Origin of the sequence: Kitasatospora sp. NPDC048296 (assembly GCF_043201815.1) — a bacterium.
Taxonomy (GTDB): domain Bacteria; phylum Actinomycetota; class Actinomycetes; order Streptomycetales; family Streptomycetaceae; genus Kitasatospora.
In genome coordinates, this window is record NZ_JBICZB010000034.1 from 1 (window position 1) to 55,864 (window position 55,864).

Consider the following 55,864-nt stretch of genomic DNA (forward strand, 5'->3'; position numbering starts at 1 on the left):
CCGCGAAGCGGCCCTGCCTTGACGCGGACCACGAGCCGGGAATCTCCCACACCGGGCGGACCCGCCACCGCAAGCAGCGCACTTCATACGGTCTACGCCCCCTCCCCTCCGTCCTGGAGCCCCTTCAGCAGTTGCTCGCGGTCGCCCTCGTCCCAACCGCACAGCTCCAGGCCGTGCGGCCGGGTCAGCCGGCGGAAGCCGTCGCGGCGCTCCAGGCGGCCGGAGACCCGGACCGGGACGCCGGAGAGGTGGGCCTCGACGGCGAGCCGGTAGTCGGGCTCGGGCAGGCGCAGCTTGAGTTCGCGGACCTCGGCGCCGCCCAACACCCGCAGTCGGACCGAGCCGGGCCCGGACGGGTCGGCACGCTTGAGCCGGACGACCACGCCGACCACGGTGACGTCGACGGCGGGCTCGATGCGCTCCAGCAGCTCGGCGGCCTCGGCCAGGGCGGGCAGGTCGCCGGGTGAGAAGTCGAGGTCGATCCGGCGGTCCCCGAAGCCGCCCGGGATCCCCGCGGCCGGCGACCAGGCGACGGTGAGCCGGGCCGCGGTCGCGCCGCGCACCAGGTCCTCGACGGACTGGACGAGTTCGCGGCTGACCCCGGACCGGACGGCGTTCTCGAAGGCCTCGGGCCCGCCGCTGACCCGGCGGTAGTCGACGGCCTCGCGCAGCGCCTCCAGGGCCCGGACCAGAGTGGCGACGGCGGCCCGGCCCTCGGGGGCGGGGGTGTAGGCGGTGAGGGCGGCGCCCTGGTCGACGACGCCCTGTTCGACGACCAGGACGCGGTCCAGGAAGTCCCCGGCGAGGCCGTCCAGCCGGGCGCCGAAGTAGGCCGCCGTGGTCCGGCCGGCCTTGGCCCCGGCGGCGAGCATCGTGCGCGCTGCCCGCTGGAGCCGCTCGGCGTCGTCCCAGGGGGTGGCGTCGGCCGGACCGGGCCGTTCGCGGCGCCAGCGCAGTTCGTCGCCGGGGACGGCGAGGGCGAGCAGGATCGAGCGGGCGGAGGGGGTGCGGGAGCGGGAGAGGGCGGTGACGGCGTCGGCGAGGAGGTCGACGGCGTCGTCGAAGCCGTCCCCGGCGGGGACGAGCAGGCTGGTGCCGGGTTCGTCGTCCGGCGGGGTCCAGCGTCCGTACCGGGCGGCGGGGCCGCCGCGCCGGACCCAGCCGTGCCGGGCGAGCAGGGTGGTCAGCACCGCCGGGTCGACGGTGGCCGGGTCGGGCAGGGCCTGGGACGGGTCGTCCGGTCCGTGCGGCAGGGTCATGGGTCCAGTTCCTCGCTGCCGGGGCCGGGCGGTCACGGGCTGTCGCCCGCGCCGACCCGGGCCATGATGTCGCAGAGCGCGCGGTCGTCGAAGACCTTGTCAGTGGGCACCCGGACGTTGGTGCGCCGCTGTCCGGTGACCGGGTGGCCGGCCAGGTTGACCCAGTAGCAGCAGTGCCGCAGCTCCAGGGCGTCCGGGCGGGCCCGGAGCCAGTGGTCGACCCGGCGTGGCAGCAGCATCACGACCAGGATGCGCGGGACGGCGACCCGGGCGCGGGCGAGCTTGCGCAGGTGGTCGTTGTCCAGGGTGAAGCTGAAGAACGGCCCGGCCGGGTCGGGCGCGATCTGCTGGGTGGCCTTGAGCTGGATCTTGATGGTGACCTCGTCGTCCACCTCGTGCGCCCGGGAGCCGTGGCTGACCTGCCAGTCGATGCCGTTGTCCGGGAACGGTTGGGACAGCGAGCAGCCGGCCGCGGCGGCGACCGCGTGCAGATAGCCGACCTGCAGCGTCTCCATGCAGGCGGTGACCGCGAGGTTCCCCCGCAGTGCGGCCGCCGCCCCGTCGGGCTGCGGCTGTGTCAGTGCCATCGCCCCGTGGCCTCCCCCGGCTCCGGGTCCGTCCGGATTCGGACGGACCGGTCAATAGAACGGGCCAGTCCTGGGCAGGATCCCCGGTCGGGTCTGGGCCAAACGGGTTGAGCGGGCGTCAGAACCGGGTATCACCAGGGCGCGGAACGCACGCCTGAGGGGCAGTCATGCAGCAGCACTGGTACACCGGCCCACTCGCCTCCTTCGACACCGAGACCACCGGCGTGGACGTCGAACACGACCGGATCGTCTCGGCCGCGCTGGTCGTCCAGCTCTCCCCGGGCGCACCGGCGCAGACCACCACCTGGCTCGCCGACCCGGGAGTGCCGATCCCGGACGGCGCCCGCGCGGTGCACGGCATCACCGACGAGCGGGTCCGGGCGTACGGCCGGCCGGCCCGCACGGTGGTGGCGGAGGTCACCCGCGCGCTGGCGGCGCAGGCGCGGGCCGGGCATCCGGTGGTGGTGATGAACGCGCCCTACGATCTGACGCTGCTGGACCGGGAGTTGCGCCGGCACCACGGGCTGACGCTGATCGGCGGACTGGACGGCGCCGGGCTGGTGGTGCTGGATCCGCGGGTGCTCGACAAGCACGTGGACCGCTACCGCAAGGGCCGCCGGACGCTGACCGACCTGTGCGCGCACTACGGCGTCGATCTCGCCGGGGCGCACGACGCGGCGGCGGACGCGACGGCGGCGCTCTCGCTGACCCGGCGCATAGGCGCCCGCTACCCGGCGGCGCTGGGCGGGCTGACGGCGGCGGAGCTGCACCTGCGGCAGGCGGTCTGGCACGCGGCTCAGGCGCGCGGGCTGCAGAGCTGGTTCGACCGCTCGGGGACGCCGGAGCGGGTGGACCTGTCCTGGCCGCTGCGGCCGGCCCGGTGCGGCTGCGGCCGTCGGTTGGAGCCCGAACACCGCTGTGAGGCGGCGGCATAGCGGGTGGCGGTCCCGAACGCGCCGCAGGCCCTGACCGGTTTCCTGGTCAGGGCCTGCGTGCTGTCCGGTGGGCGATACTGGGATCGAACCAGTGACCCCTTCGGTGTGAACGAAGTGCTCTCCCGCTGAGCTAATCGCCCGGGCAACGAGAAGAACCATAGCACCATTCGGGGGTGGTCGTACAACTCGCCCCTTCCGGGCAGGGCTGGCACATCCGCAGAACTCGCGCTCCGCACGGAAGATGACTGAGCCTCAGCCGGATTACCCACGGCGCTTCAGGTGGATTCCGGAAATATATGTGAGGCCCGGCCGATAATCGGCCGGGCCTCACATATCACAATGCATTCCGGTGGGCGATACTGGGATCGAACCAGTGACCCCTTCGGTGTGAACGAAGTGCTCTCCCGCTGAGCTAATCGCCCGGGTGCAGAGAAAACATTACCGCATCCCGGAGGGTGCTCCGACCACCCTCCGGGCGGAGCCCCCGCCCCAGGGCGCCCGGCCGCCGTACGCCCGACCGGGTGCCGGGCCCGCCCTGGCCCCGGCCCGCCGCCCCTCCTCCGGACCCCCCGACCGCGCGCCCGACTCGTCGGGCCCGACCGCATCACCCGCTCCCCTGTTCCCGGCCCGCCTCGGCGCTTCGTACAGGCCGAGTACATGCCGACCCGGAAACCGGCCGAGAAGAACCGCCGGTAATGCCCCGGGCGGGTACTGCGTGACGATTCCGCAATGCGCCGTAAGGGGTACGACTCGCGCCCGAATCGGGACAGAGGGGTTTACATCGGTCTTGGGGGTGGGATGGTCCGTTCGCCGACGTGCGATTCCCCGAGCGCACACTGAGCGAAAGGCCATGGCGCTTATGAACACCACGGTCAGCTGCGAGCTGCACCTGCGCCTCATCGTGTCCAGCGAGTCCTCACTGCCCGTCCCCGCGGGCCTGCGCTACGACACCGCCGACCCCTACGCCGTGCACGCCACGTTCCACACGGGCGCCGACGAGACCGTGGAGTGGGTGTTCGCCCGAGATCTCCTCGCGGAGGGGCTGCACCGACCCACCGGTACCGGCGACGTCCGGGTGTGGCCGTCGCGCAGCCACGGGCAAGGGGTGGTCTGCATCGCACTGAGCTCTCCGGAAGGAGAAGCCCTGCTGGAGGCCCCGGCCCGGGCGCTTGAGTCGTTCCTCAAGCGGACGGACGCCGCGGTACCCCCCGGCACCGAACACCGTCACTTCGACCTCGACCGGGAGCTGTCCCACATCCTCGCCGAAAGCTGACCCCGACCGGAGGCGGTCCAGCCCCACTGTCCGTGGGGTGACACCCCCTGCCGTCATCGCAGCCGTCCTACTCGGGGGCACGGCCGCGGACTCAGCCGCGCACGACGCGGTCTCGGGGCCGGTGAAAGCCCCGCTCCCAGTGGAGCGGGGCCACAGCACCGCAGGCACCCGGCAGCGGAGCCGGCCACTCGTACGGGTGGCCGGCCTCGCTGTCGGGTGCCGTCGTCTTCCCCGGGGCCGTCCGGGCGCGTACAGCGGGGGCCGGACACCGGGGCCAAGCCCGGACGGCGCCCGCTTTGGGACACTCTGACGGAATCCGTACAGGCCTTCGAACAAACGCACCGCCCTTCTGCCGCAAGGGCCGGTATGGTCTGGGGTAACCGTGGACGCGGGGTACCGGAGTCCCCTGCGCGAGGAGCCCCAACGTGCTGATCACCCATGACACCGAGTGCGCGCTGAGCATCCTCGTGGATCTGCTCAACACCGCTCCCGAGGTGTGCGGCGACGAGCGGCTGCCGGACGTCGCCGCGCTGGACGCCTTCGTGGTCCGCCAGGAGATCAGCGAGATCGACTCGCTGACCGAGGACGACCTGCGGCGGGTGCACGATCTGCGGACCCGGCTGCGCGAGGTGTTCGGGACAGAGTCCACCGCCGAGGCCGCCGATCTGGTCAACGCGATCGTCACGGCCGCCGGGACGACGCCCCGGCTGGTCAACCACGACCACCACGACTGGCACATCCACTACTTCGCCCCGCATGCCGCGCTCGGCGACCACCTCGCGGCCGAGCTGGGCATGGCGCTGACGTTCATCCTCATGGCGGGCGAGCGGGAGCGGCTGCGCCGGTGCGAGGCGCCGGACTGCGCCCGGGTCTTCGTGGACCTCTCCCGGAACCGCTCGCGGCGCTACTGCGACAGCCGCACCTGCGGCAACCGGCTGCACGTCGCCGCCTACCGGGCGCGGCAGCGCTCGGCGGAGACCGTCGCCTCCGCCTGACGCGCCGGACCTGCTCAGATTCCGCGCTTGCGGAGGATCTCCTCGATGTCGGCGAAGTCGCCGAGGCCGTCGTCCCGCTTGCCCGCCGCCGGCTTCTTCGGCGCCTTGGACGCGGGGGCCACCGCCGGACGCTCGGAGGCCGGGCCGGCCGCCGCCGGACGCTCCGGCGCACCCTCCACGGCGCCACGGCGGCCCACCCAGCGGGTGGTGACCAGCAGGACGGCGGAGACGCCGAGCAGCACGACGCCGGTCCACACCCCGGGGTCGAAGACCAGCTTGGCCGCCCAGTCGGCGAACTCCCGGCCGATCGTGGCGGCCAGCGGGAACAGGCCGGTCAGGTAGAGCCCGGCGGGCAGCAGGGCCACCGCGAACCAGCGGGTCGCCGAGCGGAAGCGCCGCCGCCACGCCCGTAGGCCCGCGACCGCCACTGCGCCGGCCGTAAGGAGGAAGCTGATCGCCGCGGTCAGCACGGGCGCGCCTGTTCGCTTGCGGTCGTCCTGGTCATCGGTGCCTCCCTGTCGGTCCGGCCTCGGGCGCACCGCCGGCGGGGGCGGGCACCCACTAGTGGAACACTGGGGGAATGATCGATGGTTCCCTTCCCCGCCTCGAGTTCTGGTGCGACCTCCAGTGCCCGGACTGCCACAGCGCGCTGGACGACGTACGGGCGCTGCGCGCGCAGTACGGCGAGGCGCTGCCCGTGGAGGTGCGGCACTTCCCGCTGGAGAAGCACAAGCACGCCTACGCCGCCGCGGAGGCGGCCGAGGAGGCGTTCGCCCAGGGGCTGGGGTGGCCGTTCGTGGAGTCGCTGCTGGCCCGGGTCGAGGAGCTGGACGCGCGCGGGCAGCAGGTGCTGCTGGAGGTGGCCCGGGAGGTCGGGGTGGACGTCGAGGAGGTCGACACCGCGCTCATCGACGGCCGGCACATGCTGACCGTGGACTCCGACCAGGCCGAGGGCAAGGCGATCGGGGTCAAGGGCACGCCGACGTACGTGATCGGCGGCAAGCGGCTGGACGGCGGGCAGAGCCAGGAGGGGCTGCGGGAGGAGATCATCGCCGTCATCGAAGCGGCGAAGGCGTCCTGACATCCCCTCAACTCCTCACAGCGGCTTGCCGTAGCACCGGTTGACGACCCGGTAGCCGAGCGAGTCGTAGAGCCGGACGGCGACCTCGTTGCCGGAGAAGACGTTGAGGCCGAGCTCTCGCACCCCGGCGGCCAGGCACTCGCGTTCGGCGAGCAGCATCAGGGTGCGACCGTGTCCCCGGCCCCGGTGGGCCGGGGACACCTCCACGACCATCACCCAGGCGAGCGGTGTGCCGTCCGGCAGCTCCCGCAGGTTCAGCTCCACCCAGAGCGAGCCGAGCGGCTCCGGCGCGCCGTCGGCGCCGTACAGGCGGCGCAGGGCCGTGCCGGGGCTGTCGGCGCCCTGCGGGAGCACGTTCCGGTGGTCCAGCCGCGACTTGGCTCGGGCCTGCTCCTCAGTGAGCCCGGAATCCATGAGCGAGGAGACGTAGCCCTCCGCCGCCCCGTCGAGCCAGGCTGGGAACTCCGCGGCGCCGATCGGGCGCACGGTGACGCCGGTGGGCAGGGCGGGGGCGGTGGCCAGGCTCTTGCCCAGCTTCCGCATCCGCTCGGTGTAGCCGAGGGTGACGGCGAGCCCACGGGCGATCGGGGCCCACTCGGGGACGTTGACGTCCACCCGGGTGCAGCCCCAGCTGCGCAGCACTTCCTCCGCGGCCAGCGCGCCGAAGGTGCCGCGGCCCCGGCCGCGGCCCTCGAAGACCTCCAACTCCGCTATCTCGCCCCAGAGTTCGTTGCCGTACCGGACCGAGGTGGTGCGCAGTGCACCGACCGGGCGGCCATTCGCCAGGATCCGCCAGCGTCTGGTGCGGCCGCCGGCGATGGTGGGTGTCTCCGGGCCCTCGGGGCGCAGCGTGGTGGTCATGTGGTGGTCCCTTCCCCTCGCCCGGAAGGTTATCCGCGCTGCGCGTCGCCGCTGCCCGTGCGGGGATTACGGGTCGAGGTCGTCACCGCTGCGCTCGGCGAAGACGGCCATCGCCTTGGCGGTGACCGGGCCGGTGCCGGGCAGTTCGCGGTCGTCGACGCGGGTGACGGCCTGGACGTCGCGGGTGGTGGAGGTCAGGAAGATCTCCTCGGCGTCCTGGAGAGCGCTGAGCGGGAGGTCCGCCTCCTCGGCGCCGCACCAGTCGATGACCAGCTGCCGAGTGATACCGGCCAGGCAGCCGGAGGCGAGGGTGGGGGTGAGCAGGCGGCCGCCGAGGACCACGAAGACGTTGGAGCCGGTGCCCTCGCAGAGCCGGCCGGCGGTGTTGGCGAACAGGGCCTCGGAGGCGCCGGCGCGGTGGGCGGCGGCCAGTGCGACCACGTTCTCGGCGTACGAGGTGGTCTTGAGGCCGGCGACGGCGCTGTGCTCGTTACGGCGCCAGGGGACGACGGCGACGGCGGTCTCGTCGGGGCGGCGGTTGATGGCGCCGAGGGCGACCACGAGGGTGGGGCCGGCGGTGCCGCGCTCGGAGCCGAGCGGGGAGTTGCCGCCGGTGTAGGTGACCCGCAGGCGACCGAGCCGGGCGGGGTTGGCTTCGAGGACCCGGGCGCAGGCCTCGCGGACCACGTCGTGGTCGGGGTCGGGCAGGCCGAGGCCGTGGGCGGAGCGGGTGAGCCGGTCGAGGTGGCGGGTGACCGCGAAGGCCTGGCCGTCGACGGCCTTCATGGTTTCGAACACGCCGTCGCCGGTGGTGAGTCCGTGGTCGAGGACGGACAGGGCGGCGTCGGCGGAGTCGACGAGCGTCCCGTTGACCCAGCTCGTGGTGCGGTCGTGCATCGAGAACTGCTCCTAGGCGGCGGGTGGGGACTACGCCCCGGTCGGGTCGATTGCGCTGCCCGACGCTATCGCGACCAGCCGGGCGGCCTTCAGTTCGGTTTCGTCCCACTCGCGCTCGGGGTCGGAGCCCCAGGTGATGCCGGCGCCGGTGCCGAAGCGCAGCACGGGTGCCTGCGGGTCCTGCCGGTCGAGCCAGAAGGTGCGGATGCCGACGGCGAGTTCGCCCTCGCCGCGGTCGGCGTCGACCCAGCCGACGGCGCCGCAGTAGGGGCCGCGCGGGGCCGTCTCCAGGGCCTCGATGATCCGTAGGGCGCTGGACTTGGGGGCGCCGGTGACCGAGCCGGGCGGGAAGGTGGCGGCGAGGAGCTCGGACCAGCCGGCGCCCTCGCGCAGGGTGCCCTCGACGGTGGAGACCAGGTGGACCAGGCCGGGGTGCTTCTCGACGGCGCACAGGTCGGGGACGGTGACCGTGCCGGTCCCGCAGACGCGGCCGAGGTCGTTGCGGACCAGGTCGACGATCATCACGTTCTCGGCGTGGTCCTTGTCGAGGAGGTCCGCCTCGGTGCGGCCGGTGCCCTTGATCGGGCCGGAGGAGACGGTGCGGCCGGTGCGGCGCAGGTAGAGCTCCGGGGAGGCGGTGGCGATCTCGACGCCGTGCTCGGGCAGCCGGATGGTGCCGGCGTAGGGGGCGGGGTTGCCGTGGGCGAGCAGGCCGGTGAGGGCGTCGATGTCGCTGAGACCGGGGTCGGGCAGCGGTGCGGACATCACCCGGCAGAGGTTGGCCTGGTAGACCTCGCCGGCGGCGATGTGCTCGCGGATGCGGCGTACGCCCGCGGTGTAGGCGGCGCGGTCCAGGGAGCTGTGCCAGCCGCCGGCGTCCGGGCCGCGCCAGCCGGCGCCGGAGGGCGGGGCGGGGGCGGGGCGGACCTCGTCGAAGCGGGCGCAGGTGAGTCGGCCCTCAAAGTCGTAGGCGACGGCCCAGTACCCGGAGGAGTCGAGCGCGGCCGGGTCCGAGGTGACGTCGCGCAGTCCGGTGGCCAGGCGGCCGCCGAAGCGGGCGAGCGGGGTGCGGGGGTCGGGGTGGCCGGACACGGTTCTCCTGCGCGGTGGTGCTGGGGGCGGCGGTGCCTGAAGTGTAGGTCGGGGGCGCGGGCCTGGTCAGGCTCGCGCCCCCGCGTACGAGCAGCTGTATGCGTCACGCGGGTGTGCGTCGGATGGCCTGCGGATGATCGTCCGGAAGCGCCGCAGGTGGCGGCCGGTGACCCCTCGGGAGGGCTGACGGGACGGCACGCGGAAGGCATCCCCTCGGCACGCTGCGGGAACGGATTTTTAGCTGGCCCAGGAATCCGCTAGAGTTCAACACGTCGCCGGGGAGCGCAGCCGAAGAAAAGCGGTGAAGATCCCGGGAGACAGGCGGACGTGGCTCAGTTGGTAGAGCATCACCTTGCCAAGGTGAGGGTCGCGAGTTCGAATCTCGTCGTCCGCTCGATGGAGAACAGTGTAAGATCGTTCTTCATGTGTTGCCTGGTGGAGTGGCCGAGAGGCGAGGCAACGGCCTGCAAAGCCGTGTACACGGGTTCAAATCCCGTCTCCACCTCCAAGAGGATCACCCGGTTCTGCCGGGAGACCTCCCCGCGCGATTAGCTCAGCGGGAGAGCACTACCTTGACACGGTAGGGGTCACTGGTTCAATCCCAGTATCGCGCACGTCGGATCCTCCGGGGTCTGCTGCAAGACTGCCTCATCAGGCGCGATTAGCTCAGCGGGAGAGCACTACCTTGACACGGTAGGGGTCACTGGTTCAATCCCAGTATCGCGCACAGTAACGGCCGGGGCCGTGGTCCGTAGGGATCACGGCCCCGGCCGTTTTGTCGTTCCGGTGCTGGTGGCCGGAGTGCTGCCGGAGAGCGGCTGGAAAAGAGAAGAGCCGCGTACGGTCGCCCTCACCGGCGCCCGTACGCGGCATCTCCGCCTGCCGGGGTGCTCTGCGGACCGCTCCTCGCCCGTCCGCGTGTCATCGCGGCCGCGGCCGCCCCGGCGGCACTGCTCCCCGTCCCCAGGGGACCAGTGCCCGTTCTGGTGTTCCTTCCTCAGCGGCCGATCAGGTTGGCCACGGCTTCGGCCTGGTTGGCCACTTGGTCCCACCCGCCGAACAGCAGTACCAGGACCACGGCGCACGGCAGGGCCATGGCCAGCGCCACGGCGGGGTGCCGGGTGGGCTGCTCGGCGGACTGGGGCTGGATGAAGGCCGACCGACGGCGGCGGGGGGTTCCCGTCTGCTGCGATGCCATGGGCCCTGCTCCTGATCCGGTCGACTTGGCGCGGTGGACGGCTAACCTCGGGGGACGAGCTCCCCGTCCACCGCTGAGCACAACGCTATTGGTCAGGGGGCCTTTCGGGCGTCATGCCGTCGTACTGTTCCTCGGGCATCCCGGAGGATGACGCTCAGACTCAAGGCGTACTACCGGAGGGGGAGACAGGTCTTTCGCCGCCCCCGGGGGAACCCTGAGGGGCAACCCCGAGAAGCGATCAGGCACCCCTGTGGCCTGCAGCTCAGCGCACGATCCGACAATCGCACGGTGGCTTGAGGTGTTGCGTATCAGCACACCGCAGCGGGCAGTCCGTAAGCTGTGCCAGACAGGAACTGACGATGCCCCAACCGACGGGGCCTCACCCACAGGCTGACGGGGAACGAGACATGGCGATGATGCGGCTGAGGCGTGAGGACCCCCGCATCGTCGGGCCGTACCGCCTGCACCGGCGACTGGGGGCCGGCGGCATGGGCGTGGTCTACCTCGGCTCCGACCGCCGGGGGCAGCGCGTCGCCCTCAAACTGATCCGCGCCGAGCTCGCCGAGGACCAGGAGTTCCGCACCCGCTTCGCACGCGAGATCGCCGCCGCCTCCCGGATCCGGGGCGGCTGCACCGCCCGGGTCGTCGGTTCCGACATCGAGGCCGACCGGCCCTGGCTCGCCACGGCGTACGTGCCCGGGCCCTCGCTCTACAAGCAGGTCGGCGACGAAGGGCCACTGAGCTGGCCCGAGGCCGCCCGGATCGGGGCGGCGCTCGCCGACGGCCTGGTCAAGGTGCACGAGGCCGGGGTCGTCCACCGCGACCTCAAGCCGTCCAACATCCTGCTCTCCCCGCGCGGCCCGCGGATCATCGACTTCGGCATCGCCTGGTCGCGCGGCGCCAGCACCCTCACCCACGTCGGCACCGCGGTCGGCTCCCCCGGCTTCCTCGCGCCCGAACAGGTGCGCGGCGCGGCCGTCACCCCGGCCACCGACGTCTTCGCCTTCGGAGCGACGCTCGCGTACGCGCTCACCGGGGACACGCCGTTCGGGTCGGGCGCCTCCTCCGAGGTGATGCTGTACCGGGTCGTCCACGAGGAGCCCGACCTGTCCGCCGTCCCCCCGCAGCTCGCCCCGCTGATCCGGGCCTGCCTGGCCAAGGAGCCCGCCGAACGGCCCGGCGCGGCCGCGCTGCACGATCGGCTCAGCGAACTGGCGGCGCGCGGTGCGGCGGCGGCTGCCGCCGGTGGCGGCGGGCGCGGGGCCCGGCGAGGGGCCCCGACCGCTCCGCCCGCTGCTGCTGCTGCTGCGCAGGATCCTGCACAGGCGGGTGTCCGGCAGGGTGTCCCGGCGCCCGGGCGCTCGTCCGAGCCCGCCGCTCCTGCGCGGGCCAGAGGCGCGGCCGCCGGTCGTTCCGGCGGGCAGGCGGCCGGAACCCCGACGCGACGCCCGGCCGCACCTTCCCAGCGGCCCGAGGCGACGCCGGTGACCCGCCCGCTGCGGGCCCGACCGCAGACCCCGCCGCCGGCCCGGCCCCGACCCCGGGACCGGCAGCACACCCCGGCTCCCGGCGGGCGGCCCGGCATGGCGCGGCAGCGGCTGCTGCGGCAGCGGCTGGTGGTCTTCGTCACCGTGACGATCGGTGTCGCGCTGGCCATCGCGGCGGCGCAGGGCTGCGAGAACCGTGGCAACCAGGGGATGCGGCCGCCGGTCGGGCAGACGGCGACGGCGAACACCGGAGGCCACGGGGGCGAGCAGGCGGTACCCGGGACCTCGATGGACATCGCTCTGCAGACCACGGCGACACCGCTCCCGGCGACGCCGCTCCCGACAACACCGCCTCCGGCGGCGCGGGGTGGTGCGGGGGACGGCGCGCTGGCGCCCGCGCAGGGGCCCGGGCCGGTGGTGGACTGGCCGAACCGCAGCTACCCCGACGGGGCGGGCAGGGCCTCCGTCGCGCTGAAGGACGGGCACTCGGCCGGGGCGGGGCCGCAGGTCGCGCTGAGCACGGTGCTGCCGGCCCGGTACAAGGGCCAGCCAGCCGCGGTCGTCGTGCTGCGGCGGGCAGAGGGGTCGGCGCCGGTCGACCTCGTCCAGCTCTACACCTTCGCCGGGGACAACCCGGTCGCCGCCACCTCCCGCACCTCGACGGCCGACCCGCAGGCCACGGCCACCTGGCGCCTGGACGGCAGCGCCGTCGTCCGCGAGGAACGTGTGGCCGCCACCGGCGCGACCACCTCCACCCGCTACACCGTCCGCGCCGACGGCACCCTCGACGAATCCTGGCCCGGCGCCGGCGCCTCCGGCGGCACCGGCCTCACCACCCCGCCCCCGGCCGCTGCTCCGGCCGCCGCTCCGGCCCCGCCGACTGCCCCGACGGGCTGAGGCAACGGGCGGGGCGCGAAAAGTCGGTCCCGCCGAATTCTCGCGCCGGCTGACCAGGAGTCGCTCCACGGGGTGGCGCGGCCCGTTTCCTGCGCGGCTCCGGGGCACGGAGGGTCAGCCGAACCGACGTCCTGTGCGCAGGGCCAGGAGCAGGTGCGCCACGACGAATCACGCGCGGCCGGGCCGGACGGCCCTGCATCGGCGCGGTGAGGCATGCCCAGGAAGTCGGGTGGTTCGAATTCCTGTGACGAGGCCGACTCGGGTGCGGGGGAAGGACCGGCTCCGCTGGGAAGTCGGCCGGCCAGGAGGCGCGCCCGAGAAGTCGGGTGGGCCGACTTCCTGTGCGGCGGGGGCGGGGATCAGGGCGTGGTGACGGCGTAGAAGGCCACGGCTGCGGCGGCGCCTACGTTGAGGGAGTCGATGCCGTGGGCCATGGGGATGCGGACGGGGTGGTGGGCGGCGGCGATGGCGTCGGGGGTGAGGCCGTCGCCTTCGGCGCCGAGCATGAGGGCGGTTTTGGGGAGGGCGTGGGGGGCGAGGGCGGCGAGGTCGACGGCGCTGTCGGCGGGGGTGAGGGCGAGGAGGGTGAAGCCGGCCTCGCGGACGGTGGCGAGAGCGGCCGGCCAGGGGTCGAGGCGGGCGTAGGGGACGGCGAAGACGGCGCCCATGGAGACCTTGACGGCGCGACGGTAGAGCGGGTCGGCGCAGTCGGGTGACAGGAGGACGGCGTCCATGCCGAGGGCGGCGGCACTACGGAAGATGGCGCCGAGGTTGGTGTGGTCGACCAGGCCTTCCAGCACGGCGACCCGGCGGGCCCCGGCGAGCAGGTCGGCGGCGTCCGGAAGGGGCTTGCGCTCCATCGAGGCGAGTGCGCCGCGGTGGACGTGATAGCCGGTGACGGCTTCGGCGAGCGCGGGCTCGACCACGTGGACGGGGGCGTCGGCCTCGGCGATGACGTCGGCCATCACGTCCAGCCACTTGGCGGTGAGCAGCATCGACCGCATCCGGTAGCCGGCCGCGAGGGCGCGGCGGATGACCTTCTCCCCCTCGGCGATGAACAGGCCCTCGGCGGGTTCGCGGCGGCGGCGCAGTTCGACGTCGGTGAGGCCGGTGTAGTCGGCGAGGCGGGGGTCGGCGGGGTCGGTGATGGTGCTGGGTTCGGACACCCTGCGATCTTGCCAAGCCGGGGCAGGGAAGGCCAAACGGCCGAAGGGACGAGGTGGTCCCGGACTACCCGGAGTGCAAATATGACCGTATGGCCCGAAATCCGGGCCGATCCTGGGCTCCGTCGGCCTCTGGTGCCACTGGCGACGCCGGCTCCTTCGGTGGGCGCCCACACGGTCGGCAACAGCTGCCCCGCGCGAAGCGGCCGAAACCGGTACGACACCGGTCAGTGGCCGGGCAGGTGTTCGCACTGCAGATCCTGATCGTGCTGCTGCTGGTGGCGGGGGCGGTGGTGGCGCTGGTGGTGCAGTCCCAGACCGACGCCGACCGCGAGGCCCGCGACCGGTCGGTGGCGGTCGCGCAGGCCTTCGCCAACTCGCCGGGCATCGTGGACGCGCTGCGCTCCCCCGACCCGACCGCGATCCTGCAGCCGAAGGCGCAGTCCGCGCGGATCTCCTCGGGCGTGGACTTCATCGTGGTGATGAACGACCAGGGCATCCGCTACACCCACCCCGACCCGGCCCGGATCGGCCAGAAGTTCGTCGGCACCTACGAGCCCGCCTTGCACGGCCAGGTGGTGACCGAGCATCTGACCGGCACGTTCGGCCCGCTGGTCCAGGCGGTGGTCCCGGTGTACGCGCCGGGCGGCTCGGTGGTCGGGCTGGTCTCGGCGGGCGTCACGTTGAGCAGCGTCTCCACCGCGAGCGAGCGCCAGCTGCCGGTGGTGCTGGGCGCGGCGGCCGGCGCGATCGGGCTGGCCACCTTGGGTACGGCGCTGATCAGCCGGAGGCTGCGGCGGCAGACGCACGGGTTGGGCCCCGCCGAGATGACCCGGATGTACGAGCACCACGCGGCGGTGCTGCACGCGGTGCGCGAGGGCGTGATGATCGTCGGCGGGGACGGGCAGCTGCTGCTCTGCAACGACGAGGCGCGCCGGCTGCTGGACCTGCCGCCGAACGCCGAGGGCCGCCCGGTGACCGGGCTGGGCCTGGAGCCCGCCCCGCTGGAGCTGCTGACCGCCAACCGCCCGGTGACCGACGAGGTGGTGCTGGCCGGGGAGCGGCTGCTCGCGGTGAACGTCCGACTGACCGACCAGGCGGGCGGCCTGGCCGGCTGCGTCGCCACGCTGCGCGACTCCACCGAGCTGCTGGCACTGACCGGCCGGGCCGAGGGCGCGCAGCGGCGGCTGCGGCTGCTGTACGACGCCGGGATGACGGTCGGCAGTTCGCTGGACGTGACCCGGACCGCGGAGGAGCTGGCGCAGGTCGCGGTGCCGCGGTTCGCGGACTTCGTCACGGTGGACCTCGCCGAGCAGGTGCCGGCCGGCGAGGAGCCGCCGCCGGGCGCCTCGCTGGGCCGGATGCGGCGCGCCGCCGTCGCCGGGATCAGGAGTGACGCGCCGTTCTACCCGGTGGGCACCCTGCTGGAGGTGGTACCCGCCACCCCGCTGGCCGGGGCGCTGCACAGCGGGGAGCCCAGTCTGGAGCCGCAGCTGGCCGAGGAGCGCGGCTGGCGGGAGCAGGACCCGGAGCGCTCGGAGCAGGCGTTGGCGTACGGGGTGCACTCGCTGGTACGGGTGCCGCTGCGGGCGCGCGGGGTGCTGCTGGGGGTGGCCCGGTTCTGGCGTTCGGAGCAGCCGGAGCCGTTCGAGCCGGAGGACCTGGCGCTGGCCGAGGAGCTGGTGTCGCACGCGGCGGTGTGCATCGACAACGCCCGGCGCTACACCCGTGAGCACGCGATGGCGGTGACCCTGCAGCACAGCCTGCTGCCCCGCAGCCTGCCGGTGCAGAACGCGCTGGAGGTGGCGCACCGCTACCTGCCGGCCCAGGCCGGGGTGGGCGGGGACTGGTTCGACGTGATCCCGCTGCCGGGCATGCGGGTGGCGCTGGTGGTCGGCGACGTGGTGGGCCACGGACTGCACGCGGCGGCGACGATGGGGCGGCTGCGCACCGCGATCCACAACTTCTCGACCCTGGACCTGCCGCCGGAGGAGCTGCTCGGGCACCTGGACGAGCTGGTGACCCGGATCGACCAGGACGAGGCGGCGTTCAGCGGGAGTCCGGGGCTGGCCGGGGCGACCTGCCTGTACGCGATCTACGACCCGGTGTCCCGGCGCTGCGCGCTGGCCAGCGCCGGGCACCCGCCGCCGGCCGTGGTGGACCCGCAGGGCGGCGTGGTGTTCCCGGAGCTGCCGACCGGGCCGCCGCTGGGGCTGGCGGTGCTGCCGTTCGAGACCGTCGAGCTGGACCTCGCCGAGGGCAGCCGACTGGTGCTGTACACCGACGGTCTGGTGGAGGACCGCGAGCGGGACATCGACGAGGGGCTGGCGCTGCTGCGGACGGCGCTCAGCGGGCCCCCGCGCACGCCGGAGCAGACCTGCGCGGACGTGTTCGGGGCGATGCTGCCGGCGCACCCGCAGGACGACATCGCGCTGCTGGTGGCGCGGACCAGGGTGCTGAGGCCGGACCAGGTGGCGCAGTGGGACGTGCCCGCCGACCCGGCGGCGGTGCGGACGGTCCGGGCGCAGGTGGCGGCGCGGCTGTCGGACTGGGGGCTGGACGAGGCCGCGTTCGTCACCGAGCTGATCCTCAGCGAGCTGGTGACCAACGCGATCCGGTACGGCTCCGGGCCGATCAGGGTGCGGCTGCTGCACGACCGGGCGCTGATCTGCGAGGTGTCGGACGGCAGCAGCACCTCGCCGCACCTGCGGTACGCGGCGACCGAGGACGAGGGCGGGCGCGGACTGTTCCTGGTCGCGCAGTTCGCGGCCCGGTGGGGGACGCGCTACACCGCGACCGGGAAGGTCATCTGGACGGAGCAGCCACTGGAGTAGGAAGTCGGACCGGCCGACTTCCTACTCCACGAACCGCCCGCAGGCGGGAGTTCGAAGGGCCCTAGCGCTGGAAGGCGGCGGCGAGGACGTTCACCACGTCGCCGACGACGATCACCGCCGGGGGCTTGACCCCCTCGGCCTCGACCACCGCGGCGACGGTGCCCAGGGTGGCGTCCACCCGGCGCTGGGCGGCGGTGGTGCCCTCCTGGACGATCGCGACCGGGGTGTCGGCCGGGCGGCCGTGCTCGACCAGCTTGGCGGCGATCGCGCCGATCTTGTCCACCGCCATCAGCAGCACCAGGGTGCCGCTCATCCCCGCGACGGCCTCCCAGTTGGTGACCGAGCGCGGGTCGTCCGGGCCGACGTGGCCGGAGATCACGGTGAACTCCTGGGTCAGCCCGCGGTGGGTGACCGGGATGCCGGCCGTCTCCGGGACACTGATCGAGCTGGAGATCCCGGGCACCACGGTGACCGGGATGCCCGCCTCGGCACAGGCCAGCAGCTCCTCGCCGCCGCGGCCGAAGACGTACGGGTCACCGCCCTTGAGCCGGACCACGAACTTCCCGGCCTCGGCGTGCTCGATCAGCGCCCGGTTGATCGCCTCCTGGGCCATCTGGCGGCCGTACGGGATCTTCGAGGCGTCGATCACCTCGACGTCCTCGGGCAGCTCGGCGAGCAGCTCGCGCGGGGCGAGGCGGTCGGCGACCACCACGTCGGCGTCGGCGAGCAGTCGGCGGCCGCGCACGGTGATCAGGTCCGGGTCACCCGGGCCGCCGCCGACCAGGGCGACGCCCGCGCCGTGCGAGCGGTACTGGCGGGAGGCCAGCGAGCCGTCCCGCAGGCCGCCGACGATGGCGTCGCGCAGGGCGGCCGAGTGCCGCGGGTCGCCGGTGAGGACGGCGACGGTGGCGCCCGCGTCGCGGCCGCTGGCCGGGGTCCAGGCGGTGGCGGCGGCGGCGTCGTCGCTGCGGGAGCAGAACACCCGCTCCCGCTCGGCCTCGGCGCTGACCGCCGCGTTGACCGCCGGGTCGTCGGTGGCGACCAGGGCGTACCAGGCCCCGGCCAGGTCGCCGTCCTGGTACGGGCGGGCGTGCCAGGTCAGCTCACCGGCGTCGGCCATGGCCTGGACGGCGGGGGTGGTGGCCGGGGATATCAGGTGCAGCTCGGCGCCGGAGGCGATCAGGGCCGGCAGCCGCCGCTGCGCGACCTGGCCGCCGCCGACCACGACGACGCGGCGGCCGGCCAGCAGCAGGCCGACCGGGTACGGGGTGCGGCCCTCGGTGCTGGGGTGCGGGGTGGGCGCGGTCATCGGCGGTGCTCCTGATCGGGGGTGAGGGTGGCGGGGACGGTACGGCGGTACGCCACTCCGCGGGCCGGCGCGCCCTCGGGCCGGTCCGCGGAGTGGTGACGGGATGCGTCAGGCCTTCTCGGTGACCCCGGCGGAGTCGAAGGTGGCTACATCGTGCATCGCGCGGGCCGCACTCTGCACCAGCGGCAGGGCCAGCAGGGCACCGGTGCCCTCGCCGAGCCGCAGGTCGAGGTCGATCAGCGGACGCAGGCCCAGCTTCGCCAGCGCGGCCTGGTGGCCGGGCTCGGCGGAGCGGTGGCCGGCGATGCAGGCGGCCAGTACCTCGGGGGCGATCGCCTTGGCGACCAGTGCCGCCGAACCTGCGATGACTCCGTCCAGCACCACCGGGGTGCGCAGCGAGGCGGCACCCAGCAGGAAGCCGGCGATGGCCGCGTGCTCCAGGCCGCCGACGGCGGCGAGAACGCCGATCGGGTCGTTCGGGTCGGGCTGGTGCAGGGCCAGCGCGGCGCGGATGACCTCGACCTTGTGCGCGTGGGTGTGGTCGTCGATGCCGGTGCCGCGGCCGGTGACCTCGGCCGGGTCCAGGCCGGTGAACACCGAGATCAGGGCGGCCGAGGCGGTGGTGTTGGCGATGCCCATGTCGCCGGTGACCAGCGCCTTGTTGCCCGCCGCGACCAGGTCGCGGGCGGTCTCGATGCCGACCTCGATCGCCTTCAGAGCCTCCTCGCGGGTCATCGCCGGGCCCTGGGTCATGTCGCCGGTGCCGGGACGGACCTTGCGCGGCAGCAGGCCGGTGGCGCGGCCCTGCTGGACGGCGTCCGGCAGCTCGGCGGCCACGCCGACGTCCACCACGCAGACCTCGGTGCCGATCTGCTTGGCGAAGGAGTTGATCACCGCTCCCCCGGCCAGGAAGTTGCCGACCATCTGGGCGGTCACCTCCTGCGGCCAGGGGCTGACGCCCTGGGCGTGCACGCCGTGGTCGCCCGCGAAGATCGCCACGCAGGCGGGCTCCGGGATCGGCGGCGGGCACTTGCGGGACAGGCCGCACAGCTGGGCGGAGATGATCTCCAGCATGCCGAGCGAGCCGGCCGGCTTGGTCATCCGCTTCTGCCGGTCCCAGGCCTCGCCGAGCGCCTTGGCGTCCAGCGGGCGGATGCCGCGCAGCGTGTCGGCCAGCAGGCTCTGCGGCTCCTCGCCGGGCAGCGCCCGGTTGCCGTACTGCTCCTCGTGGACCACCCAGGACAGCGGGCGCTTCTTGGCCCAGCCCTGCTGCTCCAGCTCGGGCTCGTCCGGGAACGAGTCGACGAAGCCGACGCACAGGTAGGCGACGACCTCCAGGTGCTCGGGCAGACCGAGCTCGCGGACCAGCTCCTCGTCGTCGAAGAAGCTCACCCAGCCGACGCCCAGGCCCTCGGCGCGGGCGGCCAGCCAGAGGTTCTCGACGGCCAGGGCGGCCGAGTACGGGGCCATCTGCGGCTGGGTGTGCCGGCCCAGGGTGTGCCGGCCGCCGCGGGTGCGGTCGGCGGTGACCACGATGTTGACCGGGGTGTCGAGGATGGCCTCGATCTTGATCTCGCGGAACTGCTTGGCACGGCCCTTGGGCAGCGAGTCCGCGTACGCCTCGCGCTGGCGCTCGGCCAGGGCGTGCATCCGCCGCCGGGTCTTGGCCGAGCGGATGACCACGAAGTCCCAGGGCTGCGAGTAGCCGACGCTGGGCGCGGTGTGGGCGGCCTCCAGGACGCGGATCAGCACCTCGTGCGGGATCGGGTCCGGGCGGAAGCCGTTGCGGATGTCGCGGCGCTCGCGGATCACCTGGTGGACGGCGTCGCGGCCGGACTCGTCGTAACCGGGGGCGGCCGGGCCGCGCGGCTCGGCGGGCTCGGCGGCCGGGGCCTCCTCCTGGGCGGCGTCGGGCGTGACGGCTTCGGCGGGCTGCTCGCTCTGCTCGGCCTGCTCCGCGACCGGCTCGGGCTGGGGCTCCTCGGCGGCCGGGGCGTCAGCGGCGGGCTGCTCCTCGGCGGCGGGGGCCTCCTCCTGGGCGGTCTCGGGCGTGACGGCTTCGGCGGGCTGCTCGCTCTGCTCGGCCTGCTCCGCGACCGGCTCGGCCTGCGGCTGCTCAGTGGCCGGGGCCTCGGCGGACGGCTCGGCCGCCTGCTCGGCGACCGGCTGCTCGGCGGGCTCCGCGGCATCGGCGGCGGACTGCTGCTCGGCCTCCGGCGCGACGGCTTCGGCAGCCTGCGGGGCCTGCGCCTCGGTGGGCTGCTCGACGGCCTGCTCAGCGACGGCCTGCTCGGCAGCGGGCTCAGCGGCGGCCTGCTCGGCAGCGGGCTCAGCGGCGGCCTCGACGGCCTGCTCCGTCTGCTCGGCGACCGGCTCGGCCGGGGCCTCGGCCGGCTGCCCGGCCTGGGCGGCCTCCGGCTGCGGCTGCTCGCCCTCGGCGGCGGGCTGCTCGGCCGGCTGCTCGGTGGTCTGCTCGACGGCCTGGCCGGAGGGCATCTCACCGGTGCCGACGGCGGTCTCGGCGACCGGCTCGGCGACCGGCTCGACGACGGCCTGCGGCGCGGCCTCGGCGCCCTGCTCGGCCTCCTGGTCCGCCGGGGCTTCCTGGACCACCTCGACGGCCTGCGGTGCGTCGGCGGCCGCTATGGGAGCGGGCTGCTGCTGCGCCGCCTCCTCGGCCACCGGGGCCTGCTGGACGGCCTCGACCTTGGGCAGGCCGTGCGGGGTCGGCGCGGCGAGGAAGGCGGAGATCCGGCGCGGCTGACCGGCCGGAGCGGCGGCCTCCGCCTGCTCGGCGGTCGCGACGGCCTCGGCGCCGCCCTCGGCGGCAACGACCTCAACGGCAACGGTCTCGACAGCAACGGCCTCGACGGCGGCGCTCTCGACGGCGATCGCCTCAGCGGCGGCCTCGACGAGGACGGTCTCGACGGCGGCGGACTCGACCGCGACGGCCTCGGCCACCGGCTGGGAGAAGCCCTCCGCCGGAACCGGCTCGACCACGGCGGCCCGGGCCTGCGCGGCCTCCGCGGCCGCCACCACCTGGGCCGCCTCGGGCGCCGGTACGGCCTGGACGGCCTCCGGAGTCCCGACGACCTCGACCACCTCGATCGCCCCGATCGTCTCGAGGGTCATCAGGCCCTCGATCGGCTGCCCGGGCAGCAGCACCTGCTGGAAGCCCTGGCCCTGCGGCGCCTGCTGAACCTCCGGCACGGCCTCGACCGTGGAAGCGGCCGGAGGCATCGGCGCGGCGGGCGCCATCGGCACGGCCTGCGGCACGCCCTGCGGCGGGACACCCGGAACCGGCGCGACGGCCTCGCCCATCGGCGGGCGGCCGACGACCGGGATGCCGTGCGCGGGCGTACCGCCCTGCGACGGGCCACGGTCGGCCAGCGAGCGAACCGGCACCTGGCCGGTCATCAGCGACGGGTCCGGAATCGGCGGGCCGGCGTGCAGCGGGCGGCGCGGCGGCTGAGCCTGCGTCACGGGCTGCTGGGCCTGCGGCTGCGCCGGGCCGCCCAGGACGGGCTGCTGCTGGGCGTGCTCGGCGCCGAGCACCGGCGGGTCCACCGGCGGCCAGGACGGCTCGACCGGGGTGCCGTCCGGCTGCGGCGCGAACGGCGCCTGCTCGGCGCCCCAGGAGCCCTGCGGACCGGGCATCAGCAGCACGTCGTCCTCGTCGTCCAGCCCGTCCGGCTGGTCGACGAAGTGAAAGGCCGGGCGCGCGGCACCCTGGTCGACGGTCCAGCCCTCGCCCTGGACAGCCTGGGACGGCATGCCGGGCACGGTGTACTCGGGCTGGGCCTGCGGCGGGATGACGCCGGCGCCGAGGGGCACCGCGCCGGGCAGGCCGCCGACCGGGGCCGCCGGGTTGGGGATCATTCCGCCGTCCGTCACGACGCCCTGCAGGGGTGCAACGCCCGCGACGCCCTCCGGTCCGCCGAGCGGGTCCGGCCCGGCGTGCAGGTGCTCCGGCAGTCCCTCGCCCGGGACGTGGCCGCCATCGGTCATTGTCAAAGCTCCTTCCAGGCCGCTGCCGCGCCCCTTGGCGACGCGATCACCGACCGCAGCGCCCATCCGCACGGGCCGGGCCTGCACCGACCCGCCCCTCAACCACACGCGGCCGCCGCGCCGAAGCGCTGCGGCCAAAGTCCTTCCGGCGCGCTGCGGCACCCCGGCCCGGGCCCCGCCCGTGAGGACGGCGCACCATCTGAAACAACGACAACCCGGAGCAACCGGCACGACCGCACCGGACCCTACGGCATTCTCCAGGTCCGGCACACGGCCCGTCGAATTGCCCACACTCCGAGCGGAACCGGATTGCACCACGCCAAAAAGGTGACAAACCGACCGAATCAGGCGGGTCGCCGACGGCTGCAGCCGCCTGGGACGCCACACTACCGGCCCGGCGCGGCGACCTCCCGAATCAGTGTCCGGATGCGACCTGGATCACCGCCGAGCCCGCGCGGCGGTCCCGGCACTCACCCGAGGCCTTCACCGAACGCCTCCAGGAACCGACGATTCACCGTCACCACGAACCGTCGCCCACCCGAAGGCGGTACGATCCCCGATGTGCTGAGCGAGAACCAAGCCAGCACAGCAGCTCCTTTGCCTGCACTGCCAAACCGGGCTGGTTCCAACCCGGCTGGTGTTGATCTCGTAAGCCCCGCCACCTGCTAGGTGTCAGGCAGAGTGAGCCAGGAATCCCCCTGCTTCAACTGGGGGAGGGTTCAAACGATCTGCTCACCCCAGAGCAGCAGCGCACCGCTCGCGCCCGTCCCGAGCTCCAGGCCGCCGCCCTCGCCCGCGGGCCGCAGCGGGGTGGACTGCAGGAGCGCCCCGTCCGCCCGGTAGCCCGCCTCGGCGATGGCCCGGCGGATCTCCTCCGCCTCGGCGAAGGTGCGGGCCAGCGCGACGAAGCGCTCGGGCTTGCGGGCCAGCACGGCGCGCACCACGTCGAGGCCGCCGGACTCCACCACCGCGGCGTCCGGCTCCGGCAGCCCGCCCAGCACCTCGGGGCCCCGGCCGTGCACCGTCTCCACTTCGACGCCGTACCGGCGGGCGTTGACGGCGAGCCGGGCGCAGGCCGAGCGGGAGGCCTCCACGGCGACCACGGCGGCGCCGAACCGGGCCGCCTCCACCGCGAGGGCGCCGCTGCCGGCGCCGACCGACCAGACCAGGTCCCCGGGCCGTGCACCCAGACGGGCCAGCACCAGCGCGCGGACGTGCGCGGGGAGTGCTCCCGACGCGCCCGTTTCATCCTCCGTGCGCCCGGCGCCCGCATAGGCGTCGACGGGGAGCGCCCAGCCGCGTTCCGCGCCGGGGTAGCCGACCGGGCGCCCGGCCAGCCAGCCGGCCGCCTCGCCCACCGCCCCGGGCTGGGCGGTGCCGCCGATCACCAGCACCACGTTGGGGTCGCGCCAGACATGGTCGGCGATCCGGTCGGAGGTCAGGACGGCGACGTCCTCCTCCGGGGTGCCGAGGGCCTCGCAGACCACGAAGGTCCGGTGCACCCCGCGCAGCATCAGGGCGAGTTCGCTCGGGCCCGCGCCCGGCGCGGTGAGCACCGCGACCTTGGGGTGGGCCCGGCAGATGTTGGCCGCGCGGCGCAGCCGGCCGCCGTGGGCGCTGACCACCTGGGCGTCCTCCCAGGGCATCCCGGCCCGCGCGAAGGCGGCGGCGACGGAGGAGACGGCGGGCAGGACTTCGAGTTCGAGGCCGTACTCGGGGCGGCGCAGGGTGCGCACCACGCCGAAGAAGCCCGGGTCGCCCTCGGCGACCACGACGGCGGCGCCGCGGTGCTCGGCGATCCGCTTGGCGGCCTGCTGGATGTTGCCGAGGGTGATCCGCTCGGCGGCGTCCGGCACCGGGAGGGCGCCCAGTTGGTAGGGGGCGCCGGCCACCAGGGTCGCCGCGGCGAGGGCCGCACCGGCGGCCTCGGTCAGCGGCGTTCCGTCCCACCCGATGACCGTGATCCGGTCAGCCATCTGCGGCCGTTCTCCCTCGACTCGTGCGCGGCTCGTCGCGCCGACTGTGCGGCACCGGTGCAGAGGCTACCGGGTGTGATCCCTCGGGGGCCGACATCTCGTACACATGTCCGTGCCGATCAGGTGGCCGGGTGCCGTCACGGCGGCGACGGGCGGTGGATCAGTCGCGCAGCACGTAGCGGTGGTCGCCGTGCCAGCCGTCCCGGCGCAGGTCGGGCGACTCCAGGTCCTCCGGGAGCAGGCTCCACAGGATCAGGTCACTGCGGCTCTCTTCCACGACCTCGCCGGACTCGCCCCGCACTATCCAGGCGCTGCGCAGCACGCCCTCGCTGATGCCGCCGATCTTCTGGGCGACCTGCTGGGCGGCGGTGTTCCCAGCGGCGGTGCGCATCTCCAGGCGCAGGAAGCCGCGGTCCTCGAACAACCACTGGGCGACGCCGAGCACGGCCTCCGGGGCGTAGCCCTCACCGCGGGCCCAGACGGCAGTGACGTAGGAGATCTCGGTGCTGCGCAGCCGCCAGTCGGTGTTGCGCAGCTCGACCAGGCCGACCAGGCGCTGGGTCAGGTGCTCGGTGACGGCGAAGACTATGCCGCGGCCGTCCGCCCGGTGGACGGGGGCGACGGTGCGGGCGAGCTCGGCCGCGTACTGCTCGGTGAAGGGGTGCGGGAGATCCGTCCAGGCCAGGACGAGGTCGTCGGCCATCATGGTGGCCAGGCCCGGGGCGTCGTCCTCCGCAAGGGGACGCAGCAGCAGCCGTTCGGTGCTGATGGCGGTCTCGGGGAAGCTCGCTGCCATGCCGTCTCTCCTCGCCGGGTCGTGAACACAACACCGTACGCCTCCGTCGCGCCCCGGGTACCACGCGGTGCGCCGCCGCACGACGGTACGTCAGAACCCGGTCTCCCGTGGTGTCCCTGGTGCATACTGCCCGACCGGGCCCCCGCCGAGGTGCGGCGGGGGCCCGGTTGAACGTGACAAGGTATGACCGTATGACGATCAGAAGGCCGGGATGACCGAGCCCTGGAAGGTGTCGTTGATGTACTTCTTGACCTCGTCGGAGTGCAGCAGCTCGGCGAGCTTCTTGACCCGCGGGTCGTTCTCCTTGCCCTTCTTGACGGCGAGGATGTTGGCGTACGGGTTGCCCTCGGCCTTCTCCAGCACCAGCGCGTCGGTGGCCGGCTTCAGGCCGGAGTCGATCGCGTAGTTGCCGTTGATGACGGCGGCGTCGAGGTCGGAGACCGAGCGGGGCAGCTGGGCGGCCTCCAGCTCCTTCCACTTGAGGTTCTTCGGGTTGCCCGTCACGTCGGCCGGGGTGGCGGTGGTGCTGACGCCGTCCTTGAGGGTGATCAGCTTGTTGTCGGCGAGCAGCTTGAGCGCGCGGCCCTCGTTGGTGGCGTCGTTGGGCAGGCCGATGGTGGCGCCGTCCGGCAGGTCGGTGATCGCCTTGACCTTCTTGGAGTAGAGGCCCAGCGGCTCCAGGTGCACGGTCTCGACCGAGACGATGTCGGTGCCGTGCTTCTTGTTGAAGTCCTCCAGGTACGGGACGTGCTGGAAGTAGTTGGCGTCGGCCGAACCGTCCTGCACCGCCGTGTTGGGGGTCACGTAGTCGGTGACCTCCTTGATGTCGAGCTTGAGGCCCGCCTTCTCCGCGAGGTTGTCCTTGACGTACTTGAGGATCTGCCCGTGCGGGGTGGGGCTCGCGACGACCTTCAGCGGCGCGTTCGGGTCCGAGGAGGAGGACCCGGAGCTGCCGCAGGCGGCCAGTGAGAGAGCGAGGCCGGCGGTGGCGAGGACACTGGTGAACTTCAGGGCGTTGCGCACGAAAAGTGCCTTTCTGCGTGTTCCTGGGAGCCGCGTCCGGAGTCGGACGAGGGAGGTCTAGGAGGCGACGAGGTCCTTGTCGGGAGTCGTCGGGGTGCGGCCGAGCAGCCGGGTCCGGCCGCCGGTGCGGCCGCGGTGGGCGAGGCGCTGGACGGCGAAGTCGCCGATCAGCTGGACGGCGGTGACGAGGATCACCAGCTCGGCCACGATGACCCACATGAAGGCCGTCTCGAAGCGCTGGTAGCCGTAGTTGACGGCGAGGGTGCCGAGGCCGCCGCCGCCGACCGTGCCGGCCATCGCGGAGTAGCTGATCAGGGTGATGACCGTGGTGGTGACCGAGGCCACGATGCCGGGCAGTGCCTCGGGCAGCAGGGTCTTGCGCACGATCGTCCAGGTGCTGGCGCCCATCGACTGGACCGCCTCGATCAGGCCGCGGTCGACCTCACGGACGGAGGTCTCGACCAGGCGGGCGAAGAACGGGATGGCGCCGATGGTGAGCGGCACGGTCGCGGCCTGCCAGCCGATGGAGGTGCCGACCAGCCAGCGGGTGAAGGAGATCAGCGCGATCATCAGGATGATGAACGGCACCGAGCGGGCGATGTTCACCACGAAGCCGATGGCCTTGTTGACGGCCCGGTTGGCGAGCAGGCCGCCCTTGTCGGTGAGCACCAGCAGCACGCCCAGCGGCAGGCCGAGCAGCACGGTGACCGCCGCGGACACCCCGACCATCTGGAAGGTCTCCTGTGTGGCGGGCCCCATCAGGGCCCACATCTGGTCCCAGGTCATGCCACCGCTCCGTTCCCCGCGCCGATCACGTCCACCTGCAGGCCCTGCTCGCGCAGGTAGCCGATCGGCACCACGTTGTCCTGGTGGGCGCCGGGCAGCTCGACCCGCATCCGGCCGACCATCCGGCCGGCGATGGTCTCGACGGCGGCGCCGAGGATGTTGATGTCGATCTGGTAGGTGCGGGCGAGCTGGGAGACGAACGGCTGGCCCGAGGAGTCGCCCTGGAAGGTGATCTCCAGCACGGTGGAGCCGGGCTGCCCGGTGCCGAACTCGCTGAGCGGGAACAGCTCGCGGGCCAGCTCCGAGCCGGGATCGGCCAGCAGGTCGGTGAGCTCGCCGGACTCGACCACCCGGCCGCCGCGCATCAGGGCGGCGGAGTCGCAGACGGTCTTGATGACGTCCATCTCGTGGGTGATCAGCAGGACCGTCAGGCCCAGCTGCTGGTTGAGGTCGCGCAGCAGCTTGAGGATCGAGCGGGTGGTCTCCGGGTCGAGCGCCGAGGTGGCCTCGTCGGAGAGCAGCACCTTGGGGTCGCCGGCCAGGGCGCGGGCGATGCCGACGCGCTGCTTCTGGCCACCGGACAGCTGGTTGGGGTAGCTGCGGGCCTTGTCGCCGAGGCCGACCAGGTCGAGCAGCTCGGCGGCCTTGCGGCGACGCTGGGTGCGGTCCAGGCCGATGATCTCCAGCGGGAGTTCGACGTTCTGCTGGACCGTCCGCGAGGACAGCAGGTTGAAGTGCTGGAAGACCATGCCGATCCGGCGGCGCGCCTCGCGCAGCTCCCGGCCGGCCCGGTTCTCGCCGCCGGACAGCGCGGTCAGCTCGACCCCGTCCACGGTGACGGTGCCGGAGCTCGGGCGTTCCAGCATGTTCACGCAGCGGATGAGGGTGGACTTGCCGGCACCGCTGGTGCCGACGACCCCGTAGACCTCGCCCGGGCGGACGTGCAGGTCGACGCCGGCGAGGGCGGTCACCTCGCGGCCTCGGGAGCGGTAGACCTTCGTGAGGTCCGTGGTGGTGATCACAGCTGCTTCCGTGGGTCGGGGCGGGCGCCGGTGTCGACCGCCCGACCGGGGTTGCGGTCGGCGGTGTCCCACGACGCCTCGCCAGGGGGATCCGGACCTGCCACCCCTTGATCGTGGCCGCTGGACGGCCGGGCCGCGCGACGGCGTGGCCCTTACGAGTCATCGGCGGCCGCGGGTGGGCGGGCACGCCAAAGGGAGGGGTTCCGGGAGGAAGGCGCGCTCGCACGGACGGGAGCGGCGCCGGAGTCTCGCTTCGGGGCGCGAGGGGGAGGCACCCTCAGCGGGGTGCCCGGGGGCGGTGGCCCTCAGCAGTGACACATTCGACGGCACATGGCACGCTCACCTGCCGGCAGCGTGCCGGTGGGGGTCCAGTTCGTCGTCGCAGTCATGTGAGCCAGTAAAACAGATCAGCCGAATTGCGCCCAATTATTCTGCACAGCTGTCCGCATTACGGACACGTGTAGCCGTGACCAGCGCAGATGCGACTCGGCGCCGCCACCTTCCGGTCCGGATGGTGGCGGCGCCGAGGAGCGGCCCGTACGGGCGGGGGCTCAGGCGGTCGCGGCGAGCGGGGTCGCGACCGGCTTCTCCAGGTGCACGAAGCTCAGCCGGCTGCTGACCTGCTCGACGGCGGTCTGCCGGTAGCCCTGGCGGGCGTACAGGCGCAGGTTGCCGAGGCTGCGGTGGCCGGTGAACAGGTGGTAGGCGGTCACCGGACGGCCGTCGTCGGCGAGGCTGCGCTCCAGGGCGTCCAGGAGCCGCCCACCCAGGCCGTGCCGTTGCATCCGGGGATGGACCACCAGGAGCCCTATCCGGCCGATGCCCTCGGCGTCGACGTGGCCGCGGACGGCGCCCACCACCTCGTCGCCCAGCCGGGCGACCAGGACGTGCTGCTCGGCCAGCTCGGCGCGCAGGCTCTCCAGGGTCTGTGTCAGGGGCTCGATCGCCCAGTCGCCGTACAGCTCCGCCTCGGGCTGGTAGCCCAGGTACTGGAGCTTGAGGATCTGCTCGGCATCTTCGGCCGCCGCGGCCGAGATGATCACACTCATGCCCATGTGGAGGGGCCTCCCCAGTCGTCGTGCCCGGCGCGCAGAGGGTGGCGCGCTCACGCTCAGTATCCGAGGGATCGCACCACCGTCAAGAGTGACGTTCGCCAGCGCTCTACCCGGGTGTCAGCTCCCCTCAATCTTCGGAGGGGCAGACAGTGGCGAGTGTCACGCCCGGGCGGGCGGGGGCGTGGAAGGCGGCGGGGTGAGGCGGGAGGGCGGTACGGGGAGCCGCCGCGATCACTCAGAGATAACGCTCCGCATGGAGCAGCAGCCGGAGGCAGGCCAGGCAGCGGGAGCGGGTGGGGCCGATGGAGCCGCGGGGCATGCCGAGGCGCTCGGAGAGTTCGCGGTAGGTCGGCGGTGGGTCCTCGGCGAGGGCGGCGACCAGTTGGGGGCAGCGGCCGGGCAGGGCGGCGACGGCCTCGCGGACCACGTGGCGGCGGCGTTCGGCGAGGAAGACGTCCTCGGCCGAGGGGACGGGCGGAAGGGCTGTGCACACACCGTGCATGACGGGCCCGGGCGGGCGCGGTTACGCCCGGACCGGGGCACGTACGCGGGAGGGGCGCGCCGGTCGGACCGCCGCGCCCCTCCCCCGCTGACCGACGGTCAGCCCTCGGCCCACTCCTGCTGCCGCGCCAGGTCCGCCTTCACCTCGGCGAGCTGGACCGCGACGGCCGAGGGGGCGGTGCCGCCGCGCCCGTTGCGGGCGGCGATGGCGCCGTGGACGCTGAGCACCGAGCGGACCTCGGGGGTCAGGTGCGCGGAGATCGCGGCGAACTGCTCGTCGGTCAGGTCGGACAGCTCGATGCCCCGGGCCTCGCAGACCTTGACGCAGGCTCCGGCCACCTCGTGCGCGACCCGGAACGGCACGCCCTGCTTGACCAGCCACTCGGCGATGTCGGTGGCGAGCGAGAAGCCGGCCGGGGCCAGCTCCTCCAGCCGCTCCCGGTGCACGGTGAGGGTGGCCATCATCCCGGTGAACGCGGGCAGCAGCACCTCCAGGGTGTCGCAGGAGTCGAAGACCGGCTCCTTGTCCTCCTGGAGGTCCCGGTTGTAGGCGAGCGGCAGCGCCTTGAGGGTGGCCAGCAGGCCGGTCAGGTTGCCGATCAGCCGGCCGGACTTGCCGCGGGCCAGCTCGGCGATGTCCGGGTTCTTCTTCTGCGGCATGATCGAAGAGCCGGTGGAGAAGGCGTCGTGCAGCGTGATGAAGCCGAACTCCTTGGTGTTCCAGATGATCACCTCCTCCGCGATCCGGGAGAGGTTGACGCCGATCATCGCGGTCACGAAGGCGAACTCGGCGACGAAGTCGCGCGAGGCGGTGCCGTCGATGGAGTTGCCGACGGAGCCGCCCTCGAAGCCGAGGTCCGCGGCGACGGCCTGCGGGTCGAGGCCGAGCGAGGAGCCGGCCAGCGCGCCGGAGCCGTACGGGGAGACGGCGGTGCGGGCATCCCACTGGCGCAGCCGCTCGGCGTCCCGGCCGAGGGCCTGCACGTGCGCGAGGACGTGGTGGGCGAAGAGGACGGGCTGGGCGTGCTGCAGGTGGGTGCGGCCCGGCATCGCGGTGTCGGGGTGCGCCTCGGCGAGGCCGACCAGGGCGTGCTGGAGGTCGAGCAGCAGGCCGCCGATGGTCTTGGCGTGGTCCCGCAGGTACATCCGGAACAGGGTGGCGATCTGGTCGTTGCGCGAGCGCCCGGCCCGCAGCTTGCCGCCGAGGTCGGCGCCGAGGCGCTCCAGCAGACCACGCTCCAGGGCGGTGTGGACGTCCTCGTCGGCGACGGTGCCGGTGAAGGTGCCGGCCTGGACGTCGGTGAGCAGCTGGTCGAGGCCGGCCAGCATGGCGGCGAGTTCCGACTCGGAGAGCAGTCCGGCCTTGTGCAGCACCCGGGCGTGGGCCTTGGAGCCGGCGATGTCGTACGGGGCGAGGCGCCAGTCGAAGTGGACCGAGGCGGAGAGCCTGGCCAGCGCCTCGGACGGGCCGTCGGCGAAGCGCGCGCCCCAGAGGCGGACGTCGGAGGACTGCTGGGCGGTCATCGCGGTGGCTCCTTACACGGCTGCAGTGGTGCACACATGTGCAGTAGGTGGCATAAGTATGCACGATGCCGCATGAAACACAAAACCCCGGCCGGAGCTGGTCCGAGTACCGGGGTTTCGGGGCGTCGTGGTGTTACTGGGCCTTGGCCTGGGCGAGCTGCATGAGGTGGTCGGCGAGCGCCTGGCCGCCGGACGGATCCCGGCTGATCAGCAGCACGGTGTCGTCACCGGCGATGGTGCCGATGATCTCGAACACCTCGGCCTGGTCGATCGCCGAGGCCAGGAACTGCGCGGCCCCGGGCGGGGTGCGCAGCACGACCAGGTTTCCGGAGGCGGTCGCGGAGACCATCAGCTCGCCGGCCAGCCGGGCCATCCGGCCCTCGCTGGCCGACTCCCCCATCGGCGCACGCGGCGTACGGTCGCCGCCCTCGGCCGGGACGGCGTAGATCAGCGCGCCGTCCCGGTTGCGGATCTTGACCGCGCCCAGCTCGTCCAGGTCCCGGGAGAGGGTGGCCTGGGTGACCACGAGTCCGTCGTCGGCGAGCAGCTTGGCGAGCTGGCTCTGCGAACGCACGGGCTGGCGGGTGAGCAGGTCCACGATCCGCCGGTGGCGCGCGGTGCGGGTCTGCGGGACCTGCGGCGTCGGGCCGGCGGCGGAGGGGCCGGAGCGGGAATCGGTCATGTGATTATTCTCCCGGACGACGGTCAGCTCGCATCGGCCGGGGCGCTCTCGCGCACCATCCGGAGGATGCCGGGCAGCGCGGCCAGGAAGGCGTCCGCCTCCTGCTCGGTCAGCACCAGCGGCGGCGCCAGCCGTACTGCGTCCGGGACGGCCGCGTTGACCAGGAAGCCCGCCTCCTGTGCGGCGGCCTGGACCTTGGCCGAGACCGGCCGGGTGAGCACGATGCCGAGCAGCAGTCCGGCCCCGCGCACGTGCGAGACCAGCGGGTCGCCGATCGCCTCGACGCCGTGCCGCAGCCGCTCGCCGATCTTGCGGACGTGCTCCAGCAGGCCCTGGGACTCGATCGTGTCCAGCACCGCGAGCCCGGCCGCGGCGGCCACCGGGTTGCCGCCGAAGGTGGTGCCGTGCTGGCCCGGGGTGAGCAGCTCGGCCGCCTCGCCGAAGGCCAGCACCGCGCCCATCGGCAGGCCGCCGCCGAGCGCCTTGGCCAGGGTGACCACGTCCGGCTCGATGCCCTCCTCGGCCTGGTGGGCGAACCAGTGGCCGGTGCGGCCGATGCCGGTCTGGATCTCGTCCAGGACGAGCAGGGTGCCGGTGGCCCGGGTGATCTCGCGGGCGGCCCTGAGGTAGCCCTCGGGCAGCGGGACGGCGCCGTTCTCGCCCTGGATCGGCTCCAGGAAGACGGCGGCGGTCTCGGTGGTGACGGCCGCGCGCAGCGCCTCGACGTCGCCGAACGGGACGTGGGTGACGTCGCCGGGCAGCGGGCGGAACGGGTCCTGCTTGGCGGGCTGGCCGGTGAGCGCGAGGGCGCCCATGGTCCGGCCGTGGAAGCCGCCCTGGAGGGCGACCAGATGGGTGCGGCCGGTGCGCCGGCTGATCTTGAAGGCCGCCTCGTTGGCCTCGGCGCCGGAGTTGCAGAAGAACACCCGGCCGCCCTCCCGGCCGTCCAGCTCCAGCAACCGCTCGGCGAGAGCGATGGTCGGCTCGGCCATGAAGAGGTTGGAGACGTGGCCGAGAGTGGCGATCTGCTTGCTGACCGCCTCGACCACGGCCGGGTGGGCGGTGCCGAGGGCGTTGACGGCGATGCCGCCGAGCAGGTCGGTGTACTCCTTGCCGTCGGCGTCCCAGAGCTTGACGCCCTCGCCGCGCACCAGCGGGATGCGGGGGGTGCCGTAGTTGTCGGTGAAGGTGTGCTGCCACCGGCCGGTGAGTTGCTCGTTGTGCGTCATGCCAGTCCCCCGGTCACGGTCGGTTCGTCGTCCGGCACGACCATCGTGCCGATGCCCTCGTCGGTGAAGATCTCCAGCAGCAGGCTGTGCGGGACCCGGCCGTCCAGCACGCGGGCGGTGCCCACGCCGGAGCGGACGGCGCGCAGGCAGCCCTCCATCTTGGGGACCATGCCGCTGGCCAGGCCCGGCAGCAGATCCTCCAGCTCGCTCGCGTTGAGCTGGCTGATCACGTCGTCGGAGTGCGGCCAGTCCTTGTAGAGGCCCTCGACGTCGGTGAGCACCACCAGCATCTCGGCGCCGAGCGCGACCGCGAGGGCGGAGGCGGCGGTGTCCGCGTTGATGTTGTAGACGTGGCCGTCGGCGCCGCGGGCGATCGAGGAGATGACCGGGATCCGGCCGTCGGTGATCAGCGCCTTCACCGCGCCGGCCTCGATGTTGACGATGTCCCCGACCAGGCCGATGTCGACCTGCTCGCCGTCCACCACCGCGTAGCGCTTGACCGCGGTCATGGTGTGGGCGTCCTCGCCGGTCATGCCGACGGCGAACGGGCCGTGCTCGTTGAGCAGGCCGACGAGCTCCCGCTGCACCTGGCCGGCCAGCACCATCCGGACCACGTCCATGGTCTCGGGGGTGGTCACGCGCAGGCCGTTGGTGAAGCTGGACTCCAGCCCGAGCTTGTCGAGTTGGGCGCTGATCTGTGGGCCACCGCCGTGCACCACGACGGGGTGGAGTCCGGCGTAGCGGAGGAAGACGACGTCCTGGGCGAAGGCCGCCTTGAGGCTGTGGTCCACCATGGCGTTGCCGCCGAACTTGATCACGACGGTCTTGCCGTGGAAGCGCTCCAGCCACGGCAGCGCCTCGATCAGCGTCATGGCCTTGGGCAACGCGTTGTTGTTGCGGGCCTGTTCGCCCTTGGGTGCGATCTGCACGGGTCTCGGTTCCTCGTCCGATCAGGTGTCAGCTGGAGTAGGCGCTGTTCTCGTGGACGTAGTCGGCGGTGAGGTCGTTGGTCCACAGCGAGGCGCTCGCCGTACCGGCGTTGAGGTTCGCGGTGATGACGACCTCGCGGCCCTTCATGTCCACCAGGTCGCGGTCCTCGCCCACGCCGCCGTCCTTGCAGACCCAGACGCCGTTGATGGCCACGTCGAGCCGGTTCGGGTCGAAGGCGGCGGAGGTGGTGCCGATCGCGGCCAGCACCCGGCCCCAGTTGGGGTCCTCGCCGTGGACGGCGCACTTGAGCAGGTTGTTGCGGCTGATCGTCCGGGCGACGTCGACGGCCTCGTCCTCGGTGGCGGCGCCGGTGACGTCGATCCGGATGTCCTTGCCGGCGCCCTCGGCGTCGCCGATCAGCTGGCGGGCCAGGTCGGCGCTGACCGCGCGGACGGCCTCGGCGAACTCGGCCTGGTCCGGGGTGATGCCGGTGGCGCCGGAGGCGAGCAGCAGCACGGTGTCGTTGGTCGACATGCAGCCGTCGGAGTCGATCCGGTCGAAGGTGGTGCGGGTGGCGCCGCGCAGCGCGGCGTCCAGGGCGGCGGCGTCCAGGTCGGCGTCGGTGGTGAGGACGACCAGCATGGTGGCCAGGCTCGGGGCGAGCATGCCCGCGCCCTTGGCCATGCCGCCGACCGTCCAGCCGGCCGGGCTGGTGACCTGGGCGGTCTTGTGCACGGTGTCGGTGGTCTTGATGGCGATCGCGGCGGCCTCGCCGCCGGTCTCGCTGAGCTCCGCGGCGGCCAGGGTGACGCCGGGCAGCAGGACGTCCATCGGCAGCCGGACGCCGATCAGGCCGGTGGAGGCGACGGCGACCTCGCCCGCGTTGAGACCCAGCTCCTCGGCCGCCTTCTCCGCGGTGGCGTGGGTGTCCTGGAAGCCGAGCGGGCCGGTGCAGGCGTTGGCGCCACCGGAGTTGAGGACGACCGCGGAGACCTGGCCGCCCTTGAGGACCTGCTCGGACCAGAGCACCGGCGCGGCCTTGACCCGGTTGGCGGTGAAGACGCCGGCCGCCGCGAGCGAGGGGCCGTCGTTGACCACCAGCGCGAGGTCCGGGGTGCCGGAGGCCTTGATGCCCGCGGTGACCCCGGCGGCCCGGAAGCCCTTGGCGGCGGTCACGCCGGTGTTCTGAGTGGTCACGGTGCGACTCCGTTCACGGGAAGGCCCAGCTCCTCGGGCAGTCCGAGGGCGATGTTCATGCTCTGCACCGCGCCGCCCGCGGTGCCCTTGACCAGGTTGTCGATCGCGCTGATCGCGATGATCCGCCCGGCAGTCGGGTCCAGGGCGACCTGGACCAGGGCGGTGTTGGCGCCGTAGACGCTGCTGGTCTGCGGCCACTGCCCTTCGGGCAGCAGGTGGACGAACGGCTCGTCCGCGAACGCCTCGGCGTAGGCGGCGCGCAGGCTCTCGGCGCTCACGCCCGGCTTGGCCTTGGCCGAGCAGGTGGCGAGGATGCCGCGCGGCATCGGGACGAGGGTGGGGGTGAAGGAGACGGTGACCGGCTCGCCCGCCAACGGAGTGAGGTTCTGCACCATCTCCGGGGTGTGCCGGTGCACGCCGCCGACGCCGTACGGGCTGACGCTGCCCATGACCTCGCTGCCCAGCAGGTGGGGCTTGGCGGCCTTGCCGGCGCCGGAGGTGCCGGAGGCGGCGACCACGACGGCCTCCGACTCGGCGAGCCCGGCCGCGTAGGCGGGGAAGAGCGCCAGGGAGACCGCCGTCGGGTAGCAGCCCGGTACCGCGATCCGGTTGCTGCCCTTCAACGCGGCGCGGTGGCCGGGGAGTTCGGGCAGGCCGTAGGGCCAGGTGCCGGCGTGCGCGGAGCCGTAGAACTGCTCCCAGTCGGCGGCGGCCTTGAGCCGGAAGTCGGCGCCGCAGTCGACCACCAGGACGTTCTGGCCGAGCGCCTCGGCGACGGCGGCGGACTGGCCGTGCGGCAGCGCCAGGAACACCACGTCGTGGTCGGCCAGCACCTCGGGGGTGGTGGGTTCGAGGATGCGGTCGGCCAGCGGGATCAGGTGCGGCTGCAGCGCGCCCAGGCGGGTGCCCGCGTTCGAGCCGCCGGTCAGGGCCCCGATCTCCACCTCCGGGTGGCCGAGCAGCAGGCGCAGCACCTCGCCGCCCGCGTACCCGCTCGCGCCGGCGACGGCGACTCGCAATGCCATGGCGTTCCTCCTTAGTCGTGGCATGAATATACGCGCGGAGGAAAAGTCATGCAAGGCTGGGCGCGGGGACCGCAGTGCCGGTCGCGAGGCGGGAGCGACGGGTGCCACCCCGGCTTCCGAAGCGGAGCAGCACTGTTGAACTGCCGGGCGGGTTACCGCTTGACGGCCCGCAGCACCACGAACTTGGGGTTCCCGGCGACGAGTTGGCAGTTGCCGAAGAGCTTGCGCAGCTTGACGTGGTAGCCGAGGTGGCGGTTGCCGACCACCCAGAGCTCGCCGCCGGGCTTGAGCGCCCGCCGGGAGCCGGTGAACATCCGCCAGGCGGTGGCGTCGGTGGTGGCCTGGTGGGAGTGGAACGGCGGGTTGTTGAGCACCAGGTCCACCGAGCCGGGGGCGAACAGCTCCGGGGCGAGCGCGTCGGCGGCGAGGAACTCGGCTGCGGCGTCCGGGCCCAGGTTGGTGCGGAAGGTCTGCTCGGCCGAGGCCACCGCCTGGTGGGACTCGTCCACGAACACCAGCTCCGCGTCCGGCCCGGCCAGCGCGGCGGCCGTACCGACCACGCCGTTGCCGCAGCCGAGGTCGACCACCCGGTCCCCGGCGGCGGGGGTCGGCAGGTGGGCCAGGAAGAAGCGGGTGCCGATGTCGAGCCGCTCGGCACAGAAGGTGCCGGCGTGGTTGACCACCGTACGGCCGGAGGCGGGGCCGACGTCCGGCGGCAGCGCGTAGCGGTGCGGCCACGGACTGGCGCCGGGGTCGAGCGCCGGGTCGGGGGTGCAGAAGATCAGCCGGGCCTTGCGGACCGCGAGCGAGGTGCGGGTCGGACCGAGGATCTTCTCGAAGAGCTGCAGGGTCGAGGTGTGGATCTCGGTGACCATGCCGGTGCCGACCACGACCGTGCCGGGGTGGATCGCCGGGGCGAGCCGGTGCAGCTGGTCCTCCAGCAGGGCCAGGCTCTTGGGGACGCGCACCAGCAGCACGTCGATCCGCTCCGGCGGGGTGTCCCGGGTGGTCAGCAGCCGGGCCTCGTCGACGGCGACGCCGGCCCGGGCGAGGTTCTCCCGGGTCGCCTGCCCGCCGAGGTGGGACTCGGTGATCTGGACCGGTTCGTACGGCGCGAGCGCGGTGGTCAGCGCGCCCCAGCGGTCGCCGAGGACGGCGATCCGGCGGCCGGCCAGCTCGGTCGGGGTGCCGGCGGCACTGTCCGCCTCGCCGGCGAGGTGGCGCAGCAGGTACTCGTCGGCGGCGTCCCAGGCCCGCAGCCGCTCGCGCGGGTCCGCCGGGAAGCGGGTGAGGTCGAAGGTGCCCCACGAGGTGGCCAGCGGGGTGGCCGGCGGGGTGGCGGCGGGCGCGGTCTGCGGATTCATCGTGTTCTCAGGCTATCGGACACCTGGCGGGGAACAGTTTTTATGGGATCCGAGCGGACGGATACTGGAAGAGCCCGGCCGAGAGAGGTGAGGGCGATGGACTGGAAGCTCGAGGTCGTGGTGGTTCCGGTGGCGGACGTGGACCGCGCGAAGGTCTTCTACGAGGAGCAGGCCGGCTTCACCGTCGACCACGACACCTGGCTGCGGGACGGTGTCCGGGTGGTCCAGCTGACTCCTCCGGGATCGCCCTGCTCGATCGTGGTGGGGACGGGGGTGATCGATTCGGCGCCCGGCTCGGTGAAGGGCCTCCAACTGGTGGTGCCGGACATCGAGAGGGCGCACGCGGAGCTCGCGGCGCGCGGCGTGGCGGTCAGCCCGGTCCAGCACTTCGTGGCGGGCTCGCGGATGGACGGGCACGGCGAGGCCTGGAACAACTTCGTGTTCTTCAACGACCCGGACGGCAACGGCTGGGCCGTCCAGGAGGCGCCTTCGGCCGCCTAGGCCTCGGGCGGGCCTGGGGCGGGCCTTGGGTAGGCTCGTGGGGTGGCTGAAGACGAGGGAAGCGTGCGGGTGGACGCCTGGATCTGGTCGGTTCGGCTGGCCAAGACGCGATCGCTGGCGGCCGCCGCTTGCAAGGCCGGGCACGTTCGGGTGAACGGCGAGCGGGCCAAGCCGGCCCAGACCCTCAAACCCGGGGACGAGGTGCGGGTCCGCGAGGAGGGGTACGAGCGGGTCGTCGTGGTGCGCAAGCTGATCCGCAAGCGGGTCGGCGCCTCGGTCGCGGCGGAGTGCCTGATCGACAACAGTCCGCCGCGACCGCCGCGCGAGCTCGTCGCCCCGGTCTTCGAGCGCGACCGCGGCGCCGGCCGCCCGACCAAGCGGGACCGGCGCGAGCTGGACGGGCTGCGCGGACGGTAGAGGTCCTACGCCGCTGTGTCGATGAGCACCCTGGGCAGGTTGAGCCGACGGGCTTCGCCCTTGGAGCAGTTGACGAAGGACGCGCGGATCCCGGAGTCACTCAGAGGTTCCGAGCTGCTCGTGCTGTAGTGCGCAGGGGTGTGCATTAGCTCGTTTGAGTGACATCTGGTTGGCGGCCCGCGCGGTGGCGGCATCCTCGCGTAGCGTCCGTTGCGCGATCTGGGACGCCGGGTTCGGTGCCAGCGTGCGGGGCTCCCTTGCCACCAGCGAGATGGCCTGGGACCTCCCCGTCGCCTCTGGCCGGACCCACTTGGCCAGGTCGTGAGGGAACCGGCCTCCCGGGACGGACCACGTACGCGATGCGTGTCGCCTATCGGGGTTGAGTACGCCGGGGACCAGTGCGCCCAAGACCGTTCGGGGCGCGCGGCTCATCGGGATCACTCCCGATGAGTCCACAGGAACGGTTCCATGTCGCGGAAGTGAACACCGCACGCAGTGCCACGTCGTGTCAATTTCTCCCGGTACGTACCGACGTATCCGAGGGACTGTCAGTGTCTCGACGTGGTCTTCGACGGCCGGTCCCGGCGCAGGGTGGAGGCGCCGGGGCCGGGTGGTCGGCGGCTACTGCTTGAAGGCGACGCCGGCGTAGGCGGAGACGTCCTGCCAGCCGTCGGGGAGCTCGGTGGTGCGGACGTGGCCGGCGGTGGGGCGCCAGAGCGGGAGTTGGACGAGGCCGGGCCCGACGAACTCGAAGTCGCCGAAGAAGGGTTCGACGCCGGAGCGCGGGCGCAGGACGAGCGGGGCGCTGGCGCTCTTGTAGATCCGGGCGCCCTCGGCGGCGCTCTCGCGGGAGGCGAAGTCGGGGCTGCCGTGGGAGAGGATCAGCGCGCTGCCCGGCGCGAGCGCGTCGCGCAGGGTGCGCACGATCCGCTGCGCGCCCTCCTCGTCGCGGATGAAGTGCAGGACGGCGACCAGCATCAGCGCGACCGGCTGGGAGAGGTCGACGGCGGCGGCCAGCGCGGGGTGGCCGAGGATGGCCTCCGGGTCGCGCAGGTCGGCCTCGATGACGGAGGTGTGCCCGGCCTGGTGGCCGGACAGCAGGGCGCGGGCGTGGGTGGCGACGATCGGGTCGTTGTCCACGTACACCACCCGGGCGTCCGGGGCGACCCGCTGGGCGACCTCGCTGGTGGAGCCGACGGCCGGGATGCCGGTACCGATGTCGACGAACTGGCGGACCCCCCGACCCGCGACGAACTCGACGGCCCGGCCGAGGAACTGCCGGTTGGTGCGGGCCAGCAGCGGCAGCGCGGGGTAGGCGGCTATCGCGGCCTGGGCGGCCTTGCGGTCCGCCTCGAAGTTGTCCTTGCCGCCCAGGTAGTAGTCGTACATCCGCGCGGTGTGCGGTATGCCGGTGTCCAGCCCGCTCGGCGGCTGCCAGTCATCGGCTCTGGCCCACTCCCAGTCGGTGCTCGTGCCGTGGCCGACGGCCGCGGTGTCCTCGTGCATCATCTTCCGCCCCCAATGCGAAATGCCGGAATGTACCTACTGCCCCGTAACACGCGGCGCGCCGTGATCGTATCCAACGACACACCGTGGAAACAGCGGGAGTTCAGGTTTACGCAACACCCGTAGAACGGAGTGTGTGCACGTCAAGGGAGTGGGTGGACACCCGTGGCGGATCGCCGGGCGGGGCCGTCCTCTCTATGCTGGCTGCCGATGACTGCCGACCGCCGCACCGTACTGCGCACCGCCGCCCAGCTGGCCGCCCTGACCGCCGCCGGCGGGCTCCTCACCGGTTGCGCCGGCGGTACGCCCCGCCGGGCCGACACCGGGACGCTCGCCGCGCACCCCGGAACCGTCGACCCGCAGCAATCCACCGACCCGGCCTGGACCGGCGGCGAGGGCCCGGAGTCCCCCGCCCCGACCACCCCGGCCGAGCCGCAGCCCACCGGCCAGCCGACCGCGGCCGCCACCCAGAGCTCCGCCCCGCCGACCCCGCCCGCGCTGACGCCGCTCGCGGCCGGCACGCCGTACGAGGTGGTGTACGGGCCGCGCACCGGCAAGAACGTGGCGCTCACCTTCCACGGCAGCGGCGACCCCAAACTCGCCACCGCGCTGCTGGAGGCCGCCGAGCAGCGCGGCGCCAAGCTGACCGTGATGGTGGTCGGCAGCTGGCTGGACCAGCAGCCACAGATGGCCCGGCGGATCCTGGACGGCGGGCACGAGCTGGGCAACCACACCCAGAACCACCTGAACATCTCGGCGATGACCCCGGATCAGGCCCGCGCCGAGATCGCCCAGTGCGCCGACCGGCTGCAGAAGCTGACCGGCTCGATCGGCCGCTGGTTCCGCCCCTCCGCCGCCCAGTACGCCACCCAGATGGTGCGCGACCAGGCCAAGGCCGTCGGCTACGAGCACGTGCTGTCCTTCGACGTCGACCCGCGCGACTACAACGACCCGACCGCCGCCGAACTCCAGCGCCGGGTGCTGGGCGCGGTGCGCGGCGGCTCGGTGGTGGCCCTGCACATGGGCCACCAGTGCACCATCGACGCGCTGCCGGCGATACTGGACGGCCTGGCCAAGGCGGGGCTCAAGCCCGTCACCGCCAGCCAGCTCTGCGCCTGACGGACGGCAGGGGTCAGGCCATCGGGTCGCCGTCCTTGTACGGGCGCAGCCGCAGCGTTCGGGCGTCCGTCCCGCGGATCTCCTCGGCCCGCTCGACCAGTTCCGAGAGGTCGTCCCGCCCGGCGTGGATGAACCGCCCGTGCAACCCGTCGAAGCGGCCCCGGGCGGCGTCCACGGTGACCGCGACCATGTACGGGATCGAGCCCCAGGCCTTCATGTCCTGGAACATCGGCATCGCGGCGGTCATGTCGGTGGCCACCGCGCCGGGGCTGATGTCCAGGACCACGATGTCGTGCTGGGCCAGCGAGTCCGCCATGTTGTCGGAGAGCTGGAGCAGCGCGCCCTTGGAGGTGGCGTACGCGGTGTAGTTGCCGTCCGGGCGCAGCGCGAAGCCGGAGTTGAGGTTGACCACCCGCCCGCGGCGGCGGGTCACCATGCCGGGCAGCACGCAGCGCAGCAGGTTGTAGGGGCCGCGCAGGTTGGTCTCGATCACCTGCCACCACTGGTTGGGATCGGTCTCCCAGATCGGCACCTCGGCGCGGTCGACCAGGCCGGCGTTGTTGACCAGCAGGTCGATCGGTCCGAGGTCGCGCTCGACCAGCCGGACGGCCTCGCGCACCGACCCCGGACGGCAGACGTCGGCGGTGACCGCGACGCCCCGGGAGCCGCGTTTGAAGCACTCCTTGAGGGTCTCGGTCAGCGTGTCGTGGGTGCGGCCGACCAGGCCGACGGCCATGCCCTCGGCGGCCAGGCCGATGGCGATCTCCCGGCCGATTCCCCGGCCCGCGCCGGTGATCAGGGCGACCTGTCCTGCGAGTGATCCCATCGGCACCCCGTGCTCCTTTCCCGTCCCCGGCCCCCGTCCGCGGCGTTTTGTCGGACCTGCGGCATTCTGTCGGCCGCCGGGCGACGACGGCCCCGGGCACACGCGCGAGCGGCTCGGCCTCACTCGTTCGGAGGATGTGTGAACGCTGGCACTGTGCCGGGGAGGGGGTGACCTACTGGCCGGTACGGAGTAGTAACGTCGTCGGGGCGGTGACCGGTGCACCCATTCCGGTACACCGACCCGCTGACCAGCAGTTCGCTGGGCGACCCCCAGCACCACCGAAGGGCAACTGAGTGAGTGACATCGCGCGCGTCGGAGTAGTCGGCTGCGGCCTGATGGGGTCGGGCATCGCCGAGGTCTTCGCCCGGGCCGGGCTGGACGTCCTGGTGTCGGAGGCCAGCGGTGAGGCGCTGGAGTTCGGCCGCACCCGGCTGACCAACTCCCTGGAGACGGCGGTCAACCGCGGCAAGCTGACCCCCGAGCAGCGGGACGAGGCGATGTCCCGGCTGTCCTTCACCATCGACCTGTCCGACTTCGCGGACCGCGACCTGGTGATCGAGGCCGTCGCCGAGCGCGAGGACATCAAGGTCAAGATCTTCGAGACCCTGGACCGGGTGATCGAGCGCCGCGACGCGATCCTGGCGTCCAACACCTCCTCGATCCCGATCGTGAAGCTGGCCGCCGTCACCTCCCGCCCGGAGCAGGTGATCGGCCTGCACTTCTTCAACCCGGCGCCGGTGCAGAAGCTGGTCGAGGTCATCCCGACCCTGACCACCTCGGCGACCACCACCGAGCGGGTGGAGGCCTTCGCCGCCCAGGCGCTCGGCAAGGAGCCGATCCGCGCCCGTGACCGGGCCGGCTTCGTGGTCAACGCGCTGCTCGTCCCGTACCTGCTCTCCGCGGTGCGGATGTTCGAGTCGGGCGTGGCCACCGCCTCCGACATCGACAAGGGCATGGAGGCCGGCTGCGCCCACCCGATGGGCCCGCTGCGGCTGTGCGACCTGATCGGCCTGGACACCATCGTCTCGATCGCCGAGTCGATGTACGACGAGTACAAGGAGCCGCTGTACGCCGCTCCGCCGCTGCTGTCCCGGATGGTCGACGCGGGTCTGCTGGGCCGCAAGTCCGGCCGCGGCTTCTACGACTACACGGCGAGCGCCTGAGCCCCGGCGCAGCAGGACGCGCCCGTACCGGAGGTCCGGTGCGAGCGCGCCCTTTCACGTGCCTGACGGCTTCACGTGCCTGACGGCCTCGGCTACTTGACCCCGGCGTCCGCGCAGTCCTGCGCGTACTGCTGGGTGCAGATGTCGGACGCCTTGTAGAGCCCGCCGCCGACGACCGTGGCCTCCACCTTCGACTTGGTCACCACGATCGGGGTGAGCAGCAGCGAGGGGATGTGCAGCCCGCCGCTGTCGGTGACCGCGGTCGCGGTGGTGCTGATGTCCAGGCCTTCGGCCAGCTGGACGGCGATGCTGCCCGCCGCGTCCGTCTCGGGCTTGTACGGCTTGTAGATGGTGAACGCCTGCTCGCCCGCGAGCACCCGGCGGACCGCGTCGATGGAGGCGTCCTGGCCGCCCACCGGCACGTTCTTGATACCTGCGGCCTTCAGGGCGTCGATGACCGCGGCGGCCATGCCGTCGTTCGCGGCGTAGACGGCCTGGATGCCCTCCTTCCCGAGGCTCTGGATGGCCTCGTTCATCTTCGCCGTGGCCACCTCCGGCTTCCACTCGCCGGACTGCTCGTAGGCGATCTTCTTGACCCTGCCGTCCAGCGCCAGGTGCGCGCCCGCCTGGAACTGCGCCGCGTTGGGGTCGGACTCGGCGCCGTTGATCATCACGACGTTGGCCGAGGAGGCCTTCGAGCCGAGCGCGTCGAGCAGGGACTGGCCCTGGAGCTGACCGGTCTGCTGGTTGTCGAAGGAGACGTACGCGGCGACCTTGCCCTGGGCCAGCCGGTCGTAGGCGACGACCTTCACGCCCTTGGCGTTGGCGGCGTCGACCCACGGGGCGGTGAGCTTGGCGTCGACCGGGTCGAGCAGGATGACCTTCACGCCCTTGGCGAGCATGTCGTCGAACTGCTTCTTCTGGACGGTCGCGTCGCCGCCCGCGTTGGCGTAGCTCATCGTGCACTTCGTGCAGAGGCTGGTCACCGTCTGTGTGATCAGCGGCTTGTCGAACGCGTCGTAGCGGGTCGAGGAGGTGCTCTCCGGAAGTAGCAGACCGACGCCCTCGCTGCCTCCGCCGGCCGCCGGCGTCTGGGGCGCCGCGGTCTGGCCGCAGGCCGCGAGGGTGAGCGCGAGCGACGCGGCGGCCGTGCCCGTGGCCGCGAGACGCATGGGTCTGATCATGATCGGTGGTGCCTCCTGTACTGCGCCGCGAACAGTGCGGCAGGGGAGGGATTCAAGCCCCACCGGGCGAATGCGTCAATAAGGGGAAGAGGCTTCGTTATCCCCCTGCTCGATTCGTTACGGAATGAACAGGACTTTCACACTTTCGAAGATCGAATTCGGGGCGAATATTGATAATTCAGAGGACTTATTAATTGCGACTGAGGGCGTGGTGGACCGGGGGGATCCGCCCCGGCCCACCGGAGTCTCAACTGGCGATCGAGTAGCTGTCGCCGTAGACCTTCCAGCGCAGCGGCGGGTTGAGGTCGAAGTTCCCCGCGCTGAGGAAGACCATCTGCTCGGTGTCGACCCGGCTGGTGTCGGAGTGTGCCTCCTCCTTCTTCATGACCACCTTGCGGGCTTCCAGGAAGGCCTTGATGTAGGCGGCCTCGTCGCCGCCCTGGGCGGGGGTCCTGGCCTTCTTCATGGCCGCGGCGCGAATGCCGCCGAAACTGTCGGAGCCGTTTCCGGGGCCGTGCATGACGATGGCGTCGTAGTAGGCGAACTGGCCGAGCGCACGTAGCCCGTCGGCCTTGGCCTGACCGACGGCGGGGTTGAAGTACACCCGGTCGCGCTCGTCGTTCTGAGCCTGCTGGAAGACCGGATCCTTGGCGGCGGCGGCCCAGTCCTTGACGAACGGGGTGCCGAGACCGGCGTGCGAGGCGCTGCCGTTGACCTTCTTCAGCGCGGGCAGGTACTTGGCGAGGACGTTGCCGGGCCTGAGGTCGGTGTAGTGCTTCACCAGGTCCAGCATGTCCCCGGTCCCGGAACAGAAGCCGATGATGCCGGCGGTGTAGCCGCGGCCGTCACCGATGTCCTCGATGTACTTGTACTGGGCCTTCCAGTCCAGCGACGAGTTCTCCGCGCTGGACACCAGCTGCATGGCGATGTCCTTCTTGTGCGGGTCGTCCAGGCCGACACCCTTGATCCGGACGGCGGCCGCGGCGGCGGGCGCGGCCTGGGCGGCCGAGGTGGCCGCGACCGTGAGGGGTGCGGCCACCAGGACGGCGGCGAGGGCCGTGCCGAGGGCGCGGCGGGGCTGAGGGCGCATGTGAACGCTCCGTTTCCTGTGGGGGTTAGGAAACTTTCCTAACGCGAAATTAGCGCCCAACAGCCCTGCTGCCGCAAGGGTTTTGACACACCCTCCGCAACTTCTCCGTCAGACGGCCCGGCGGCGCACCCACCACACCGCCGCCGCGCACAGCACCACGGCCAGCAGGGTCGTCCAGCCGAACTCGATCCACTGGAACGGCCAGAACCGGTTCGCCGGCTGGTACACCTGGTGCGCGGTGTAGCCACCGTCGCGCAGCATTGCCTGCCACTGGGCGCCCGAATCGCCGAGGCGGTAGAAGTCGTCCGCAGAGATCCGGTTCCCGGCCGGGTCGGAGAACCACACGCTCAGCACCCAGCTGTCGTCCAGCGCCATCGGCGCCAAGGTGTGCGTCGGCATCTCCAGCGGAGTCATGTAGTGCGAGCGCACGGCCTGGGCAAGGAACGGCAGCGCGACCGAGGCCGCCAGGCCGATGCCCACCGCGATCACCGTGCGGCGCAGCACCGCGCCGGCCAGCGCCGCGACCCCGAAGGCCACCAGCACCCGGCCCACCATCACGGGCGGCGTCAGAGCGAAGAGGTCTGGGTTGAACGCTCCGGCCCTGATCGCCAGCGGCTCGTTCCACCAGCGCAGCAGCAGCCCGAACAGCGCCGCCACGACGGCCAGCACCGCACCTCCCACGACCAGGCCACCCGCCGTCCAACGGGTTCGCCCGGCGCCCTGGGTCCAGGCGAAGCGCACCGTGCCGTGCTCGAACTCCCGCGCCAGCAGCGGGCCGCCGAGGAACACGCCGAACACGCCACCGAGGACGTAGACCACGGTTTCCAGATACAGCAAGTTGCCGGCGTACTGGCGCGTGAACTGCTTGTACTTGGTCAGGCAGGCCTCGGTAGCCGGGTCGCAGGAGGCCGCGCCCGTGCGGTCCAGGCCGACGTGCAGGTACCAACCGTGGAGCAGCAGGAGGAGCGAGATCACGCCCATCACCGCGAGCAGGGTCAGCAGCGCGGGCCGGTGGCGCAGCCCGGCGGCCCGCAGCACGGCGGAGCGGGGCGGGGCGAGGGTGGTCGAGCTCACGACAGTACCTTCTGGTTCTTGACGACGGCCCCGCGCGGGCCGGGGAGAGCGGAGGCGGTCGGTTCGCGCAGGTAGGCGAGCACCAACTCCTCCAGGCCGATGCGCTGTTGGCGCCACTCCCCGGAGACCGGGGCGTCCACGCCGCCGGTGCGGACCAGCAGGTGGGACTGGGCGCCGGCCCGGCGGTCGCGGACCACCGGCAGGCGCTCTGCGACCGCGTCCGCCTCGGCGGTCGGACCGGTGAGCATCCGGTGGCCGCCCAGCAGGTCGTCCACCTCCCCGGTCACCTGGACCCGGCCGCCGGCCAGCACCACCAGGTAGTCGCAGCTCTGCTCCAGCTCGTTGACGGCGTGCGAGGAGAACATCACCGAGAGGCCGTCCTCAGCCACCGCGGTGAGCAGCACGGACATGAAGTCGTGCCGGGCGAGCGGGTCGAGCGCGGCCAACGGCTCGTCCAGGAGCAGGAGTTCGGGCCGCTTGGCGAGGGCCAGGGCGAGCGAGACCTGGGCCTGCTGGCCGCCCGAGAGCCGGCCGTACTTGCGGTCCAGCGGGATGCCGAGGCCCTCCAGGTGATTGCGCGCCCGGGCGTCGTCCCAGCGCCGGTTGAGGTGGCGGCCCATCGCGAGCAGGTCGCGCACGGGCAGGCCCGGGTAGAGCGCGGCGTTCTGGGCGACGAAGCCGATCCGGTCCAAGGCCCGCGGCGAGCCGGGGAGTTGGTCACCGAGGACGGTCATCGCGCCCTCGCTGGGCAGGGTCAGACCGGCGGCCAGGCTGAGCAGCGTGGTCTTGCCGGCACCGTTCGGGCCGACCAGGGCCACCACGTGCCCGGCGGGGACGGCGAGATGGCAGTCTCGCAGGGCCCAGGAGCGACGGTAGCGCTTGCCGATCCCGCCGCAGTCGATCACCGTGTCCGCCACCATCAGGCCACCACCCCGTCGCGCCCCTCACGCAGGTCGCGCAGCGCATCCTCGAACACCGCGACCATCCCCCCTTCGTCCAGCCCGGCGGCCTGCGCCGAGCGCATCCAGTCCAGCAACCCCCGCCGCAGCGCGGTCCGTTCACGCAAGGGGACCACCCCGGCGGGCAGCCCCCGCACGAAGGTGCCCTGGCCGCGGCGGCCGACCGCCAGACCGCGGTGCTCCAGCTCCCGGTAGGCCTTCAGCACGGTGTTCGGGTTGATCGCCAACCCCGCCACCACCTCCCGCACCCGGGGCAGCCGGTCCCCCTCCGCCAACCAGCCCATCCGCAGCGCCTGTTCGACCTGCTGCACGAGTTGCAGGTAGGTCGGGACGCCGGAGGTCGGGTCCAGGCGGAACTCGATGGGCGAGGGCTGGCCCTCGGCTTTATCTACTTCCATAGGTAAAGAGATAAAGGATGGAATGACGAATCGTCAAGCCGGATAACGCGAGAGGGCCCCACACCCGCCTCGCGGCAGGTGTGGGGCCCTCTCGGGTGCTACGGAATCAGGCCCCGCGCAGCACCGCTCCCGTACGGCTGACGGCCTCGGCGACGGCGGCCTCGCGGGCGGCGGTGGCCTCGTCGGCGGTCAGGGTGCGGTCGGCGGCGCGGAAGCGCAGCGCGTAGGCCAGCGACTTCTTGCCCTCGCCGACCTGCTCACCGGTGAACACGTCGAACAGCCGGATGGCCTCCAGCAGTTCACCCGCGCCCGTGCGCAGCGCCGCCTCGACCTCGGCGGCCGGGACGGCGGTGTCGACGATCAGCGCGACGTCCTGGGTGGCCACCGGGAAGCCGGAGACCGCCGGGCCGTTGACGCGCTCGGCGCCGTCCGCCGTCAGCAGGTCGATGTCGACCTCCGCGGCCGCGGTACGGGCCGGCAGCCCGAGCGCCTTGACCACGCGCGGGTGCAGCTCACCGGCGTGGCCGACCACCCGGTCGGTGCCGGCGACGACCAGCTCGGCGCAGCGGCCCGGGTGCCAGGGCGCCTGCTGCCCCTGGCGGACGGTCAGCTCGACGCCGGCCGCACGGGCCACCGTACGGGCCGCCTCGACGGCGTCCGCCCAGGAGGCCTGGTCGCCCTTGCCCCACCAGCCGGACGGCAGCCGCTCGCCCGCGAGGGCGACGGCGACCCGACGCGGCTGGTCCGGCAGCGCGGCGTCCAGCGCGGCCAGCTCCTCGTCGCTGGGCCGGTGGTCGACGGCCGGGCGCGGGGCCACGGTCAGCTCGTCCTTGGGCAGGAAGACGGTGCCGGTCTCGAAGACCGCCAGGTCGGTGTTGCCCCGGCCGACGTTGCGGCGCAGCGCGCCGAGCAGGCCCGGCAGCAGCGTGGTGCGCAGCGCCGGCTCCTCGTCGTTGAGCGGGTTGACCAGCTTCACCGTGCGGCGGCGCCGGTCGTCCGACTCCAGGCCGAGCGCCTCGAAGGCGGCCTCGCCGAGGAACGGGTAGTTGTTGACCTCGACGTAGCCGGCCGCGGCCAGCGCCACGCCGATCCGGCGGTGGGTCCGCTGGGCCTCGGTCAGGCCCTTGCCCGGCGGCACGTTGGGCATCCGGGCGGGGACGTTGTCGTAGCCCTCCAGCCGGATGACCTCCTCCGCGAGGTCGTACGGGTCGGTGAGGTCGGGCCGCCAGGTCGGCGGGGTGACCTCCAGGGTGTCGGCGCCCGCGACGGAGCAGCCGATCTCCTGCAGGCGCCGGGTGACGGTCTCGCGGCCGTACTCGGTGCCGGCGACCTTGTCGGGCAGGTCGGCGGGGATCAGGATGGTGCGCACCGGGTGCGGGCCGGCGATGTCGGTGACCCCGGCCTCGGCGGTGCCGCCGGCGATCAGCACGAGCAGGTCGACGGCGCGCTGGGCGGCGGCGCGGGCCGCCTCCGGGTCGACGCCCCGCTCGAAGCGCTTGGACGCCTCGGAGGGCAGCTTGTGCCGCTTGGCGGCGCGGGCGATGACGACCGGGGCGAAGTGCGCCGCCTCGATGATCACCTCGGTGGTGCCCGGGCCGGCGGCCGGGTCGAGGATCTCGGTCGAGGCGCCGCCCATGACACCGGCCAGGCCGATCGGGCCGCTGTTGTCGCAGATCAGCAGGTCCTCGACGGACAGCTTGCGCTCCACGCCGTCGAGGGTGGTGAGGGTCTCGCCCGGCTCGGCCCGGCGGACCGTGATCGGGCCGTCCACGCGCTGCTTGTCGTAGGCGTGCAGCGGCTGGCCGACCTCCAGCATCACGTAGTTGGTGATGTCGACGGTCAGCGAGATCGGGCGGATGCCCGCCTTCTGCAGGCGGCGCTGCAGCCAGATCGGGGACTTGGCGCTCGGGTCGACGCCGACGACCGTACGGGCCACGAAGCGGTCGCAGCCGGTCGGGTCGTTGACCTTGACCAGGTAGCCGAAGGAGTTGGCCGGCGGCACGTCGAGCAGCGCCGGGTCGGCCAGCGGCAGCCCGTACGCGGCGGCGGCCTCACGGGCCACGCCGCGCATGGACAGGCAGTAGCCGCGGTCCGGGGTGACGGCGATGTCGAGCACCTCGTCGACCAGCTGGAGCAGCTCGATGGCGTCGGTGCCGGGCTCGTACTCCGGCGGGAGCACGATGATGCCGTTGTGGTCGTCGCCCATGCCCAGCTCGCGGGCCGAGCAGATCATGCCGGCCGAGGTCTGGCCGTAGGTCTTGCGGGCCGCGATCGGGAACGGGCCGGGCAGAACGGCGCCCGGGAGCACGACGACGACCTTGTCGCCGACGGCGAAGTTGGTCGCGCCGCAGACGATCTCCTGCGGCTCGCCGGTGCCGTTGGCGTCGCCGACGTTGACGAAGCAGTGCCGGATCGGCTTCTTGAAGCCGGACAGCTCCTCGATGGAGAGCACCTCGCCGACCACCAGCGGGCCCTTGAGGTCGCCGCCGAGCTGCTCGACGGTCTCGACCTCCAGGCCGGCCCGGACCAGGCGCTCGGCCACGTCACGGCCGGTCTCGCCGGCCGGCAGATCGACGTACTCGCGCAGCCAGGAAAGCGGGACGCGCATCAGATCTCCATCCCGAACGGGAGGGTGAAGCGCACGTCACCCTCGACCATGTCGCGCATGTCGGCGACGTTGTGACGATTCATCAGGATTCGCTCCAGGCCCAGGCCGAAGGCGAACCCGCTGTAGCGGTCCGGGTCCACGCCGCAGGCGACCAGCACCCGCGGGTTGACCACGCCGCAGCCGCCGAGCTCGATCCAGCCCTCGGAGGAGCAGGTGCGGCACGGGCGGTCCGGGTTGCCGACGCTCTCGCCGCGGCACACGAAGCACTGCAGGTCGATCTCGGCGCTCGGCTCGGTGAACGGGAAGTACGAGGGGCGCCAGCGCAGCTCCAGGCCACCGCCGATCAGCTTCTCGACCAGCACCTCGATGGTGCCCTTGAGGTCGGCGAAGGTGATGCCCTCGTCGACGGCGAGGCCCTCGACCTGGCGGAACACCGGGGTGTGGGTGGCGTCCAGCTCGTCGGTCCGGTAGACCCGGCCCGGGCAGACCACGTAGACGGGGGGCTCGCGGTCGAGCATGGTGCGGGCCTGGACCGGGGAGGTCTGGGTACGCAGCACCACGCCGGAGTCGGCGGAGCCGTCCGGGGCCTGGACGAAGAAGGTGTCCTGCATCGAGCGGGCCGGGTGGTCCGGGCCCAGGTTGAGGGCGTCGAAGTTGAGCCACTCGGCCTCGACCTCGGGGCCCTCGGCGACCTGGTAGCCCATCGCGACGAAGGTGTCCTCGATGCGCTCGGCCATCGTGGTCAGCGGGTGCCGGGCGCCGCGCGGAACGCGGTCGTACGGCAGCGTGACGTCCACCGCCTCCTCGACCAGCACGCGGGCGTCCCGCTCCGCCTCCAGCTCGGCCTGCCGCTTGGCGAGCGCCTGGTTGACGGCGCCGCGGGCCTGGCCGATCAGCTTGCCGGCGGCGGCCTTGGCGTGCGGCGGAAGGGCGCCGATCTCGCGGTTGGCGAGCGCGAGCGCGGAGCGGTCGCCGTAGTGGGCGACCTTGGCCTGCTTCAGCTCGTCCAGGGTGCCGGCGGCGGCGAAGGCGGCGATCGCCGCGTCCCGCGCCTGCTCCACCACCTCGGGCTTGAGGGCCTCGACCTCGACGGGGTCGTACGACTTGTTGGGTGCCGACATCTCTATCTTTCCCGTGCTCCTGCTCGTCCGTGCTCAGGTGTGTGGGGCTCGCCTTCGCGTCACGCCCGGCGGGGCCGGGGCGCGGGCAGCCGATCTCCGTACGAACGGGGAGGGGCGTCCGCGGCACAGCCGCACAGGGCGTTGCGCAACGCCAAAGGTCGAGTGTAGTCGCAGCGCGTAGCGCGGCTGCCGTCAAGCCCGTCCGGGCCCCGACCTCAGCATGCTCTGCTGGTCGTCCATGCTCGTTCAGAGCATGAAGTCGGGCACCCCGGCGGGCAGGATAAATCGGAACCTGGCCCCGCCGCCGGGCGCGCGGTCGACCCGGATCGAGCCGCCGTGGGCCTCCACGATGCCCTTGACGATGTAGAGCCCGAGGCCGGTGCCACCGCGCTTGGAGCCCCGCCAGAAGCGGGTGAAGACGCGCGGGATCGACTCCTCGGGGATGCCGCTTCCTTCGTCGCTCACGGTGACCGCGGTGCCTTCCACGATGCGGGGCGGGGTGCCGGAGCGCTCCCAGACGGGTGCCTCGACGACCTCCTTGGCCGGTGCCACCTCGATCGTGACAGTTCCCTCGCCGTGGCGCACCGCGTTTTCCAGCAGGTTGGCCAGCACCTGGTCGACCTTGTCCGGGTCCGCCCACAGCACCGTCAGCGGCTCACTGATCCGGATGTCGAAGCGCTCCTCCGGGATGCCGGTGGCGACCTTGCGCTCGACGTGCCGGCGCACCGCCGCCGCCAGGTCGACCACCTGCTTGCGCAGCTCCAGCCGCCCGGCGTCGATCCGGGAGATGTCCAGCAGCTCGGCGATCAGCCGGGTGACCCGGTCGGCGTCCGCGTCCACGGTCTCCAGCATCAGCCGCTTCTGCCCGTCGGTGAACCGCTCCCACTTGGCCAGCAGTGTGGCCGTGAAGCCCTTGACGCTGGTCAGCGGGGAGCGCAGCTCGTGCGCGACGGTGGCGATCAGCTCGGCGTGGCTGCGCTCGGTGCGACGCCGGGCCTCGGTGCCGCGCAGGGCGATCACCAGGCGCTCCAGCGGCCCGCCGGGCTCGGTGCGGACGTAGCGCGCGGAGACCAGCACCTCACGGCCGCCGGGCAGCAACAGGTTGCGCTCGGGCTGGCCGGTGCGGATGGCCAAGCCGCCGTACGGGTCGGTCAGCTGCCACCAGCGGCGGCCGTCCAGGTCCTCCAGCGGCAGGACGTCCTCCAGCAAGCTGCCGAGCGCGGCCGCCGGGAGCACGCCGGTGAGCCGGGCCGCGGCCCGGTTGAAGCAGACCACCCGACCCAGCGCGTCGGCGACCACCAGGCCGTCCGGCAGGTCGTCCGGGTCGAGCTCAGGCCCGCTGCCGACCATGGGTTGCCTCCCCGATTACCCACCGTGCCGTTCCCCACACCGAGGCAGACCCTAGCGCTTCGCAGGCCCCGACAGTAGGGCTTGCAGCGTGGTGATCCCGGCGCGCCCGGGGCGTGTCCCGTGGGTTTTGCCGCGGACCCGGCGAGGACCCGCACGACACGCCCCACGGCGCGTGTCAGCCGTTCGAGCGGCAGCCGCCGGGCGAACGCTGCGCCCGGGCCGAGGCGTACAGGCAGACGGCCGCGGCGGTGGCCAGATTGAGGCTCTCGGCGTGCCCGTGGATCGGGACGCGCACGACCTCGTCGGTGAGCGCACGGGTCTCCTCCGGGAGCCCCCACGCCTCGTTGCCGAACACCCACGCGCCGGGCGCACCCAGGGTGCCCTCGTCGAGCTCCTGGTCCAGGTCGCGCTCCCCCGCGCCGTCCGCGGCGAGCACCCGGATCCCGGCCTCGCGCAGCTTCCCGACCGCCTCCTCGACCGGCACACCGACCGCCACCGGCAGGTGGAACAGGCTGCCGACGGAGGCCCGGACGGCCTTCGGGTTGTAGAGGTCCACCGAGGCGTCGGTGAGCACCACGGCGTCCGCGCCGGCCGCGTCGGCGGTGCGCAGCACGGTGCCGGCGTTCCCGGGGTCGCGCACGTGGGCGAGGATCGCCACCAGCTTCGGCCGGGCCTTGAGCACCTCGGCGAACGGGGTGTCGATGAAGCGGCAGAGCGCCACGATGCCCTGCGGGGTCACCGTGTCGCAGATGTCGGCGATCACCTCGTCGGTGGCGGTCAGCACCGGCAGTCCCTCGGCCAGGGCGGCCTCGACGATGTCCGCGTGCCGCTCGGCGGCCTCCAGGCCCACGTACACCTCGACCACGGCGTGCTCGGCCGTCCCCGGCAGCTTGCCGAAGGCGACGGCCTCCCGGACGGCCTGCGGGCCCTCGGCCAGGAAGCGGCGCTCCTTGGTGCGCTGGTTCCGCTTGGCCAGCCGGCGGGCGGCGACGACGCGCGGCGAGCGCAGGGAGGTGAGCAGGGGGGTGTCGGTGCTCGGCATGGTCTCGTTCTCCGGGGGCGCTGACTCTGGAGGTGCTGACTCTGGAGGTGCTGACGCTGGTGGCTGGGGGCGGAACGCAGAACCGGACCCGCAGGAGAGCCTGCGGGTCCGGTCAGAGCTCAACCGATCTCGGGAGATCAGGCGGCGTCCGCGGCAGCCTTCGGGGCGTTCACGTCGGCCGGCAGCGCCTTCTGGGCAACCTCGACCAGGGAGGCGAACGCACCCGGGTCGTTGACGGCCAGGTCGGCCAGCATCTTGCGGTCGATCTCGACGCTGGCGGCCTTCAGGCCCTGCACGAAGCGGTTGTAGGTGATGCCGTTGGCACGGGCCGCAGCGTTGATGCGCTGGATCCACAGCTGACGGAAGTCGCCCTTGCGCTTCTTGCGGTCGTTGAAGTTGTAGACCAGCGAGTGGGTGACCTGCTCCTTGGCCTTGCGGTACAGGCGCGAGCGCTGGCCACGGTAGCCGCTGGCGCGCTCCAGGATGACCCGGCGCTTCTTGTGGGCGTTGACTGCCCGCTTGACGCGTGCCACTTGATTACTCCTTGGGTTGGACCACGGACTACTTCACGTGGTCCGTCATTCGAATGGGTCGGGAAGGATCAGCTGCCCCGCACCGGCTCGCGCCGGGCGGGAGGGCGATCACTTGCCGAGAAGCTTCTTGATCTTCTTGGCGTCAGCGGGGGCCAGCTCGACCGTCCCGGCCAGCTTGCGGGTCAGCGTCGAGGGCTTGTGCTCCAGGAGGTGGCGGCGGCCGGCGCGCTCGCGCAGCACCTTGCCAGAGCCACTGATCTTGAAGCGCTTGCTGGCGCCACTGTGCGTCTTCTGCTTCGGCATTTCGCCGTATCTCCTCGTCGGTCCCGTTCACGCCCGCGCAACCTGTGCCGCGCGGGCGTGAACTGGATGGATCTGCGGTGACCGGGCGGGACGCCCTGTCACCCTAGGGGGCCGGTCTCCCGGACTGCCCCGAGCCGGTGTCGGCTCAGGCGCCCTGGGAGGCGGCCGGCTGCTCGACCGGAGCCTCGGCCTCGATGGCCGGCGCCTCGACCGGGGCGTCCTGCTCCTCGGTCACGGCGTCGTCGGCCACCAGGTCCTCGGCCACCGCGTCGTCGTCCTCGGGGGCGGCGTCGGAGCCGGGGGTCCGGCCCAGCCGCTCGGCCTTGCGGGCGTCCGCGAGGGCGCGGGCCTCGGCCATCGCCTCGGTCTTCTTCTTGTGCGGGCCAAGAACCATGATCATGTTCCGGCCGTCCTGCTTCGGCGAGGACTCGACGAAGCCCAGCTCCTGGACGTCGTCGGCGAGCCGCTGCAGCAGACGGAAGCCCAGCTCGGGGCGGGACTGCTCACGACCACGGAACATGATCGTGATCTTGACCTTGTCGCCCTGCTTGAGGAACCGGACGACGTGACCCTTCTTGGTGTCATAGTCGTGCGGGTCGATCTTCGGCCGGAGCTTCATCTCCTTGATGACCGTGTGCGCCTGGTTCTTGCGCGCCTCACGGGCCTTCATGGCCGACTCGTACTTGAACTTGCCGTAGTCCATGAGCTTGCACACCGGCGGCCGGGCGGTCGCCGCGACCTCGACCAGGTCGAGGTCGTACTCCTGCGCGAGCTCCAGCGCCTTGGCAAGCGGCACGATGCCGACCTGCTCGCCGCTGGGACCGACGAGTCGCACCTCCGGGACGCGAATCCGGTCGTTGATGCGGGGCTCGGTGCTGATGGGGCCTCCTCGGTTGCACCTTCTGCGATGCGGCCGTCGGACGGCGGTCGCACGTAGTGGACTCGACCACTGGGCGGGGCTTCATTCGAGCTGCGCTGCCCGGTACCTCTCGGCACCGCGAGCACCGCGACACGAAAAAAGCCCCGCTCGGTACAAGCGGGGCTCCACACAACCGGGGGCGGCACCCGGTGAGGGGCGCTGCGGCGACTCGGCGCCGTGGCGCCCGTCGCGGACCGGACCCGTCGACCGTGAGGCCGATCAGGTGGGAGACTTTCGCGGTTGCCCTCTCGGGCCTCCTCGCAGTGGAGCCTCCACTTGCTGGCCAGGTGCCCACGAGGGATCCCGGCCGGTCAGTCTCGAAGCATACAGCGCCGGGGAGTCGAACGCTATTCCGCCCCGGCGCACTGCCCTTTTCCGCGCGTCACACGCCCCTTGTACGCTCCACGTGTACCCACCCGGCACGAAGGAACGAGCCACCCTTGAGCAGCGAGCCCACCCAGAACCCCGGCGCGGACGACGACGCGATCGGCTTCGACGACCTCACCCGCGACATCGCCGAGGTCCCGGCCGTCGAGGTGATCACCACCGTCGCGGTGCACCTGATGAGCGCGGCCGCGGTCAAGTGCGGCCTCGCCGAGGGCGGCGAGAAGGACAAGGACCTGGACGAGGCCCGCAAGCTGATCACCGCGCTCGCCGGGCTGGTCACCGCCGGTGCCCCCGAGATCAGCAACTTCCACGCGGCCCCGCTGCGGGACGGCCTGCGCTCGCTGCAGCTGGCCTTCCGCGAGGCCTCGCTCGTGCCGG

48 protein-coding genes, 6 tRNA genes and 2 pseudogenes (1 of these 56 cut by a window edge) are annotated in these 55,864 nt (G+C 72.9%); 15 read left to right on the forward strand and 41 right to left on the reverse strand.

The features are described 5' to 3' along the window. Nucleotides 1-92 precede the first annotated feature (92 nt). Entirely contained in the window at nt 93-1,259 is a 1,167-nt protein-coding gene (locus ACGF12_RS20830) for a hypothetical protein (RefSeq protein WP_393031891.1), read from the reverse strand. Between the two features lie 32 nt (nt 1,260-1,291). Continuing rightward, nucleotides 1,292-1,846 carry a DUF4365 domain-containing protein gene (locus ACGF12_RS20835; RefSeq protein ID WP_387625015.1) on the reverse strand — a complete coding sequence of 185 codons (555 nt, stop codon included), beginning with the start codon at nt 1,844-1,846 and terminating at the stop codon, nt 1,292-1,294. Between the two features lie 167 nt (nt 1,847-2,013). On the opposite strand from ACGF12_RS20835, the gene ACGF12_RS20840 reads away from it, so the two are divergent. Then, a complete protein-coding gene (locus ACGF12_RS20840; protein WP_393031895.1) occupies nt 2,014-2,781 on the forward strand; it encodes an exonuclease domain-containing protein in 768 nt (255 codons plus the stop codon). A gap of 68 nt (nt 2,782-2,849) precedes the next feature. Here ACGF12_RS20840 and ACGF12_RS20845 read toward each other — a convergent pair. Then, nucleotides 2,850-2,921, reverse strand: a tRNA-Val gene (locus tag ACGF12_RS20845). Nucleotides 2,922-3,131: 210 nt separating this feature from the next. Continuing rightward, a tRNA-Val gene (locus ACGF12_RS20850) sits at nt 3,132-3,203 on the reverse strand. Nucleotides 3,204-3,640: 437 nt separating this feature from the next. Between ACGF12_RS20850 and ACGF12_RS20855 the strand changes: the two genes are divergently transcribed. Together ACGF12_RS20855 and ACGF12_RS20860 are read left to right on the forward strand one after the other, a co-directional pair. Beyond that, complete coding sequence (locus tag ACGF12_RS20855) at nt 3,641-4,054, forward strand: SsgA family sporulation/cell division regulator (RefSeq protein ID WP_030056266.1); 414 nt, start codon at nt 3,641-3,643, stop codon at nt 4,052-4,054. Nucleotides 4,055-4,479: 425 nt separating this feature from the next. Then, nucleotides 4,480-5,049, forward strand: a complete 570-nt coding sequence (locus ACGF12_RS20860; RefSeq protein ID WP_393031897.1) for a CGNR zinc finger domain-containing protein — start codon at nt 4,480-4,482, stop codon at nt 5,047-5,049. Nucleotides 5,050-5,063: 14 nt separating this feature from the next. Here ACGF12_RS20860 and ACGF12_RS20865 read toward each other — a convergent pair whose 3' ends face one another. After that, nucleotides 5,064-5,519 carry a hypothetical protein gene (locus ACGF12_RS20865; RefSeq protein ID WP_393031900.1) on the reverse strand — a complete coding sequence of 152 codons (456 nt, stop codon included), beginning with the start codon at nt 5,517-5,519 and terminating at the stop codon, nt 5,064-5,066. A gap of 110 nt (nt 5,520-5,629) precedes the next feature. Here ACGF12_RS20865 and ACGF12_RS20870 point away from each other — a divergent pair, with 110 nt between their 5' ends. Next, entirely contained in the window at nt 5,630-6,130 is a 501-nt protein-coding gene (locus ACGF12_RS20870; RefSeq protein WP_393031903.1) for a DsbA family protein, read from the forward strand. A gap of 15 nt (nt 6,131-6,145) precedes the next feature. On the opposite strand, the gene ACGF12_RS20875 is transcribed toward ACGF12_RS20870, so the two are convergent. The 3 genes from ACGF12_RS20875 to ACGF12_RS20885 all read right to left on the reverse strand — a co-directional run bounded on the left by ACGF12_RS20875 (nt 6,146) and on the right by ACGF12_RS20885 (nt 8,980). After that, nucleotides 6,146-6,991, reverse strand: coding sequence for a GNAT family N-acetyltransferase (locus ACGF12_RS20875; RefSeq protein WP_393031906.1), 846 nt, complete (start codon nt 6,989-6,991; stop codon nt 6,146-6,148). 66 nt (nt 6,992-7,057) lie between these two features. Continuing rightward, a complete protein-coding gene (locus tag ACGF12_RS20880; protein ID WP_393031909.1) occupies nt 7,058-7,888 on the reverse strand; it encodes an aminotransferase class IV in 831 nt (276 codons plus the stop codon). A 30-nt stretch (nt 7,889-7,918) separates the two neighbouring features. Beyond that, nucleotides 7,919-8,980, reverse strand: a complete 1,062-nt coding sequence (locus ACGF12_RS20885; protein ID WP_393031912.1) for a chorismate-binding protein — start codon at nt 8,978-8,980, stop codon at nt 7,919-7,921. A gap of 321 nt (nt 8,981-9,301) precedes the next feature. On the opposite strand from ACGF12_RS20885, the gene ACGF12_RS20890 reads away from it, so the two are divergent. The 4 genes from ACGF12_RS20890 (at nt 9,302) to ACGF12_RS20905 (ending at nt 9,707) form a co-directional block, all read left to right on the forward strand. Next, nucleotides 9,302-9,374, forward strand: a tRNA-Gly gene (locus ACGF12_RS20890). Between the two features lie 40 nt (nt 9,375-9,414). Further along, a tRNA-Cys gene (locus ACGF12_RS20895) sits at nt 9,415-9,488 on the forward strand. A gap of 34 nt (nt 9,489-9,522) precedes the next feature. Further along, nucleotides 9,523-9,594: transfer RNA gene (locus ACGF12_RS20900), tRNA-Val, on the forward strand. Nucleotides 9,595-9,635: 41 nt separating this feature from the next. After that, nucleotides 9,636-9,707 (forward strand) — tRNA-Val (locus tag ACGF12_RS20905). A 270-nt stretch (nt 9,708-9,977) separates the two neighbouring features. On the opposite strand, the gene ACGF12_RS20910 is transcribed toward ACGF12_RS20905, so the two are convergent. Beyond that, on the reverse strand, nt 9,978-10,178 hold the full coding sequence (locus tag ACGF12_RS20910; protein WP_393031915.1) for a hypothetical protein: 201 nt from the start codon (nt 10,176-10,178) through the stop codon (nt 9,978-9,980). A gap of 407 nt (nt 10,179-10,585) precedes the next feature. Here ACGF12_RS20910 and ACGF12_RS20915 point away from each other — a divergent pair. Further along, nucleotides 10,586-11,408, forward strand: a pseudogene (locus ACGF12_RS20915) (serine/threonine-protein kinase); the annotation flags it as partial. Between the two features lie 1,513 nt (nt 11,409-12,921). Here the strand turns inward: ACGF12_RS20915 and ACGF12_RS20920 are convergent. Continuing rightward, nucleotides 12,922-13,728, reverse strand: coding sequence for a TrmH family RNA methyltransferase (locus ACGF12_RS20920; protein WP_393031918.1), 807 nt, complete (start codon nt 13,726-13,728; stop codon nt 12,922-12,924). Between the two features lie 89 nt (nt 13,729-13,817). Here ACGF12_RS20920 and ACGF12_RS20925 point away from each other — a divergent pair, with 89 nt between their 5' ends. After that, on the forward strand, nt 13,818-16,559 hold the full coding sequence (locus tag ACGF12_RS20925) for a SpoIIE family protein phosphatase (protein ID WP_393031921.1): 2,742 nt from the start codon (nt 13,818-13,820) through the stop codon (nt 16,557-16,559). A 61-nt stretch (nt 16,560-16,620) separates the two neighbouring features. Here the strand turns inward: ACGF12_RS20925 and cobA are convergent, their stop codons facing one another. From cobA to ACGF12_RS21005, 16 genes are all read right to left on the reverse strand, one after another. Further along, entirely contained in the window at nt 16,621-17,868 is a 1,248-nt protein-coding gene (cobA, locus tag ACGF12_RS20930) for a uroporphyrinogen-III C-methyltransferase (protein ID WP_393031924.1), read from the reverse strand. Between the two features lie 108 nt (nt 17,869-17,976). After that, the gene (gene cobT, locus ACGF12_RS20935; protein WP_393031927.1) at nt 17,977-21,876 is read right to left on the reverse strand and encodes a nicotinate-nucleotide--dimethylbenzimidazole phosphoribosyltransferase; all 3,900 of its coding nucleotides are present in this window, start codon (nt 21,874-21,876) and stop codon (nt 17,977-17,979) included. 719 nt (nt 21,877-22,595) lie between these two features. Continuing rightward, the gene (gene cbiE / locus ACGF12_RS20940; RefSeq protein WP_393031930.1) at nt 22,596-23,852 is read right to left on the reverse strand and encodes a precorrin-6y C5,15-methyltransferase (decarboxylating) subunit CbiE; all 1,257 of its coding nucleotides are present in this window, start codon (nt 23,850-23,852) and stop codon (nt 22,596-22,598) included. A 160-nt stretch (nt 23,853-24,012) separates the two neighbouring features. Then, a complete protein-coding gene (locus ACGF12_RS20945; protein ID WP_393031933.1) occupies nt 24,013-24,648 on the reverse strand; it encodes a GNAT family N-acetyltransferase in 636 nt (211 codons plus the stop codon). A 198-nt stretch (nt 24,649-24,846) separates the two neighbouring features. Then, a complete protein-coding gene (locus tag ACGF12_RS20950) occupies nt 24,847-25,671 on the reverse strand; it encodes a MetQ/NlpA family ABC transporter substrate-binding protein (RefSeq protein WP_393031936.1) in 825 nt (274 codons plus the stop codon). A gap of 57 nt (nt 25,672-25,728) precedes the next feature. Beyond that, nucleotides 25,729-26,457, reverse strand: coding sequence for a methionine ABC transporter permease (locus ACGF12_RS20955; protein ID WP_393031941.1), 729 nt, complete (start codon nt 26,455-26,457; stop codon nt 25,729-25,731). Further along, entirely contained in the window at nt 26,454-27,479 is a 1,026-nt protein-coding gene (locus ACGF12_RS20960) for a methionine ABC transporter ATP-binding protein (protein ID WP_393031944.1), read from the reverse strand. Before ACGF12_RS20960 ends, ACGF12_RS20955 begins: the two co-directional genes overlap by 4 nt. 551 nt (nt 27,480-28,030) lie before the next feature. Beyond that, the gene (locus ACGF12_RS20965) at nt 28,031-28,534 is read right to left on the reverse strand and encodes a GNAT family N-acetyltransferase (protein ID WP_393031947.1); all 504 of its coding nucleotides are present in this window, start codon (nt 28,532-28,534) and stop codon (nt 28,031-28,033) included. A gap of 235 nt (nt 28,535-28,769) precedes the next feature. Next, complete coding sequence (locus tag ACGF12_RS20970) at nt 28,770-29,027, reverse strand: hypothetical protein (RefSeq protein WP_393031950.1); 258 nt, start codon at nt 29,025-29,027, stop codon at nt 28,770-28,772. A 107-nt stretch (nt 29,028-29,134) separates the two neighbouring features. After that, entirely contained in the window at nt 29,135-30,559 is a 1,425-nt protein-coding gene (argH, locus tag ACGF12_RS20975) for an argininosuccinate lyase (protein ID WP_393031953.1), read from the reverse strand. Between the two features lie 133 nt (nt 30,560-30,692). Beyond that, nucleotides 30,693-31,241, reverse strand: coding sequence for an arginine repressor (locus tag ACGF12_RS20980; protein ID WP_387627893.1), 549 nt, complete (start codon nt 31,239-31,241; stop codon nt 30,693-30,695). A gap of 23 nt (nt 31,242-31,264) precedes the next feature. Then, on the reverse strand, nt 31,265-32,470 hold the full coding sequence (locus tag ACGF12_RS20985; protein WP_393031958.1) for an acetylornithine transaminase: 1,206 nt from the start codon (nt 32,468-32,470) through the stop codon (nt 31,265-31,267). Next, nucleotides 32,467-33,342, reverse strand: a complete 876-nt coding sequence (gene argB / locus ACGF12_RS20990) for an acetylglutamate kinase (RefSeq protein ID WP_393032073.1) — start codon at nt 33,340-33,342, stop codon at nt 32,467-32,469. The genes ACGF12_RS20985 and argB overlap by 4 nt, the downstream gene beginning before the upstream one ends. Before the next feature lie 85 nt (nt 33,343-33,427). Beyond that, nucleotides 33,428-34,576, reverse strand: a complete 1,149-nt coding sequence (gene argJ, locus ACGF12_RS20995; protein WP_393032076.1) for a bifunctional glutamate N-acetyltransferase/amino-acid acetyltransferase ArgJ — start codon at nt 34,574-34,576, stop codon at nt 33,428-33,430. Between the two features lie 17 nt (nt 34,577-34,593). Continuing rightward, a complete protein-coding gene (argC, locus tag ACGF12_RS21000; RefSeq protein ID WP_387627896.1) occupies nt 34,594-35,622 on the reverse strand; it encodes an N-acetyl-gamma-glutamyl-phosphate reductase in 1,029 nt (342 codons plus the stop codon). A gap of 152 nt (nt 35,623-35,774) precedes the next feature. Then, entirely contained in the window at nt 35,775-36,986 is a 1,212-nt protein-coding gene (locus tag ACGF12_RS21005) for a methyltransferase (protein ID WP_393031961.1), read from the reverse strand. A 96-nt stretch (nt 36,987-37,082) separates the two neighbouring features. Between ACGF12_RS21005 and ACGF12_RS21010 the strand changes: the two genes are divergently transcribed. Together ACGF12_RS21010 and ACGF12_RS21015 are read left to right on the forward strand one after the other, a co-directional pair. Beyond that, nucleotides 37,083-37,487: a VOC family protein gene (locus tag ACGF12_RS21010; RefSeq protein ID WP_387627901.1), complete on the forward strand. Its 405-nt coding sequence runs from the start codon at nt 37,083-37,085 to the stop codon at nt 37,485-37,487. A 42-nt stretch (nt 37,488-37,529) separates the two neighbouring features. Beyond that, the gene (locus ACGF12_RS21015; protein ID WP_393031964.1) at nt 37,530-37,904 is read left to right on the forward strand and encodes an RNA-binding S4 domain-containing protein; all 375 of its coding nucleotides are present in this window, start codon (nt 37,530-37,532) and stop codon (nt 37,902-37,904) included. Nucleotides 37,905-37,921: 17 nt separating this feature from the next. Here the strand turns inward: ACGF12_RS21015 and ACGF12_RS21020 are convergent. Next, nucleotides 37,922-38,050, reverse strand: a pseudogene (locus ACGF12_RS21020) (FBP domain-containing protein); the annotation flags it as partial. Between the two features lie 475 nt (nt 38,051-38,525). Next, nucleotides 38,526-39,413 (reverse strand): SAM-dependent methyltransferase, encoded by an 888-nt coding sequence (locus tag ACGF12_RS21025; protein ID WP_393031966.1) that lies wholly within the window; start codon nt 39,411-39,413, stop codon nt 38,526-38,528. Between the two features lie 207 nt (nt 39,414-39,620). On the opposite strand from ACGF12_RS21025, the gene ACGF12_RS21030 reads away from it, so the two are divergent. Further along, nucleotides 39,621-40,529 (forward strand): polysaccharide deacetylase family protein, encoded by a 909-nt coding sequence (locus ACGF12_RS21030; protein WP_393031968.1) that lies wholly within the window; start codon nt 39,621-39,623, stop codon nt 40,527-40,529. A 13-nt stretch (nt 40,530-40,542) separates the two neighbouring features. Here the strand turns inward: ACGF12_RS21030 and ACGF12_RS21035 are convergent, their stop codons facing one another. Next, nucleotides 40,543-41,355 carry an SDR family NAD(P)-dependent oxidoreductase gene (locus tag ACGF12_RS21035; protein WP_393031970.1) on the reverse strand — a complete coding sequence of 271 codons (813 nt, stop codon included), beginning with the start codon at nt 41,353-41,355 and terminating at the stop codon, nt 40,543-40,545. A 293-nt stretch (nt 41,356-41,648) separates the two neighbouring features. Between ACGF12_RS21035 and ACGF12_RS21040 the strand changes: the two genes are divergently transcribed. Then, on the forward strand, nt 41,649-42,518 hold the full coding sequence (locus ACGF12_RS21040; RefSeq protein ID WP_393031972.1) for a 3-hydroxybutyryl-CoA dehydrogenase: 870 nt from the start codon (nt 41,649-41,651) through the stop codon (nt 42,516-42,518). 92 nt (nt 42,519-42,610) lie between these two features. Here the strand turns inward: ACGF12_RS21040 and ACGF12_RS21045 are convergent, their stop codons facing one another. The 12 genes from ACGF12_RS21045 to infC form a co-directional block, all read right to left on the reverse strand. After that, nucleotides 42,611-43,690 (reverse strand): sugar ABC transporter substrate-binding protein, encoded by a 1,080-nt coding sequence (locus ACGF12_RS21045; protein ID WP_393031974.1) that lies wholly within the window; start codon nt 43,688-43,690, stop codon nt 42,611-42,613. A 259-nt stretch (nt 43,691-43,949) separates the two neighbouring features. Beyond that, nucleotides 43,950-44,792: a chitosanase gene (locus ACGF12_RS21050; protein ID WP_393031976.1), complete on the reverse strand. Its 843-nt coding sequence runs from the start codon at nt 44,790-44,792 to the stop codon at nt 43,950-43,952. Between the two features lie 108 nt (nt 44,793-44,900). Further along, a complete protein-coding gene (locus ACGF12_RS21055; protein ID WP_393031979.1) occupies nt 44,901-45,866 on the reverse strand; it encodes an ABC transporter permease subunit in 966 nt (321 codons plus the stop codon). Beyond that, nucleotides 45,863-46,786 carry an ATP-binding cassette domain-containing protein gene (locus ACGF12_RS21060; RefSeq protein ID WP_393031982.1) on the reverse strand — a complete coding sequence of 308 codons (924 nt, stop codon included), beginning with the start codon at nt 46,784-46,786 and terminating at the stop codon, nt 45,863-45,865. Before ACGF12_RS21060 ends, ACGF12_RS21055 begins: the two co-directional genes overlap by 4 nt. Beyond that, entirely contained in the window at nt 46,786-47,223 is a 438-nt protein-coding gene (locus ACGF12_RS21065) for a GntR family transcriptional regulator (protein ID WP_393031985.1), read from the reverse strand. Before ACGF12_RS21065 ends, ACGF12_RS21060 begins: the two co-directional genes overlap by 1 nt. Nucleotides 47,224-47,329: 106 nt before the next feature. Then, nucleotides 47,330-49,831, reverse strand: coding sequence for a phenylalanine--tRNA ligase subunit beta (gene pheT / locus ACGF12_RS21070; protein WP_393031988.1), 2,502 nt, complete (start codon nt 49,829-49,831; stop codon nt 47,330-47,332). Beyond that, the gene (pheS, locus tag ACGF12_RS21075) at nt 49,831-50,952 is read right to left on the reverse strand and encodes a phenylalanine--tRNA ligase subunit alpha (protein ID WP_393031991.1); all 1,122 of its coding nucleotides are present in this window, start codon (nt 50,950-50,952) and stop codon (nt 49,831-49,833) included. The genes pheT and pheS overlap by 1 nt, the downstream gene beginning before the upstream one ends. A gap of 246 nt (nt 50,953-51,198) precedes the next feature. Further along, a complete protein-coding gene (locus ACGF12_RS21080) occupies nt 51,199-52,302 on the reverse strand; it encodes an ATP-binding protein (protein ID WP_393031994.1) in 1,104 nt (367 codons plus the stop codon). Between the two features lie 175 nt (nt 52,303-52,477). After that, nucleotides 52,478-53,344 carry a TrmH family RNA methyltransferase gene (locus tag ACGF12_RS21085; RefSeq protein ID WP_393031997.1) on the reverse strand — a complete coding sequence of 289 codons (867 nt, stop codon included), beginning with the start codon at nt 53,342-53,344 and terminating at the stop codon, nt 52,478-52,480. 137 nt (nt 53,345-53,481) lie between these two features. Then, complete coding sequence (gene rplT / locus ACGF12_RS21090; protein WP_030055649.1) at nt 53,482-53,877, reverse strand: 50S ribosomal protein L20; 396 nt, start codon at nt 53,875-53,877, stop codon at nt 53,482-53,484. A gap of 108 nt (nt 53,878-53,985) precedes the next feature. Then, nucleotides 53,986-54,180: a 50S ribosomal protein L35 gene (gene rpmI, locus ACGF12_RS21095; RefSeq protein ID WP_030055648.1), complete on the reverse strand. Its 195-nt coding sequence runs from the start codon at nt 54,178-54,180 to the stop codon at nt 53,986-53,988. A gap of 145 nt (nt 54,181-54,325) precedes the next feature. Beyond that, nucleotides 54,326-55,060 carry a translation initiation factor IF-3 gene (gene infC / locus ACGF12_RS21100; protein ID WP_393032079.1) on the reverse strand — a complete coding sequence of 245 codons (735 nt, stop codon included), beginning with the start codon at nt 55,058-55,060 and terminating at the stop codon, nt 54,326-54,328. 479 nt (nt 55,061-55,539) lie between these two features. Here infC and ACGF12_RS21105 point away from each other — a divergent pair, with 479 nt between their 5' ends. Continuing rightward, nucleotides 55,540-55,864, forward strand: the 5' portion of a protein-coding gene (locus ACGF12_RS21105; protein WP_363427199.1) for a DUF1844 domain-containing protein. Its footprint extends 53 nt past the window's final position; 325 of the gene's 378 nt are visible here — the first part of the coding sequence; it begins with the start codon at nt 55,540-55,542; its stop codon lies beyond the right edge, outside the window.

Excerpts from the sequence above, each read along its gene's own strand:
- ACGF12_RS20830 (WP_393031891.1), bottom strand. The coding sequence starts at position 1,259 with ATGACCCTGCCGCACGGACCGGACGACCCGTCCCAGGCCCTGCCCGAC.
- ACGF12_RS20835 (WP_387625015.1), bottom strand. The coding sequence starts at position 1,846 with ATGGCACTGACACAGCCGCAGCCCGACGGGGCGGCGGCCGCACTGCGG.
- ACGF12_RS20840 (WP_393031895.1), top strand. The coding sequence starts at position 2,014 with ATGCAGCAGCACTGGTACACCGGCCCACTCGCCTCCTTCGACACCGAG.
- ACGF12_RS20855 (WP_030056266.1), top strand. The coding sequence starts at position 3,641 with ATGAACACCACGGTCAGCTGCGAGCTGCACCTGCGCCTCATCGTGTCC.
- ACGF12_RS20870 (WP_393031903.1), top strand. The coding sequence starts at position 5,630 with ATGATCGATGGTTCCCTTCCCCGCCTCGAGTTCTGGTGCGACCTCCAG.
- ACGF12_RS20875 (WP_393031906.1), bottom strand. The coding sequence starts at position 6,991 with ATGACCACCACGCTGCGCCCCGAGGGCCCGGAGACACCCACCATCGCC.
- ACGF12_RS20880 (WP_393031909.1), bottom strand. The coding sequence starts at position 7,888 with ATGCACGACCGCACCACGAGCTGGGTCAACGGGACGCTCGTCGACTCC.
- ACGF12_RS20910 (WP_393031915.1), bottom strand. The coding sequence starts at position 10,178 with ATGGCATCGCAGCAGACGGGAACCCCCCGCCGCCGTCGGTCGGCCTTC.
- ACGF12_RS20925 (WP_393031921.1), top strand. The coding sequence starts at position 13,818 with ATGGCCCGAAATCCGGGCCGATCCTGGGCTCCGTCGGCCTCTGGTGCC.
- cobA (WP_393031924.1), bottom strand. The coding sequence starts at position 17,868 with ATGACCGCGCCCACCCCGCACCCCAGCACCGAGGGCCGCACCCCGTAC.
- cobT (WP_393031927.1), bottom strand. The coding sequence starts at position 21,876 with ATGACCGATGGCGGCCACGTCCCGGGCGAGGGACTGCCGGAGCACCTG.
- cbiE (WP_393031930.1), bottom strand. The coding sequence starts at position 23,852 with ATGGCTGACCGGATCACGGTCATCGGGTGGGACGGAACGCCGCTGACC.
- ACGF12_RS20945 (WP_393031933.1), bottom strand. The coding sequence starts at position 24,648 with ATGGCAGCGAGCTTCCCCGAGACCGCCATCAGCACCGAACGGCTGCTG.
- ACGF12_RS20955 (WP_393031941.1), bottom strand. The coding sequence starts at position 26,457 with ATGACCTGGGACCAGATGTGGGCCCTGATGGGGCCCGCCACACAGGAG.
- ACGF12_RS20965 (WP_393031947.1), bottom strand. The coding sequence starts at position 28,534 with ATGGGCATGAGTGTGATCATCTCGGCCGCGGCGGCCGAAGATGCCGAG.
- argH (WP_393031953.1), bottom strand. The coding sequence starts at position 30,559 with ATGACCGCCCAGCAGTCCTCCGACGTCCGCCTCTGGGGCGCGCGCTTC.
- ACGF12_RS20980 (WP_387627893.1), bottom strand. The coding sequence starts at position 31,241 with ATGACCGATTCCCGCTCCGGCCCCTCCGCCGCCGGCCCGACGCCGCAG.
- ACGF12_RS20985 (WP_393031958.1), bottom strand. The coding sequence starts at position 32,470 with ATGACGCACAACGAGCAACTCACCGGCCGGTGGCAGCACACCTTCACC.
- argB (WP_393032073.1), bottom strand. The coding sequence starts at position 33,342 with ATGACGCTGATCGAGGCGCTGCCGTGGCTGGAGCGCTTCCACGGCAAG.
- argC (WP_387627896.1), bottom strand. The coding sequence starts at position 35,622 with ATGGCATTGCGAGTCGCCGTCGCCGGCGCGAGCGGGTACGCGGGCGGC.
- ACGF12_RS21005 (WP_393031961.1), bottom strand. The coding sequence starts at position 36,986 with ATGAATCCGCAGACCGCGCCCGCCGCCACCCCGCCGGCCACCCCGCTG.
- ACGF12_RS21010 (WP_387627901.1), top strand. The coding sequence starts at position 37,083 with ATGGACTGGAAGCTCGAGGTCGTGGTGGTTCCGGTGGCGGACGTGGAC.
- ACGF12_RS21025 (WP_393031966.1), bottom strand. The coding sequence starts at position 39,413 with ATGATGCACGAGGACACCGCGGCCGTCGGCCACGGCACGAGCACCGAC.
- ACGF12_RS21030 (WP_393031968.1), top strand. The coding sequence starts at position 39,621 with ATGACTGCCGACCGCCGCACCGTACTGCGCACCGCCGCCCAGCTGGCC.
- ACGF12_RS21035 (WP_393031970.1), bottom strand. The coding sequence starts at position 41,355 with ATGGGATCACTCGCAGGACAGGTCGCCCTGATCACCGGCGCGGGCCGG.
- ACGF12_RS21045 (WP_393031974.1), bottom strand. The coding sequence starts at position 43,690 with ATGCGTCTCGCGGCCACGGGCACGGCCGCCGCGTCGCTCGCGCTCACC.
- ACGF12_RS21050 (WP_393031976.1), bottom strand. The coding sequence starts at position 44,792 with ATGCGCCCTCAGCCCCGCCGCGCCCTCGGCACGGCCCTCGCCGCCGTC.
- ACGF12_RS21060 (WP_393031982.1), bottom strand. The coding sequence starts at position 46,786 with ATGGTGGCGGACACGGTGATCGACTGCGGCGGGATCGGCAAGCGCTAC.
- ACGF12_RS21065 (WP_393031985.1), bottom strand. The coding sequence starts at position 47,223 with ATGGAAGTAGATAAAGCCGAGGGCCAGCCCTCGCCCATCGAGTTCCGC.
- pheT (WP_393031988.1), bottom strand. The coding sequence starts at position 49,831 with ATGCGCGTCCCGCTTTCCTGGCTGCGCGAGTACGTCGATCTGCCGGCC.
- pheS (WP_393031991.1), bottom strand. The coding sequence starts at position 50,952 with ATGTCGGCACCCAACAAGTCGTACGACCCCGTCGAGGTCGAGGCCCTC.
- ACGF12_RS21080 (WP_393031994.1), bottom strand. The coding sequence starts at position 52,302 with ATGGTCGGCAGCGGGCCTGAGCTCGACCCGGACGACCTGCCGGACGGC.
- ACGF12_RS21085 (WP_393031997.1), bottom strand. The coding sequence starts at position 53,344 with ATGCCGAGCACCGACACCCCCCTGCTCACCTCCCTGCGCTCGCCGCGC.
- rpmI (WP_030055648.1), bottom strand. The coding sequence starts at position 54,180 with ATGCCGAAGCAGAAGACGCACAGTGGCGCCAGCAAGCGCTTCAAGATC.